The 57,671-nt window shown below is 58.8% G+C and carries 50 protein-coding genes and 1 pseudogene (2 of these 51 cut by a window edge); 28 read left to right on the top strand and 23 right to left on the bottom strand.

The window, feature by feature from the left end; all coding sequences use genetic code 11:
• The 6 genes from ACVDG9_RS26795 to ACVDG9_RS26770 all read left to right on the top strand — a co-directional run.
• Positions 1-819, top strand: partial view of a CbbQ/NirQ/NorQ/GpvN family protein gene (locus ACVDG9_RS26795; RefSeq protein ID WP_447239438.1) — the 3' portion only. It extends 9 nt beyond the left edge of the window; only the last 819 of its 828 coding nucleotides appear in the window; the start codon falls outside the window, past its left edge; the stop codon is at positions 817-819.
• 15 nt (positions 820-834) lie between these two features.
• A complete protein-coding gene (locus tag ACVDG9_RS26790) occupies positions 835-3,075 on the top strand; it encodes a nitric oxide reductase activation protein NorD (protein WP_447239436.1) in 2,241 nt (746 codons plus the stop codon).
• A gap of 491 nt (positions 3,076-3,566) precedes the next feature.
• Positions 3,567-4,805 carry a plasmid partitioning protein RepA gene (gene repA, locus ACVDG9_RS26785; RefSeq protein WP_023001362.1) on the top strand — a complete coding sequence of 413 codons (1,239 nt, stop codon included), beginning with the start codon at positions 3,567-3,569 and terminating at the stop codon, positions 4,803-4,805.
• A 2-nt stretch (positions 4,806-4,807) separates the two neighbouring features.
• Positions 4,808-5,812, top strand: a complete 1,005-nt coding sequence (gene repB, locus ACVDG9_RS26780) for a plasmid partitioning protein RepB (RefSeq protein WP_168687639.1) — start codon at positions 4,808-4,810, stop codon at positions 5,810-5,812.
• Between the two features lie 373 nt (positions 5,813-6,185).
• Positions 6,186-7,460: a plasmid replication protein RepC gene (gene repC, locus ACVDG9_RS26775; RefSeq protein WP_447239434.1), complete on the top strand. Its 1,275-nt coding sequence runs from the start codon at positions 6,186-6,188 to the stop codon at positions 7,458-7,460.
• Between the two features lie 322 nt (positions 7,461-7,782).
• The gene (locus ACVDG9_RS26770; protein ID WP_447239433.1) at positions 7,783-9,333 is read left to right on the top strand and encodes an OpgD/OpgG family glucan biosynthesis protein; all 1,551 of its coding nucleotides are present in this window, start codon (positions 7,783-7,785) and stop codon (positions 9,331-9,333) included.
• Positions 9,334-9,358: 25 nt separating this feature from the next.
• Here the strand turns inward: ACVDG9_RS26770 and ACVDG9_RS26765 are convergent, their stop codons facing one another.
• The gene (locus ACVDG9_RS26765) at positions 9,359-10,060 is read right to left on the bottom strand and encodes a hypothetical protein (protein ID WP_447239432.1); all 702 of its coding nucleotides are present in this window, start codon (positions 10,058-10,060) and stop codon (positions 9,359-9,361) included.
• Between the two features lie 694 nt (positions 10,061-10,754).
• On the opposite strand from ACVDG9_RS26765, the gene ACVDG9_RS26760 reads away from it, so the two are divergent.
• The 3 genes and pseudogenes from ACVDG9_RS26760 to ACVDG9_RS26750 all read left to right on the top strand — a co-directional run bounded on the left by ACVDG9_RS26760 (position 10,755) and on the right by ACVDG9_RS26750 (position 12,618).
• Positions 10,755-11,276: a PRC-barrel domain-containing protein gene (locus ACVDG9_RS26760; RefSeq protein WP_187306630.1), complete on the top strand. Its 522-nt coding sequence runs from the start codon at positions 10,755-10,757 to the stop codon at positions 11,274-11,276.
• Positions 11,277-11,438: 162 nt separating this feature from the next.
• Positions 11,439-11,546: pseudogene (locus ACVDG9_RS26755) on the top strand (helix-turn-helix domain-containing protein); the annotation flags it as partial.
• A 286-nt stretch (positions 11,547-11,832) separates the two neighbouring features.
• Positions 11,833-12,618, top strand: coding sequence for a DNA/RNA non-specific endonuclease (locus ACVDG9_RS26750; RefSeq protein ID WP_447239431.1), 786 nt, complete (start codon positions 11,833-11,835; stop codon positions 12,616-12,618).
• Between the two features lie 149 nt (positions 12,619-12,767).
• Here the strand turns inward: ACVDG9_RS26750 and ACVDG9_RS26745 are convergent, their stop codons facing one another.
• The gene (locus ACVDG9_RS26745) at positions 12,768-13,610 is read right to left on the bottom strand and encodes a universal stress protein (RefSeq protein WP_447239430.1); all 843 of its coding nucleotides are present in this window, start codon (positions 13,608-13,610) and stop codon (positions 12,768-12,770) included.
• A gap of 316 nt (positions 13,611-13,926) precedes the next feature.
• Between ACVDG9_RS26745 and ACVDG9_RS26740 the strand changes: the two genes are divergently transcribed.
• A complete protein-coding gene (locus tag ACVDG9_RS26740) occupies positions 13,927-16,575 on the top strand; it encodes a cation-translocating P-type ATPase (RefSeq protein ID WP_447239606.1) in 2,649 nt (882 codons plus the stop codon).
• A 90-nt stretch (positions 16,576-16,665) separates the two neighbouring features.
• Here ACVDG9_RS26740 and ACVDG9_RS26735 read toward each other — a convergent pair whose 3' ends face one another.
• Both ACVDG9_RS26735 and ACVDG9_RS26730 read right to left on the bottom strand, forming a co-directional pair.
• On the bottom strand, positions 16,666-17,139 hold the full coding sequence (locus tag ACVDG9_RS26735; protein WP_031269461.1) for a fasciclin domain-containing protein: 474 nt from the start codon (positions 17,137-17,139) through the stop codon (positions 16,666-16,668).
• A gap of 250 nt (positions 17,140-17,389) precedes the next feature.
• Positions 17,390-17,953: a Crp/Fnr family transcriptional regulator gene (locus ACVDG9_RS26730; RefSeq protein WP_447239429.1), complete on the bottom strand. Its 564-nt coding sequence runs from the start codon at positions 17,951-17,953 to the stop codon at positions 17,390-17,392.
• A gap of 52 nt (positions 17,954-18,005) precedes the next feature.
• Between ACVDG9_RS26730 and ACVDG9_RS26725 the strand changes: the two genes are divergently transcribed.
• Complete coding sequence (locus ACVDG9_RS26725) at positions 18,006-18,602, top strand: hypothetical protein (RefSeq protein ID WP_447239428.1); 597 nt, start codon at positions 18,006-18,008, stop codon at positions 18,600-18,602.
• Here ACVDG9_RS26725 and ACVDG9_RS26720 read toward each other — a convergent pair.
• From ACVDG9_RS26720 to ACVDG9_RS26710, 3 genes are all read right to left on the bottom strand, one after another.
• Entirely contained in the window at positions 18,523-19,656 is a 1,134-nt protein-coding gene (locus tag ACVDG9_RS26720) for a saccharopine dehydrogenase NADP-binding domain-containing protein (RefSeq protein WP_447239427.1), read from the bottom strand. The two genes, ACVDG9_RS26725 and ACVDG9_RS26720, sit on opposite strands and share 80 nt — an antisense overlap.
• Positions 19,657-19,707: 51 nt before the next feature.
• On the bottom strand, positions 19,708-21,024 hold the full coding sequence (locus ACVDG9_RS26715; protein ID WP_168693687.1) for an APC family permease: 1,317 nt from the start codon (positions 21,022-21,024) through the stop codon (positions 19,708-19,710).
• A 66-nt stretch (positions 21,025-21,090) separates the two neighbouring features.
• On the bottom strand, positions 21,091-21,297 hold the full coding sequence (locus ACVDG9_RS26710) for a heavy-metal-associated domain-containing protein (protein WP_447239426.1): 207 nt from the start codon (positions 21,295-21,297) through the stop codon (positions 21,091-21,093).
• A 161-nt stretch (positions 21,298-21,458) separates the two neighbouring features.
• Here ACVDG9_RS26710 and ACVDG9_RS26705 point away from each other — a divergent pair, with 161 nt between their 5' ends.
• From ACVDG9_RS26705 to ACVDG9_RS26645, 13 genes are all read left to right on the top strand, one after another.
• On the top strand, positions 21,459-23,966 hold the full coding sequence (locus ACVDG9_RS26705; RefSeq protein WP_447239425.1) for a heavy metal translocating P-type ATPase: 2,508 nt from the start codon (positions 21,459-21,461) through the stop codon (positions 23,964-23,966).
• A 271-nt stretch (positions 23,967-24,237) separates the two neighbouring features.
• Positions 24,238-24,561, top strand: a complete 324-nt coding sequence (locus ACVDG9_RS26700) for a hypothetical protein (RefSeq protein ID WP_055661045.1) — start codon at positions 24,238-24,240, stop codon at positions 24,559-24,561.
• Between the two features lie 52 nt (positions 24,562-24,613).
• The gene (locus tag ACVDG9_RS26695; RefSeq protein ID WP_168687630.1) at positions 24,614-25,249 is read left to right on the top strand and encodes a c-type cytochrome; all 636 of its coding nucleotides are present in this window, start codon (positions 24,614-24,616) and stop codon (positions 25,247-25,249) included.
• Between the two features lie 3 nt (positions 25,250-25,252).
• Positions 25,253-26,143 (top strand): c-type cytochrome, encoded by an 891-nt coding sequence (locus ACVDG9_RS26690; protein ID WP_168687629.1) that lies wholly within the window; start codon positions 25,253-25,255, stop codon positions 26,141-26,143.
• Positions 26,144-26,163: 20 nt separating this feature from the next.
• Entirely contained in the window at positions 26,164-26,652 is a 489-nt protein-coding gene (locus tag ACVDG9_RS26685; RefSeq protein WP_447239423.1) for a c-type cytochrome, read from the top strand.
• A gap of 95 nt (positions 26,653-26,747) precedes the next feature.
• Entirely contained in the window at positions 26,748-28,082 is a 1,335-nt protein-coding gene (locus ACVDG9_RS26680; protein WP_168687627.1) for an MFS transporter, read from the top strand.
• Entirely contained in the window at positions 28,079-28,792 is a 714-nt protein-coding gene (locus ACVDG9_RS26675; protein WP_447239422.1) for a HoxN/HupN/NixA family nickel/cobalt transporter, read from the top strand. The genes ACVDG9_RS26680 and ACVDG9_RS26675 overlap by 4 nt, the downstream gene beginning before the upstream one ends.
• Positions 28,793-29,053: 261 nt before the next feature.
• Positions 29,054-29,428, top strand: coding sequence for a hypothetical protein (locus tag ACVDG9_RS26670; RefSeq protein ID WP_139314303.1), 375 nt, complete (start codon positions 29,054-29,056; stop codon positions 29,426-29,428).
• Between the two features lie 86 nt (positions 29,429-29,514).
• The gene (locus ACVDG9_RS26665; protein WP_447239421.1) at positions 29,515-31,716 is read left to right on the top strand and encodes an efflux RND transporter periplasmic adaptor subunit; all 2,202 of its coding nucleotides are present in this window, start codon (positions 29,515-29,517) and stop codon (positions 31,714-31,716) included.
• Complete coding sequence (locus tag ACVDG9_RS26660) at positions 31,716-34,898, top strand: efflux RND transporter permease subunit (protein WP_447239420.1); 3,183 nt, start codon at positions 31,716-31,718, stop codon at positions 34,896-34,898. The genes ACVDG9_RS26665 and ACVDG9_RS26660 overlap by 1 nt, the downstream gene beginning before the upstream one ends.
• Before the next feature lie 40 nt (positions 34,899-34,938).
• The gene (locus ACVDG9_RS26655; RefSeq protein ID WP_023001336.1) at positions 34,939-35,283 is read left to right on the top strand and encodes a copper-binding protein; all 345 of its coding nucleotides are present in this window, start codon (positions 34,939-34,941) and stop codon (positions 35,281-35,283) included.
• A 273-nt stretch (positions 35,284-35,556) separates the two neighbouring features.
• Positions 35,557-36,666, top strand: a complete 1,110-nt coding sequence (locus tag ACVDG9_RS26650) for a COG3904 family protein (RefSeq protein WP_447239419.1) — start codon at positions 35,557-35,559, stop codon at positions 36,664-36,666.
• A 222-nt stretch (positions 36,667-36,888) separates the two neighbouring features.
• Positions 36,889-39,384, top strand: a complete 2,496-nt coding sequence (locus ACVDG9_RS26645) for a DNA translocase FtsK (RefSeq protein ID WP_447239418.1) — start codon at positions 36,889-36,891, stop codon at positions 39,382-39,384.
• Between the two features lie 27 nt (positions 39,385-39,411).
• Here the strand turns inward: ACVDG9_RS26645 and ACVDG9_RS26640 are convergent, their stop codons facing one another.
• The 12 genes from ACVDG9_RS26640 to ACVDG9_RS26585 all read right to left on the bottom strand — a co-directional run bounded on the left by ACVDG9_RS26640 (position 39,412) and on the right by ACVDG9_RS26585 (position 50,280).
• Positions 39,412-39,978, bottom strand: a complete 567-nt coding sequence (locus tag ACVDG9_RS26640; protein ID WP_447239417.1) for an AAA family ATPase — start codon at positions 39,976-39,978, stop codon at positions 39,412-39,414.
• A gap of 82 nt (positions 39,979-40,060) precedes the next feature.
• Positions 40,061-40,900, bottom strand: coding sequence for a fumarylacetoacetate hydrolase family protein (locus tag ACVDG9_RS26635; protein ID WP_023001332.1), 840 nt, complete (start codon positions 40,898-40,900; stop codon positions 40,061-40,063).
• Positions 40,901-40,936: 36 nt separating this feature from the next.
• Positions 40,937-42,232 carry an L-fuconate dehydratase gene (locus ACVDG9_RS26630; RefSeq protein WP_447239416.1) on the bottom strand — a complete coding sequence of 432 codons (1,296 nt, stop codon included), beginning with the start codon at positions 42,230-42,232 and terminating at the stop codon, positions 40,937-40,939.
• 23 nt (positions 42,233-42,255) lie between these two features.
• Complete coding sequence (locus tag ACVDG9_RS26625; protein WP_447239415.1) at positions 42,256-42,990, bottom strand: SDR family oxidoreductase; 735 nt, start codon at positions 42,988-42,990, stop codon at positions 42,256-42,258.
• Positions 42,991-43,008: 18 nt separating this feature from the next.
• Entirely contained in the window at positions 43,009-43,461 is a 453-nt protein-coding gene (locus tag ACVDG9_RS26620; protein WP_055661060.1) for a MaoC/PaaZ C-terminal domain-containing protein, read from the bottom strand.
• A 3-nt stretch (positions 43,462-43,464) separates the two neighbouring features.
• Complete coding sequence (locus ACVDG9_RS26615) at positions 43,465-44,538, bottom strand: Gfo/Idh/MocA family protein (protein WP_447239414.1); 1,074 nt, start codon at positions 44,536-44,538, stop codon at positions 43,465-43,467.
• Positions 44,531-44,860: an L-rhamnose mutarotase gene (locus tag ACVDG9_RS26610; RefSeq protein ID WP_447239413.1), complete on the bottom strand. Its 330-nt coding sequence runs from the start codon at positions 44,858-44,860 to the stop codon at positions 44,531-44,533. The genes ACVDG9_RS26615 and ACVDG9_RS26610 overlap by 8 nt, the downstream gene beginning before the upstream one ends.
• Positions 44,861-44,863: 3 nt before the next feature.
• The gene (locus tag ACVDG9_RS26605; RefSeq protein WP_023001326.1) at positions 44,864-45,985 is read right to left on the bottom strand and encodes a mandelate racemase/muconate lactonizing enzyme family protein; all 1,122 of its coding nucleotides are present in this window, start codon (positions 45,983-45,985) and stop codon (positions 44,864-44,866) included.
• 4 nt (positions 45,986-45,989) lie between these two features.
• The gene (locus tag ACVDG9_RS26600) at positions 45,990-47,087 is read right to left on the bottom strand and encodes an ABC transporter ATP-binding protein (RefSeq protein WP_023001325.1); all 1,098 of its coding nucleotides are present in this window, start codon (positions 47,085-47,087) and stop codon (positions 45,990-45,992) included.
• A 2-nt stretch (positions 47,088-47,089) separates the two neighbouring features.
• Positions 47,090-47,956 carry a carbohydrate ABC transporter permease gene (locus ACVDG9_RS26595; RefSeq protein WP_031269448.1) on the bottom strand — a complete coding sequence of 289 codons (867 nt, stop codon included), beginning with the start codon at positions 47,954-47,956 and terminating at the stop codon, positions 47,090-47,092.
• A gap of 2 nt (positions 47,957-47,958) precedes the next feature.
• Positions 47,959-48,855: a carbohydrate ABC transporter permease gene (locus ACVDG9_RS26590; RefSeq protein WP_023001323.1), complete on the bottom strand. Its 897-nt coding sequence runs from the start codon at positions 48,853-48,855 to the stop codon at positions 47,959-47,961.
• Positions 48,856-48,963: 108 nt separating this feature from the next.
• Positions 48,964-50,280: an ABC transporter substrate-binding protein gene (locus tag ACVDG9_RS26585; RefSeq protein ID WP_152512393.1), complete on the bottom strand. Its 1,317-nt coding sequence runs from the start codon at positions 50,278-50,280 to the stop codon at positions 48,964-48,966.
• 176 nt (positions 50,281-50,456) lie between these two features.
• On the opposite strand from ACVDG9_RS26585, the gene ACVDG9_RS26580 reads away from it, so the two are divergent.
• A complete protein-coding gene (locus tag ACVDG9_RS26580) occupies positions 50,457-51,239 on the top strand; it encodes an IclR family transcriptional regulator (RefSeq protein ID WP_023001321.1) in 783 nt (260 codons plus the stop codon).
• A 65-nt stretch (positions 51,240-51,304) separates the two neighbouring features.
• A complete protein-coding gene (locus tag ACVDG9_RS26575) occupies positions 51,305-52,141 on the top strand; it encodes an amidohydrolase family protein (RefSeq protein ID WP_023001320.1) in 837 nt (278 codons plus the stop codon).
• 76 nt (positions 52,142-52,217) lie between these two features.
• Here the strand turns inward: ACVDG9_RS26575 and ACVDG9_RS26570 are convergent, their stop codons facing one another.
• The 4 genes from ACVDG9_RS26570 to ACVDG9_RS26555 form a co-directional block, all read right to left on the bottom strand.
• On the bottom strand, positions 52,218-53,354 hold the full coding sequence (locus ACVDG9_RS26570) for a type 2 periplasmic-binding domain-containing protein (RefSeq protein WP_447239411.1): 1,137 nt from the start codon (positions 53,352-53,354) through the stop codon (positions 52,218-52,220).
• The gene (locus tag ACVDG9_RS26565) at positions 53,351-54,511 is read right to left on the bottom strand and encodes a CaiB/BaiF CoA transferase family protein (RefSeq protein ID WP_447239410.1); all 1,161 of its coding nucleotides are present in this window, start codon (positions 54,509-54,511) and stop codon (positions 53,351-53,353) included. Before ACVDG9_RS26565 ends, ACVDG9_RS26570 begins: the two co-directional genes overlap by 4 nt.
• A gap of 6 nt (positions 54,512-54,517) precedes the next feature.
• Positions 54,518-55,084 carry a MaoC family dehydratase gene (locus ACVDG9_RS26560; RefSeq protein WP_152507928.1) on the bottom strand — a complete coding sequence of 189 codons (567 nt, stop codon included), beginning with the start codon at positions 55,082-55,084 and terminating at the stop codon, positions 54,518-54,520.
• Positions 55,085-55,456: 372 nt separating this feature from the next.
• Positions 55,457-55,918: a MarR family winged helix-turn-helix transcriptional regulator gene (locus tag ACVDG9_RS26555; protein WP_439896020.1), complete on the bottom strand. Its 462-nt coding sequence runs from the start codon at positions 55,916-55,918 to the stop codon at positions 55,457-55,459.
• Between the two features lie 117 nt (positions 55,919-56,035).
• Here ACVDG9_RS26555 and ACVDG9_RS26550 point away from each other — a divergent pair, with 117 nt between their 5' ends.
• Positions 56,036-56,968 carry a PDR/VanB family oxidoreductase gene (locus ACVDG9_RS26550; protein ID WP_447239409.1) on the top strand — a complete coding sequence of 311 codons (933 nt, stop codon included), beginning with the start codon at positions 56,036-56,038 and terminating at the stop codon, positions 56,966-56,968.
• A 27-nt stretch (positions 56,969-56,995) separates the two neighbouring features.
• On the top strand, positions 56,996-57,671 hold the 5' portion of the coding sequence (locus tag ACVDG9_RS26545; RefSeq protein ID WP_447239408.1) for an aromatic ring-hydroxylating dioxygenase subunit alpha. The gene runs 635 nt beyond the window's last position; 676 of the gene's 1,311 nt are visible here — the first part of the coding sequence; its start codon is at positions 56,996-56,998; its stop codon lies beyond the right edge, outside the window.

Genomic DNA, 57,671 nt, shown 5'->3' with positions numbered 1-57,671 from the left:
CCGATAGCTGGTCCGGTTGAGGACCCGATTGACGCCTATCGCATTGTCAGCGAACCCTTTTATCGCCCCTTTGCACAGGAGGTCGGCCATTATGAAGCCGCCTATGCCGCACGGTTGCCGATCCTTCTGAAGGGGCCGACGGGATGCGGAAAAACGCGGTTTGTCGAGCACATGGCCTGGCGGCTGAAGCGTCCTCTCGTCACGGTGTCCTGTCATGAGGACATGACGGCGTCGGATCTGGTCGGACGGTTTCTGCTGGATGCCGACGGTACCGTCTGGCACGACGGCCCGCTGACGGCGGCCGTCCGGCACGGTGCGATCTGTTATCTCGATGAAGTGGTGGAAGCGCGGCAGGACACGACCGTCGTCATCCATTCCCTGGCCGATCATCGCCGCCATTTGCCGCTGGAAAAGAAGAATGAACTGGTCCAGGCGCATCCGGACTTCCAGCTCGTGATCTCCTACAACCCCGGCTATCAGAGTGTGCTTAAAGATCTGAAGGAATCCACCCGGCAGCGGTTCTGCGCGATTTCCTTCGACTATCCTGATGCGGCAATCGAAGCGGAAATCGTGGCGCGTGAAGCCGGTGTCGAGCCTGAAACAGCAAGGGTTCTTGTCCGGGTTGCGGAAAGATCCCGGAACCTCAAGGGTCACGGACTGCGCGAAGGTGCATCGACGCGCATGTTGATTGCAGCCGGTCAGCTGACAGCGCAAGGCGTGCCGCTGGAAGAGGCCTGCCAGATTGCCATCGTGCTGCCGCTCGTGGATGAGCCGGAGATCCGCGCTGCGATGTCCTCCGCTGTTTCTGCCTGCCTGTAAGACATGGCGGCGACGATGGCCGAGGCTGGCACGGCAAAGACGAACACCTTTGAGACGCGCGAATATGAACGGCAGATGTCTGCCGTCTGGACTAAAGCCCTGTCCCGGATTGCCCAGGCCGGTTACGGCGAAACCGTAACGCAAGCCTATCGTACTTGTGGCCCGATGGTTGCGGAGGCAGTTTCGGAAGAAGCCGCAGCCGATCTCGGACGCCTGGTTTCCTGGATTGCCATTCGTTCCGGCCGGCGCGCATCGGCAAGGGTGCCGCATACAGCGGCTCGCGCAGCGCAGTACTTGAAGACATTTCCTGCTTTTTCGGAGTGGTGCGCTCTTTTGGAGCGGACCGGACGCGACTTGCCGGAAGCCGTTGAGGCACTGCTTGAGACGTCTGACAGGTCCCTGGCAGAAATCGGCTTGTCCGGCTTCGGGACATTCGTCGGCATGGGGTTGGCACTCAGACTGACGAACCGCGAAAAGGCGCGGTTGTTTCTCGCTGGCGAAGACCCGGAAGCGCGGCACTTTCTTGACCGGCAGTCGTCAGTCTTGCGATTTGACGACGAAGAGCTTCGGTTGAAGACGTTTCATGCCGCCTTGTGGGGTCAGCTTCCGCCCATTGTCGAAACCCCGGCCACAGCTCCGGAGCAAATGCGTCGCAGGGCCGGGTTCGGGCGGGATGGCATTCGTCTGCCGTCGGGGTTTCCGGGTTTCGACCGCGCGGACAGCCTGAAGCTTTATCATGCGGCTCTTGCCCATGTCGGCGCTCACATTGCCTTCACCCGGCAGGTGTTTGAGCGAAAGTCCCTGAAACCCTTGCAAGTCGCAGTTATCTCCTTGCTTGAAGACGCGCGGGTCGAACGGCTCGCTCTGCAAAAGATGCCGGGACTGAGGACTCTCTGGAGCAGCTTCCACACCATGGATGCACGCTCCGCGGACCTGGCGACAACCTTGATGGCTCGGTTGTCGCGCACGCTGATAGATCCGGAATACAGCGATACCAACGGTTGGGTGGAGAAAGGAAAACGCCTGTTCGAGGAAGCCTTTGCCGCAACCCCCGACGACCAGACCTTCTGCCGGAGAATTGGCGGACTGCTTGCCAACGATCTGGGTCAGATGCGGCTGCAGTTCGACGCCCGCACCTATGTGGTGCAGCCGGCCTACAGGGACGACAACCTCGGTATCTGGACCTTCGATGAGGAACCGGACCTGATCGAGATGGATGTTGCGGTTGAAACGGAAGGTGTGCGCCTGGAGCAACAAGAACGCGACGAGGCCGACCGGCGGGAGCCCGAAGAGGACGAAAAGCGCGAGGAAGAGGCCGCGGCAGCGGAAAAGCTACGGCTTCGAGATGAGGACGCGGTAACCCGGCTGATCACCTATCCCGAATACGATCATGTTAGCCGCCGCATGCGCCCGGACTGGTGCACTGTTCATGTCACTGAGGCACCGCGAAAGGCGGCAAACGGTCTGTTGCGGAGCCTCACGCAAGAAACCAGGATACAAAGTTCTCTCACCTCTCTGATCTCCGGTGCCAATGTGAATGCGTTCCAGCGGGAGCGCCGGCTGGAAACCGGTGACTTTCTCGATCTGGATGCATGCATCGATGCCCAGGCAAGTCGCCGCAACCGGGAGATCCCCGATCCGAGGATCTTCGGCCGGAAGAGTTGCAAGGGACGGGACCTGGACATCCTGTTGCTGATCGACCAGTCACACTCCACCGGCGAGCCGGCAGGCGAAGGGGGCGCCAGCGTTCTCGATCTTGAACGCCTGTCTGCCGCGATAATGGCCGGGGCGATGGAGACGACCGGCGACAATTGCGCACTTGCAGGGTTTTGCTCGGACACTCGGGAGACGGTCCGATATGCGCGGATCAAGGACTTCGGCCAATCGGTCGACCAAGGCGTGTATGAACGCTTGGCCGGTCTGGAAAGTGCTTTCTCGACCAGGCTGGGCCCGGTTATGCGTCACGGTGGGCGCGAGCTTGCCGAAAGGACGGCATATCGAAAAGTATTGCTGGTGGTGACTGACGGCGAGCCGTCCGATATTGATGTCGATGATCCGGATTATCTCCTCGAAGACGCCCGTTTCGCCTCGCGCGAATTGGCGATGGCCGGCATCGATGTTTTCTGTTTCTCGCTCGGCGACAACCGCAACGATTATTCCGGCAGGATTTTTGGCAGCAAGAATGTCAGAAAGCTCGCGGACCTTTCCAGGCTTCCTGGCGCTCTGCTTGGGCTCTATGGAGAGTTGAAAAAGTAGGAGGTGCCTCTGGTGAGCTGCTCTCATTTTGCCGGATTGCCAGTTCTGTGGTGAACCTTGCGCCAGTCTCGAACGAGCTCTGGTCGCCTGTTCCGACCGTACCGATTCTGTTGAAACATCAGAAAATCTGCCTTTAACCGGCAAAACACCCGGAAAAGTTTCAAGGAAGATTTTGCGTGGGTTTAACTTCAGCCAGTGTTCTGAAAATGTAGCCGGTCCATCGCCGGAGACCTCGCGGTAGTATTCGAGGGCAAATTAAGTAATTGAAATAAATAAGGAAAAAATAGGATCGGCTGGAATGATGCTCTGGAACTGGCAAAGATTGGCACACCCGTCGGGTCGGAAAGTTTCGTAGAGGCATCTGGAATGCCGGTTCAACCAGGCCGGGTTAGGGTTTCGTTAACTTAAATTTCCTTGCACCATCTGCTGGAATCCTGCATCCATGACGGAGTTACCGCTCATATCGGGCACAAAACCGTCAGAGGGCATTAATGGCCGTTACCGAACAATTTTCCGGTGGACGCGATACGACCGCAAAAATCGAAAGTTTCACGCAGAAGCTTTCGGACCGTTTGCAGACGATGCGCGAAATGACCTACCCGCCGGAAGCCCGCAAGGTTTTCGGCCGGACGTTTTCCACGACGGATCTGGTTCGTCTGCTGGGCGTGCCGGAAAGCACGCTGCGCACCCTGACGCTGGAAGGCAAGGGCCCGCAGCCGCATCGAGCCGAAAACAACCGCCGGATCTACACGGTCGATCAGGTTTGGGAACTGAGGGCATTCCTCGCGGAACTCAGGCCTGACGATGCGCATCGCCTCGTGCCTCATCGCCGACCGGGAGAAAAACTGCAGGTCGTTGCTGCTGCGAACTTCAAGGGTGGCAGCTCTAAGACGACCACCTCCGTTCACCTGGCCCATTACCTGGCTATCCAGGGCTACCGGGTGCTGTGTGTCGACCTGGATCCCCAGGCTTCCATGACCACGACATTCGGCATTCAGCCGGACCGTGATCTTCGGTCCGGCGAAGACGATGACGAACGGACCGACACGACCTACGACGCTTTGCGCTATGACAATTACCGCGTGCCGTTTTCCGAGGTCATACGCGAGACCTACTTCCCGGGCATTCACCTTGCCTGCGGCAACCTGCGCCTGATGGATTTCGAATACGATACGCCGACCGCGCTTGCCGAAAGGACGACCGACGAGCTTGGCCTGTTCTTCCAGCGCCTTGATGCCGTGATCCAGTCGGTTGAAGAGCACTATGACGTCGTTGTCCTCGATACACCACCTTCGCTCGGCTACACGACGATGGCGGCCCTTTATGCGGCAACGGGCCTGATCATCACCGTACACCCGGCCATGCTCGACGTCTCGTCTTGCTCCCAGTTCCTGAAGATGATTTCGGATGTGACCCATACGTTGTCCGAAGGCGGTGCGGTTTTCGAACACGACTTCACGAAGTTTCTGCTGACCAGGGTCAACCCCAATGACGGGCCGCAGAAGATCATGTCCGGCACCATGCGGGACTTGTTCGGGACCGACGTCCTTGTGGCCGAGGCGATTGAATCGACCGCCATCGCATCTGCCGGCGTTGCCAAGAAAAGTCTCTACGAGATCGAATCCGGTGAAGTCGGCCGGGAAACCCTGAAGCGGGCGCTGGAAAGCGCAGACCGCGTCAACGCCGAAATTCTCGATCTGATCAAGAGTGTATGGGGCAGGGAGGTTTGACGATGAAAAAGTCGATCGTCAAAATGATGTCCGACGCGGCGGCTGCAGCTGCCGACAAGAAGGAGCCGCCCAAGCCGGTTGCAGGCCAGAAGGTAACCGCGCCCGTCGTGAATTCCATGGGGCGCGCCTTGTCGCATATGCGCGAGGACAGCATCGTTGCCCTTGATCCGTCGAAAATCGACCCAAGCCCGTTTTCCGATCGCTTCGAAACAGACCTCGAAGCGCAGGAGGCCCTGGAGGAACTCAAGCTTTCGATCCAGGATGAGGGGCAGAGGATCCCCGTTCTGGTGCGCCCGCACCCCACGGAACGAGACCGCTATCAGCTGGCGTATGGACACCGCAGGCTGTTTGCCATTCAGACATTGATGGCGGAAGCCGGCAAACCGGAGACGTTCAAGGTCAAGGCGTACGTTCGCAAGCTGAGCGACGCCGAGCTGATCAAGGAACAGTCGCTTGAAAACGGCGTCCGCGAAAACCTGACCTTCGCAGAGATGGTCCTGTGGGCTGTGCAGCTGCGCGAAGCAGGGCTCAAGCAGCGCGAGATGCAGCCGGTGCTCGGCCAGGTTCAAACGGTCATTTCCAATATGCGGAAGATCGCCGACAGCATCCCGCACGACATCATTCGCGCGATTGGCCGTGCCAGGAATGTTGGCCGGCCGGCGTGGATGGAACTGGCGAAGCTGTTTGAAGACCCTGCCGCCGAACAGCGCGTTCGATCCGTCATAGATGGTGAGGATTTCAGGCTGGCTGCTGCGCAGGACAGAATGTCCATGGTAACGCAGGCAGCAAGAGGCAAACAAAAGAAGGCTGCACCGGCAACTCAGGCTGCAGCAGAAATCACATCGAACGGAACGGTACTGGCAAAACTGAAGAGAACATCGGCGGCAACCGTGTTCTCGATACCGAAATCCGAAGCTGAATTCAGTCACTGGCTGGAGGAGAACCTTCCGGACGTCTATCGCGACTATCTGCGGCAACGGCAGGAAACGGGACGTACGAAGGGCTGAAGATGGTCGCGGCATACCTCGAAAGGGTATGCCAGGCGCACAATGATCCGGGGCAGGTGTTCAGGTGTCGTCCCGGGCCATATCGGCAAGAGGCCGGATTTCGGCCAGGCCCCGTGAAGAAGGAGACGGTGCGAGAGAAATAGAGACCAAATGAAAAGAGACCGAAACGGCGGCAACCGTTCAGTCTCTTTAATCACGGTTCAACTTGGAACGTCCAAACAGGAACCTCAACACTTCCCTGTTTTAGGCGAATTCCGAATCACGCGCAAGATCCATCTTGTGTGAACGGTGGATTTCTGCCGATTTCCTGAAGTTGAACCTCCTGAAACGCATAACGCCGCACGTTGGCTCGTGTCGGTGAACGGAGGTTGTCATGCCTGCTGTTTCGAACGTCTCTTCCTTCCGGAAGGTGACGCCGGGGATACTTGCGTCCCAGCGTCTGGCAATGTCGAACGACATTCCCGATATTGGAAAATCCGAAGTCGCTATTGCCTTGAAACGTGCGGCCCAGCCGATCGGTCTCACGTCGACTGCCTACCATGTCCTGGACATCCTGCTTGGCCTGTCAAAGCCGGACGACTGGAAAGGGGACAACAGGCCCGTCGTTGCCATCTCCAACGAGAAGCTTGCCTCATATGTCGGCAAGAGTGAACGAACGGTCATTCGCGCCATCAAGCAGCTGGTCGAGGCCCGTATTCTTGCCTACAGGGACAGTTCTACCGGCCGCAGGTGGGTGCACCGCAACGACAGTGGCGACATTACCTTTGCCTATGGTCTCGATTTCACGCCGGCAAGAGTGCGATACCGCGAAATCAAGCGCCTGGCCGACGAATGGCAGGCTCATCTCAATGCCGTCCGGGAAGCCAAACGGACGGTCATGAGGATCTCCAGGGCGATTGTCGACATCGTCGATGCAACGAAAGACGTCGACCTGACAGACTTCCTGGATCAGATGGCAGGCATTCTGGACGCGGAGACTGATGTTCAGGCGAAAGCTCAGGCGTTGCTGGACCTTTACGATCTGGTGATGGAAGCTCTGAAGGAGGCCTCCAATACACAGTCAACAGCACATAAAAATGAGGAATCGTCATGCGAAGATGACATCAATGTCACCCCTATATCTAATACAAACTCACCAGACTCTTGTTCAAATAAACGGACATCTGCTCACGCAGATGAAATCAAAAACAAAACTGACGTCGCCTACGGCGCCGAAATAGCTCCTGAAAGGGAGCATGCGGAGCGGGGTGGGGGCTCCAACAGGGGATATACACTGCAGAAAGGCTCCGGTAAGGCGGATTTTGTCCGATCGGAAACCCTGGACGCTGTTTCGATCTCTTTGCTGGAAAACGCATGTACGTCGATCCAGGGCGATTTTGGGCTATCTCTCAAAAGCTGGCCGGACCTCATTGCCGCAACCGACGTGCTGAGGATCGGTATCGGATTAAGTGAAAAAGGCTTTACCGAAGCCTGCGGAAGGCTGGGGCGGCATGTTGCGGCGGCGATTCTTGCGATGGTGGCCGAAAAGGCCTTGCGGGATCCGGAAAAAATCAGCTCGCCGGGCGGTTACTTCCGGGCATGTTGTGAACGGGCGACCGAAGGCAAACTTGCGCTGGCAAAATCCCTGTTCGGCCTCGCTGCGCGCTGATCGGGCGCCGCGGGGAGCGGGATCCTCTTGTGCGGGTAGTGCTTCCGGGCAGGGGGCGCCAAAATGAAGGGATCTTGAAAGTTTGCGGTCTTCCCGGGAGTGCTGATCCTGCACGAACTCGGATAATCGCAACAGGGCACGTCGGTGGCGCTGGATTCGAGCCTTCATAAACTTGCCTTACGCATGGCCGACTTTTGTCAAAACGACGCCTCATTCCTGCGATCCTGTTCCCAACCTGGAAGCCCGGTGTTTTGCACCATGAACTAATTTGTCCGTTCGTTCGTCTTTCAACGACAACGAAGCAAGACCGACTGGAAACTTCATGAGCAGATCTGTTTTCATTGCACTTTTTTTCATGGCATTTGTCCAAAGCGCTTATGCGAAATCCAGTGACCTGAAGAACCACCGGGGAGACCCTGAAGAATTCAGTTTTGCGACGGTGATCGCGAAGGCTCGGGAACTCGGGACAAGACCGTATGAAGCGCAAAAAGTGCGATCGGAAGATCTTCTGGAGGAAATTGACTACGACGCGCATTGGAAGATCAGCTTTCGCAAGTCGGCTACCCTGGAGCTGGTACCAGGCGTCCCAATTCAGTTTTTTCACCTGGGCCGCTTCTTCAAGCAACCGGTCAAGCTGAACGAAGTCGCTGATGGCGTTTCCCGAGAAATTCTCTATTCACCTGACTATTTCGACATGCCGCACGACAGTCCGGCGCGAAAGTTGCCCGAAAATCTCGGATTTGCCGGGTTCCGCGTCATGCGGGAGGATTTGAAAACCGACTGGGTTTCCTTCCTGGGCGCATCCTATTTCAGGACAGATGGCCAGTCTCGCCAGTATGGGCAGTCGGCGCGCGGACTTGCCCTTAACACCGGACTTTCGATGCCGGAGGAATTTCCCAGATTTACGGAATTCTGGTTCGAACCGTCCGCATCGACAGATGACGGTTTGGTTGTCTATGCACTTCTTGATAGCCCATCTGTCGCCGGCGCCTATCGAATTCACATGAAAAATGAGGAGGGCAGTGGGCAGGTCATGGATGTGACAAGCCACCTATTCTTCCGAAAGTCTGTGGAAAGACTGGGAGTAGCGCCACTCACAAGCATGTACTGGTACTCCGAGTCCAATCGCCTGAAAGGCCGGGATTGGCGCCCGGAAGTACACGATACCGATGGTCTTGCGATGATTAGCCAGTCGGGAGAGATGATATGGCGGCCGCTCAACAACCCGTCCGAGGTTCGCACGTCCACCTTTCGGGCGGACAATGTGAGAGGATTTGGCCTCGCACAACGAGACCGGGAGTTTGAGAACTTTCAGGATGACGGAGTGTTTTATGATCGTCGACCGTCCGTCTGGATCGAACCTGACGAACCGTTTGGAAAGGGCGTGGTTCAACTGGTGGAGATCCCCACGGACGACGAGATCTATGACAACATAGTCGCTTATTTTTTGCCGGACGAACTGCCGAAAGCGGGTGACGAACGTACGTTTTCCTACCAGATGACCTGGCGTGATCAGCATCCGCTGCCTCAGTCAGGTGCTCGGGTTTTTGCAACCCGTATCGGCCAGGGAGGAATTCCAGGACAACCTCGACCGAAGGACCAGATGAAAGTCGTGGTCGAATTCCAAGGCAAATCCTTGAACGGGATGAAGAAGAAGGACGAGGTTGAGGCCGTTGTGGAGCTTTCCAAGGGCGAGCCAATAAATCTTTTCGTTCAACCTGTCGTCGGTACGGATCGTTGGCGCTTGACGTTCGATGTCAAGGTCGAGGGCCATGATCCGGTTGAGGCGCGCGCTTTTCTGAAAGGCGGCGATGATGTCCTGAGTGAAACCTGGCTCGGGCAATTGATAGCGGAGCACCTGGAATTGGAATAAATCCCCGGTGTCGCAAAGGGCACAGTTACCAGGTACGGGAATACCGAGCCTTGAAAACCGAACTGGGATTTTGTGTCTGTATTTCCCTGATGCTTGCCCGAAGTGTGAAGGCTTTGGTCAAGGGTTGTTGCAACGAAACGCTCGAGTGCCACACGGCGTCGTCTTTTGAGTTGTTGAATTCCGCTGCCAGGACTGTCGCGGTCGGGCCCAGAGAGACTTCCACGCTCTTGGTGGTATTCCAGTCAATATCATTCGTCTCGAAACCGGGCGTCCGGAAAGAATAGGAATCTCGCAAGATCAGGTTGGCGTGCCTTGTGAGTTTGATTTTCTTTCCTGCAGTGAATCTGGTTGATGCAAGGTCGCTGTCCGGGTCAAAGCGCAAGGTCAGGTCCGTCTCGTCCATTCCTGCCAATTTGTAGTCGTCTTCGAAACGCAGTCGTGTCCATAGCGTTCCACTCGGTACGTAGCTGCGTGGCGCATTGAGCACATGCCTGGGCAATGCTGCTGGCATGTTGATATCCGATCCGAATGCAGGCCGGCCCGGAACAGGAAGCTGAGCGCCTACCGTCATGTTGTAGGAACTTTCAGATGGCTTTGAAAAAGACCAGACGTAAGGTTTGATATTCTCAGCGTGAACAGGCGTGACTGTTGCGGAGGCCGCTGCCGCAGTGCCTGTGATTATGCCCTTGATTACGGAAACTGCCAGTAGGTAACTCGGTGTGCGCATGTTCTATTATCGAGAGCTTGAGGTCGCTTGCTGTCGGTCTGATGTGATGAAACTGAGTGAACTTGATTCCGAAAAGGTTAATGCAACAGTACCCAATGATACCTTGCGAAAGTTACCTAGATTTCGAAATATATATCTCTAAGTATCAGAGTTGATTGAATTAATATCTCTTCCGCTGATCATGCGAACATGGAAATACGTATGGAATGAGTTCCACTTTTGCTGTGGAAATACACTGATTTCATAACTGCCGGGTTGATAAGAACCGCGTTTCGCGGACTTGCAACGTGGCTATCTTTTGTGGATCCGGCTTCAGGCATTCGGTTGGTCTGCAAACCCAGGCCTGTCGGCAAGTTAGCGAGCACCTTTCCCAACGGAATTACGTCGATCTTCAAAGACGTTCACGGCGCTGAAGATCTTCGGAAACTGAAGATCGGCTCACAGAGAATGCCCTGCAGGTACAGCTACGCGTTCTTGGGAAGCTCAGTACTCCCGATCTCAGTTTCAATTTATGGCTGCAAATGAGAGCAGTACATTCACATTCTGTTTCAATCTTGAAATGCACCGGAACTCGGTGATTTCCGGAGCGTTACTTCCATATCGTCGCCTCATCCCTGTCAGATACCGGCGACTTCAATCTGGGAGAGTTACAATGCTACGTGAACTTGTCACTGCGTCCGCAATCGGACTGTTCATGGTCGGCGGTGCGTATGCGCAAAGCTCGACTGAAGTACCTACGACTACCGTGCCGGCAACTCCTGCCACCCCTGAGCCCGTTCAAATGGTGAAAAAGGCAGAAGGACATCTGGCCACGGATCTCCTTGGCAGAACGGTCTACAATGGTACGAGCGAAGAGTCTGAAGCAATTGGCGACGTCAACGACTTCACTGTGGGTCCTGACGGTCAGATTCAGGCAATCGTGATCGGAGTCGGAGGCTTTCTTGGCCTGGGCGAGAAAAACGTCGCGATCGAGTACGGCCTTGTGAAGTTCGAAGATCGCAATGATAGCGAGGTGCTGGTGGTTGAAACGACCGCAGAAAAGCTGGATGCGCTGGAGCCTTTCGAGGAAGCTGCATATCGGCCCGTTCCAGCTGATGAAAGCGTGAATGAAACCAGGCCGGCAACCGCTCAGGATCTGAACAATGCGCCGGTCGAGAAAGCTCCTGAGGAGCTGATTGATTCCGAAGCGGATAGAAACGTTACGCCTGCAAACTGACATCACGACCAGAAAAGCGCGGGCTGCATTCCGAAATGTCGCCCGCGCTAAAAATATTCCATAATCCAAATTACGCGATTCTCGCTTGTGGGTGGTTGTGCGCTATTCCCAAGTGCGACTTCTGTTTGAAACCAATAAGTTATCAGACAAGATGATAGTGTCATGGTATCAAAATACAGTCATCTGATCCTGGATGAGCGCCGCAAGATTGAACGCTGGTGCCAGGCGAAAGTGTCACTTTGCCGAATTGTGATGATCCCTGGACGACACTGATCGACGATTTATCTGGAAATGACACCGACTGTGGCTCTTGATGCCATGTTCAGCGGCGAAGCTCTAAGCGCCGTTCCTCATAGCGGGGGCTGGACCTTTCCGCCGTCGGTCTCCTGGCCCGGAGTAACCTGCGTTCCAAAGAATGCAGACGAGATGTTCAATCCTTCTAAAAACGATCAAACTGCATCCGTTACTTGAACGGATCTTCTCTGTCTGCAACATTCGCGTTTATTGAAATATTTTCACAACCATTCACTTGATCAGCTATCAAAGGGTCTGCCGGATGCCTGTCTACACCTTCAACACTTTGTACGATCGAAAAGAAAAACGTCCCGACGAATATGGTGAGGTGACTGTATTAACTGAAATCATTGCCCCTGGAACCCATCATCAGTACGAGCGGCAGACCTCGGTCTATGGATATGTCTATCCTCTTGACACCACGTCGGGCCGTAAATCGGCGCCGGAACCGTTTTCGGGCTTTCGGATTGGCGCGACCAAGCGCATTCCCAAGAAGGCCAAACTGATCAGCCCACGCAATAGCGGCAAGGTCGACATGGACAAGGGACACATCATTGCTCTGGAGTTGGGTGGCCCCGATGTCCCAGCCAATATCTGTCCGCAATGGTCGCAATTCCAACGGAACGGCGAATGGCGGCGAATGGAAGTCGAGGTTCATGAGATCGCGCAGCAGCAAGAAGCGCACGACAGTCTGGTGAAGATGACCGTGCATCTTTATTACAATGGTTCTCTGTCGCACACCCGCGGGCTTTGCCCCTCGGGATTCCAGGTAGACCTGACCTTGAACGACACGAACTCGCTGCTCAAACGCTACCAGATCGACAACACCCACAGCTCCGTCGATGACCAAATGTTCTGGCGCATTGCGGACCCACTGGATTCGAAAATGGACGAGGTAGATCCGATCGACATGCCTCCCCCCATTACGCCCAGCCCCAGCTTCCCCGGCGCACAACCGGTAATGACCCAACGGCAAAACGGCATGAACTGGTTCGATTTTGCCAATCGTCACATTGATGACGAGGATGAATACATGGATCAGAGCTAAGGAGCAGAGTGCAGAACTCAGCGAGGAACAAGCCGAAAATCCAACGGTGTATTCGTGGCGAACGTAACGGCGTGCGCGGTAAAGGTCAGCATTGAGCCTTTCGCGGGCCTCTGGCCCCTGACAAATCCAGGGGCCAGAAGCTGCGTCGTTCAGCGCGACAGCAATAGGGGGATGACGGTTTGCTCCAGCATTTCCCGTGTCGTTCCTCCCAGAATGTTCTCCCGCAGGCGTGAATGTCCGTAGGCACCCATTACCAGAAGGTCGGCTCCCAGTTCGCGTACGCTGTCCAGCAAGGCTTCGGACACGGGCCTGTCGGCGGACGCCACACTTTGAACGGAAATGCCGAGTCCGTGGCGGGCAAGGACCGTTGCGATATCGCTGCCAGGGTCTTCCCCGTGATCATTGTCGCCGACGACCGGGTCAACCAGCAGCAGCGTGATGTCCTCGGCTGACTTCAGAAACGGCAGCGACTCTGAAACGGCACGGGCGGCTTCCCGCCGTGAATTCCAGGCGATGGCCACTTTTGTTCCAATGTGGTCGGCCTTGAAGGCATTGGGAACATAGAGCACGGGCCGGCCGGAATCGAACAGCGCTCCATCGATCGCATTCCTTTCGACGGAATTGAGCTCTTGCTCCACGGAGCGCAGGACAACAGCCAGATCACAATAGATGGCATGGCGGGCAACAAGATTGTCTTGGCGAGCGGTAGAAGACAGGCTTGGCCGGACGTCGAACGAGATACCTTCCCTTGCAAGCTGTGCTTCTATTCGGGAAGCAAGGGATGTCAGCTCGATCTTTCGCTGGTCGAATTCCTTCGCCCAGATTTCGATGTATCCGTGCCCGCCAGATCCGTAGAACGGCAGTTGCGGGACTTCACCGATCGGTAACACCGTGAGATGAGCATCAAAAGCCCTCGCTACCGTGACAGCCTTGCTGACGGTTTCCGTGGAGACATCAAGTTCCGTGATTGCGAGTATGGTCTTGTAGGTCATCGTACCGGCTCCCTCCCCTGTTCGCGTGCGTGGGCGCGCGCCGTACAGGGCTTCATCTGCATTGTCCGGGAAAACGATTGAGAGGCAAACTGGTGGTGACTACGTAGCCAGTCGGCAGGGTGTTCCGGGTGGACTAAGCATTGGTCCCGACTTGGCGTACCGCGTTCCACCCGCGAGAATTCGTCCGTGATACAAGTGTATTCAGCATTCTCATCTTATCCTGAACGGCCAAGTAGCCGCTGCCTCGACGGATCCATCAGCCCTGAACCGTTTGCACCAAACCAGCATCGACACTCCCTTCGCAATCGACCCTGAAGTGGTTGCTCAGGAGCTTTCGGTTCACCCCATGGCGGGGCTCGGGGACGATGAAGTTGTCAGGCGTCGACGGCGTTACGGCACCAACAGGTTTCGCGAGCTGAAAACCAAGAGTGCAATCGCAATCCTTGCCCATCAATTTGCGAGCATCATCGTCTGGCTTCTTGCAGCCGCCGTTTTCATGTCTCTGCTTCTGGGCGATTTCGCCGACGCGGTCGCGATATCCATCGTCCTGGTTCTGAACGCTGCCATCGGGTTCTTCACCGAGTTGCGCGCGGCCCGGTCGATGGAAGCCCTGTTGCGGATCACCACGACGCACTCCCGTGTGCGCCGAGGCGGCAAGGTGCTCGAGATCGAGGCAACGGCGCTGGTCCCTGGAGACATCGTGATCCTTGAGGCAGGAGACGTCGTCACGGCTGACCTTCGCCTCACGGCCGCTTCCGATCTTCATTGCGATGAGTCCCTGCTGACCGGGGAAAGCGTCCCGGTTGAAAAGCAGACTTCCAGGATGGCCGAAGACACGGTGCTTGCCGAACGCTTCAACATGGCTTTCAGCGGAACGGCGGTCACCCAGGGGCTTGGCGAAGGCATCGTTGTTGCCACCGGCATGTCGACGGAACTTGGGCGGATTAGCGCCCTTGCGCAGCAGGCCGACGCCGAAATCTCTCCCCTCGAAAGGAGACTGGACAGGCTGGGGCAGAAGTTGGTCTGGCTGACGCTGGTGCTTGCCGCGCTCACGATCATGGCAGGCATTCTCTGGGGTCATCCTCTGTCAGAGATGCTTAAAACCGGAATTGCGCTTGCGGTTGCCGCCATTCCGGAAGGTCTGCCAATCGTGGCGACGTTGTGCCTGGCCAGAGGCATGTGGCGCATGGCGGCCCGCAACGCGCTCGTCACCGAACTTTCGGCTGTAGAGACGCTGGGGGCGACGACACTGATCCTGACCGACAAGACCGGAACCTTGACGGAAAACCGGATGACGGCCGTCCGTTATCTTCTCGACAGCGTGGATATCGACATTCTGCATGAAGGCAACGGCATTCGCTTTTGTTCAGAAGGCCAGGACATCGAACCAGCTTCCACGGAGGGCCTTTCCGTCGCTCTCAGGATTGGTGCGCTGTGCAATTCGGCGGAATATTCAGATGGTCCGGATGAAGTACGGATCGGTGATCCGATGGAGATATCGTTGCTGGCCACTGCATCTGCCGCGGGTCTTGCAAGATCTCGCCTGCTGCAGACAATGAAGCCAGCAGAAAAGTTTGCCTTCACTCCGCAGCGCAAGATGATGGCGACGGTCCATCATGGTGACGGGCACTTTCTTTATGCCGTCAAGGGCGCTCCGGAAGCCGTCCTGAACGCGGCATCAGAGGTTCTAGGAAACGAAGGTACCCGCGCCTTCACGGATGCGGACCGTGCCGCGTGGCGCGGCCGTCAGGAAGAGGCAGCCCGATGCGGCCAGCGTCTCCTCGCCCTTGCCTTCAAGACGGCAGCAACACCGTCCGAAGATCCCTATGAGGGTCTGACGCTGGTCGCACTGGTCTGCTTTCTTGATCCGATACGGGAAGACGTTCCAGGAGCGATCAGGGCCAGTCAGCAGGCGGGTGTCAGAGTTGTGATGATGACCGGTGACCATGCCGAGACCGCGGCGAAGATCGCACAGGACGCAGGCATTGGAACATCCGGCCTGAAAGTGTTGTCCGGCCATGAGTTAAACGGGATCGACTTGGCACAGGCGACGGCAGAGCAGCGCAAACAGCTCATGGCGACCGATGTCTTTGCAAGGGTGGCACCCGACACCAAGCTGAACCTGGTTTCACTCTTTCAGGATGGCGGCCATGTGGTCGCCATGACGGGCGACGGCGTCAACGACGCTCCGGCGCTCAAGAAAGCGGATATCGGAATTGCCATGGGCAAGCGCGGCACACAGGTTGCCCGTGAAGCGTCCGACATTGTCCTGAAGGACGACGACTTCGCGACGATCATCGCCGCAATGCGCCAGGGCAGGATCATTTTCGAGAATATCCGCAAATTCGTCGTTTATCTGATGTCCTGCAACGTCAGCGAGGTGTTGATTGTGGGCATTGCGGTTGGTGTCGGCCTGCCTGTCCCGCTCCTGCCACTTCAGATCCTGTTCCTCAACCTGGTGACCGATGTCTTCCCCGCCTTTGCCCTGGGGCTCGGAAAGGGGGAAGACGGGGTAATGCAGCGCCCACCGCGGGACCCCGTTGAGCCTATCGTCGACGGGGCCCGCTGGATGTTGATCGGCTATCTTGGTTGCGCGATTACGTTTTCGACGCTTGCTGCATTTGTCATCGCTTTGTTTCTGCTTGGTCTGGAAACGGAAAGAGCCATCACGGTTACCTTTCTGACGCTGGCACTGTCACAGCTCTGGAACGTCTTCAACATGCGTGCCGCAACAGGCCCGTTCTGGAAAAGCGATGTCCTTCGCAATGGTTATGTCTGGGGCGCTATCTCGTTGTGCCTCTCACTTGTCGCAATGGCACTGCTGAATAGGGATCTGTCAGCGCTTCTGGCATTGCCATGGCCAGGACTGACGGGACTTCTGGTCGCTGGCGCGATGAGTTTTCTGCCGCTGGTTCTCGGACAGGCCTGGATAAGCCTTGCGGCCCGCAACAGCGGTTCGAAGTAAGTTTTCGCTGTTCGAGTTTGTTTGGCTTTCGGAAGCAGGGTTTGCCGGAGCTTGGTTGTGCACCTGCAAACCCTGCGTTCCACGACCGGATTACATCGGCGGCATGATGACCTTGTCGATCACGTGAATGACGCCGTTGTCGGCTGCCACATCTGCTGTCACGACATTGGCGTCGTTGATCATCACGCCATTGTCGAGGTCTACCGTGATTTCGCTGCCTTCCACGGTCTTCGCCATCATTCCATCCGAAAGATCTGTCGAGAGAACTTTGCCTGGAACCACATGGTAAGTCAGGATGGCGACAAGCTTGTCCTTGTTTTCGGGCTTCAGAAGGTCGTCAACGGTACCGGCCGGCAATGCGGCAAAGGCTTCGTCGGTGGGCGCAAAAACGGTGAAGGGACCGTCCCCTTTCAGGGTTTCAACAAGGCCTGCGGCCTGAACGGCGGCAACGAGCGTGCCGAACGAGCCTGCGCCGACAGCCGTGTCGACAATATCGGCGGCTTTCGCCGGAAGAGACACCACGGAAGCAACGATGCCGATTGCAAGATACTTGGCGAATTTCATCTGATCCTCCTTGTCACGTTCTGAAGCTGGCTTTGCGCCAGCCACACCAGTACGCGGACGCCCTGAAAGGGGATCTGCTCAAAAGAGCGGTCATTGAACACATTAATTTCAGGACGATTTGATGATCCAAATGTGATCCGGAAGCCGGTTTGCGCAATCACAAAAAGAGCAAGGCGTGACGACATCGGCGCCCGCGATCTGCGCTTTTTTCAAACAAAAGCGGGCTTTTTCCGTCGAACCAATTGGGATTTCATTCGAACGAGAGGCCCTTGGCTCTTCGGCGTCGCGCGATTTCGCGATAGAGGGCTTCCGGACTGACAGCAATCTGTCGGGCAATCTGGTGCCATTCACCTTTTGGCGGCAATGTGCCGTGCCAGGCGAGCCAGGCATCCAGACGTTCCGTAACTGTTCTGAGGGCCAGAATTTCGCTCCTCAGGCGAGTTGTCTGCACCTCGCGGGCAAGCCGTGCCGCCCAGGCTTCTGAAAGTTTCGGGTCAGTGCGAAACAGGTCGAGGAAGCGCCGCCTCGAGATCCCACGTACGCAGGCATCTGATCGGACGATCGCGTCGCAGTGATAAGTTTCGGCAAAAGCAGAGGCTTCAGCCACGACTGCACCTGGAAAAGCGCGTTGTAGAACCAGTGCGGCTCCCCCTGTCTGGTGGCGGACAAGCTGTATTTCACCAGCGGTCACCAGAAACAGGTTCTCCACCATGCTGTTCTGATGGAACAGATACGCTCCCGCCGGCACCCGGCGCTCAAAGGTTCCAGACGTTGCAAAGAAGGCGGGAATACCCATCGACATGATAGCTATCATGTTCTGATTTTAGTTCCTCAGGCAAGATGGGACGCAAAGCAAAGGAGAAATCATGAGCCGGTACATTCTTGCCCTGACCGCCGCCATCATCGTGTGCAGCGCTCCGGTCCTGGCCCAGACCGAGACCCAGACAACCCAGCATCATGACCATTCTGCCGCGCAGCATGCGGCACATGGCACCAAACCATCATCCGCTAAGGCGGTTCCGCGTGAACCGGGACAGTCCGCTTTCGCGGCAATTCAGGAAATCGTGGCGATCCTTGAAGCAGATCCTGAAACAGACTGGTCCAGGGTCGATATCGAAGCACTGCGGAACCATCTTGCCGACATGGACAACGTCACCTTGCGGGCAGATGTAAAAACCTTGCCGGTCGAGGATGGTTACCGGTTCACCGTTACGGGAGACGGCGATGTCACCAACTCGATCAGGCGGATGTTGACGGCCCATGCCGCCACCATGAACGGAACCCGTGGTTTCCGCTATGAAGTGGCGGAAGTGCCCGGCGGCGCAATTCTGTCGGTTTACGTCAGTAAGCCCTCAGACCTGCAGAAGCTCTCGGGGCTCGGGTTTATCGGCGTGATGACACTGGGAGCGCATCATCAGGAACACCATCTCGCACTGGCGTCCGGCCAATCGCCCCATCACTGACCCCGGTCGTGATTTGGGTTTGAGTGTCGATGGTCATGTCCGGCAGCAGCTTGCGTAAACTTGCCAGCGCAGTTTCAATTGACATGTGGTCGGAAATGGTGGTCACGCCCTTGTGGCGAGCGTCACTGAACCTGACTTGCAGCAAGGTTGCGACAACCGTCGCGGCCGTCAGGTCGGCCTGGTCGCCTCCAGTCATGCGGATCATACCGATACTGCTGCCGTCCGGTGAAAACCCTTCAACGGCAATCCGGGATCTTGAGCCACCCAGGGCAGGCATGGCCAGGGTAATCCTGGTCCATGTGCTTGCCTGGCGGGCGAGAGAGGGCCCAAGACCCAATCGCAGCAGCCAGGCGACCAGCCGCGTCACAATCGGCGGATCGACGGCAAGAAAGGTTCGAACATCTATTGTGGCGCCGGACACCGGGATCCCCTGGTCGGGGAAACCAATTCGGATCGCAAGTTGCTGCTTGCGGGATGTTCCGAACTGGAATGTTCGCCGGATGCGTCCGGGTAGTTGAGTGTTGGTGTGGTCGGCCCTGGTGACGCGATAAGGTGTCCCGAGCGTCTGGAAGAACCATTCGGTTGCAGCACGGCCGTAGTGGCGGCCCATGCCCAATTCAATTCCGATATCAACCGAGGCCGCACCTGTTCTTGTTGCCAGATCAGCCGCCAGGAGCGTGCTGAGGCCCGGTGCTGTTCCGACGCACAGAATTCCTGTGCCGGGACCTCCCGCCGCCGATATTGTCTTTTCAAGAGCCGAAACATATTCGGGAGACGCGGATGTATCGAGGAAAAGGCCGCCTTTCCGGACAACCGCGGCAGCAAGAGCGGGAGAGGTCGTTTCCGTGAGGTTCACGACCGCGGCGCCTTTCGGGAGCCTGTCCTCTGCCTCGTTCGCACCGAGGTCCATCTTCAGGTGCCGGACCCGCTCGGTATCCGTGCCGCCTTTCCTTGAGACCAGATAAATCCGGCAATCCGTGTTTTCGGTTAAGAGGTTGACCACCCGGCTACCTACGTCGCCAGTGCCGCCCAGCAGAACAATGGATGAAAACATCGCGCGATATCCTGAAAATGGGTGCCGGTGTTGGTATGAGAGACAATCCGGTTAGTGCGAATGCTCTTCCTCGGCGTCCGGCGGGTTGAAATGCAGAAATGCCTTCACGAACAGGAACACAACGATAATGCCGGCGACGGCATAGGCGACAATCGCCGGGTCGTGCTGCAACTTCAGCATCGCGAAAGCGGCGAGGACGACGGCATCCAGACCGATTGCGATCAGTAGAATCCAGCCTCGGGCATCAACATCTGAACGCAAATGCCTGAAGACTCCCCAATGGATGATGATGTCCATGACGAGATAGAAGAACGCACCCAGTGATGCGATCTGGCTGAGATCGAAGAAGACGGCGAGCAAGGCGGCGACAAACACGGTGTAGACCAGCGTATGATCCCGGATCACGCCCGGCATGCCGAAATGGCTATGGGGGATCAGTTTCATTTCGGTCAGCATGGCAAGCATCCGGGACACTGCAAACATGCTGGCGATCAGGCCGGAACTGGTTGCCACGAGTGCCAGGGCTACCGTCAGGTAGAAGCCGACCGATCCCAGGGTGGGCTTGGCAGCTTCTGCCAGCGCGTAGTCCTTTGCCTCGATGATTTTCTCCAGCGGCAGACTTGAACCGACCGCGAAGGCCACCAGCAGGTAGACAAGGATACAGATGCTGATTGCCGCCACGATTGCCCTGCCCACATTGTGATGCGGATCCGTGATTTCTGCACCGCTGTTGGTAATCGTCGTGAAGCCCTTGAAGGCAAGTATTGCCAGCGCGGTCGAGGCAATGAACCCCGACAATCCTCCGAGATCTGTCCCCTCCCCGGTCGCTTCAAACGAAAATCCGCCAGCCCAAAGTGCGGCGAAACCGAACAGCGCGATACCACCGACCTTCAACGCAGCCATGATGGTTGAAAAGAGCCCTATCGACCTGTTGCCAGAAATATTGATGAGAAAGGCGAACAGGATGACGCCGACGCTGATGGCGGGAAGAAGCCAGCCGGAAGGCGGCAGGTCGAGGCCGCGCAGGAGGTAGCTTGCGAAGGTACGCGCGACCAGACTTTCATTGATGACCATGGAAAGAGCCATCAAAAGCGCAGCCCCTGCGGTTATTGCGGTCGGGCCATAGGCTTTTTGCAGGATCATGCCGATGCCACCCGCAGACGGATAGGCATTGGACATCTTGATGTAGGTGTAGGCGCTGAAGGCGGTAACGACGGCGCCGGATATGAAGACGAAAGGGAAAAGAGGACCGGCCAGTTCGGCAATCTGACCGGTGAGGGCGAGAATGCCCGCACCGATCATGACGCCGGTCCCCATGGCGATCGCATCGAAGAGTGTCAGGCTGTTTTTCTTGTAGTCGGATGACATACCGATCTCCGTCAAAACAGGTTGCCGAACGCTCCGGTCAAGCGATCCGGAATGACGTTCGCTCCCTTACGAGGTTTGCTGCAACAGTTCGGAACTGTAGCCGGCCTCCTTGAGAACGCCTGCAATTTCCTGTGCGGACCGGGCGCTCGTCACAGTCACGGTCCTGTTCGCCATGTCGAATTCGACCTGGGCAGATCCGTCCGCCTGCTCGATGGACTTGCCGATGGTTGCCTTGCAGTGACCACAGCTCATATCTGGAACGCTAAACTTCATGATTGGCTCCGTAGTTGATCGATTTTCTGTTTTTCCCGGTTCCAGCGGCTGGAGGGTCAAGAAGAAAAAAGTTTGAAAAATATCTTGAACGATTCTTGACCTTCCAGTGACTGGAAGCCTCATTTGAGGGAAATCGAACAATCCATGCCGGAGTTGGACCCATGTCTGGGCAACAGAAATTCTCCTTGTCGGTTCAGGGAATGTCATGCGCATCGTGTGTTGGACGCGTCGAGCGCGGCCTGGCGGCTGTCGAAGGGCTTGAAGATGTCGGTGTAAACCTGGCAACTGAAAGCGCGCAGTTTACGGCCACTGCTGACAAGATCACCGCCGCGGTCGCCAAACTGGATGATCTCGGCTATCCGGCGCGAACGCAGACGGTCACGCTGACTATTCAGTCCATGTCCTGTGCCTCTTGTGTCGGACGTGTCGACAAGGCGTTGCAGGCGGTGCCCGGGGTCCTCAGTGCCAGCGTCAATCTTGCGGCCGAAACGGCAACGATCGTCTTTGCAGAAGGTGCCACAACCGTTCAGGAGCTGGTGAAGGCAAGCACGGATGCCGGCTATCCCGCAAGTCTGGCAGACGCAGGAACGTCTCAGGATCGCAGTGAACGCAAGGCGGAAGAAGCCCGTGAGCTGGCGCGCAAGATGGCGATTGCCGCAGCCTTTGCCCTGCCCGTGTTCCTGATCGAAATGGGCGGGCATCTGATCCCCGCATTTCACCACCTGATCGCGGTGACCATTGGCCAGCAAATGAGCTGGATCCTGCAATTCGTGCTGACGAGCGTGGTACTTTTCGGTCCGGGCCGATCTTTCTATCTGAAGGGGTTTCCGGCGCTCTTGAAGGGGGCGCCGGACATGAACAGCCTGGTGGCCGTGGGAACCGGAGCCGCCTATCTCTATTCGGTGGTTGCCACCTTCCTGCCGGATCTGGTGCCCGCCGAGGTTCGCGCCGTTTATTTCGAGGCAGCCGCCGTGATTGTCGTTCTGATCCTGCTGGGCCGTTTCCTGGAGGCCAGGGCAAAGGGGCGCACCGGCGCGGCCATCCAGAGCCTCCTCGGCCTTCAGGTCAAGTCGGCCCGGGTGCTGCGGGACGAAGAGATGGTGGAAGTGCCTATCGAAACGCTGGCTATTGGCGACATCGTCGTGGTGCGCCCAGGAGAGCGTCTCGCGGTTGACGGTGAAGTGGTCGAAGGGTTCTCCCACGTCGATGAAAGCATGATCACCGGCGAGCCCGTGCCTGTCGCGAAATCGGCAGGCAGCGCGGTGACTGGGGGCACGGTGAATGGCACCGGAGGACTTCAGTTCAAGGCAACCCGTGTCGGTGCCGATACGACCCTTTCGCAGATCATCCGCATGGTCGAGGAAGCCCAGGGCGCCAAGCTGCCGATTCAGGGGCTGGTGGACCGCATCACGCTGTGGTTCGTTCCCGCTGTCATGGCCGTTGCCGTGGCCACGGTCCTGGTGTGGCTGACATTCGGTCCGGACCCGGCATTGACGCTGGCCCTTGTGGCCGGTGTGTCGGTGCTCATCATCGCGTGTCCGTGTGCCATGGGCCTTGCAACGCCGACATCGATCATGGTGGGCACCGGCAGGGCAGCCGAGATGGGCGTCCTGTTCCGCAAGGGGGACGCTCTGCAGCAGCTTGCCGACGTGGACATTGTTGCGCTGGACAAGACTGGCACCGTAACGGAGGGCCGGCCGGAACTGACCGACCTCGTCCTGGCGGACGGTTTTGAACGCTCTTTCGTTCTGTCGCGCATTGCCGCGGTTGAGGCTCGCTCTGAACATCCTGTTGCCGAGGCCATCGTGCGGGCAGCGGGCAAGGAGAGCGTGGAGAGGTTCGCGGTCAGTGAGTTCAACTCCATCACCGGTCATGGTGTTTCCGCTATTGTGAACGGTCAACGGGTGCTCGTCGGCGCTGACCGGCTGATGAAGCGCGAAGGTATTGCGACCGATGCGCTGGTGGACGAGGAGGTCAGGCTGGCGACCCGTGGGCGCACAGCTCTCTATGCAGCCATTGACGGCAGAATTGCAGCTGTTGTCGGAGTTGCCGACCCGGTCAAACCATCGAGCCGTGCCGCAATTGCAGCGCTTCATGGGCTGGGGTTGAAGGTCGCGATGATCACCGGCGACAAACGGGAAACCGCCGAGGCAATTGCCGCGGAAACCGGGATCGACATCGTCATCGCGGGTGTTCTGCCCGACGGCAAGGTTGACGCCCTGACCGAACTCAAGGGCGACGAGGGCCGTATTGCCTTCGTTGGAGATGGCATCAACGATGCCCCTGCCCTCGCCCATGCCGATGTCGGTATCGCGATCGGCACAGGTACCGATGTGGCGATTGAATCCGCCGATGTCGTGCTGATGTCGGGCGATCTGAGAGGCGTCGTGAACGCTTACGAAGTGTCGCGCCGCACCATGCGCAACATCAAGGAAAACCTGTTCTGGGCATTTGCCTACAACACGGCCCTGATCCCGGTGGCCGCCGGGGTGCTTTATCCAGCCTTCGGCCTGTTGCTGTCACCCGTTCTTGCAGCAGGCGCCATGGCGTTGTCGTCGGTGTTCGTCCTCACCAATGCCTTGCGACTTCGCCGGATCGCGCCAGTGATGGATGAAGCAAGGTCCAGGGTCGCTTTCACGCCAAGTGCCGAAGCCGCGCCTGCTGAATAGGAGGGGGTGACTTGAACATTGGAGAACTTTCGTGCCAGTCCGGGCTACCGACCAAGATCATACGCTGCTTTGAGGACATCGGCCTGAGTGCCCACAAGACGGCCTCGATCAAGCTTTAATGGTACGGATCGGCAATATGCCGGCCAGAGAAGGGTTGACCGGGGCGCAGGTTCACCGGATTGTGACAGAGGTTCGGGTTCGTTGCTGGCAAACAGGATCCAGTAGGTCATTGTTGATGCGGTTGCAGTCTTGCTTTTGGACGACTTTGAAAATGCTCCTCGTGGCGGCCTTCGTTGCTGCCGGAGGATCGTTCAGTCATTCGCTTGCCGGAACTGCCCACGAACACTCACATGAAACCGCTGCCGCCTCCGGCGGCGATATTCCCCACGATCATGCTTCAAACCATTCCGATCACAATGTGGCAGATCATGAAACTGTGCATTGTGGGGCCTATTTGCTGGCGTTGACGGATGACGAGCATCTGAGCATCCCTGACCTCATCGAAGACAGCGTCCGTGACACCGTGGTGTCCAATGTGTCCCGGGTGTGGAAGATTGATCCGCCTCCCCCGCGACCGGCTCCTTTATCCGTTTGAAATCGCTTGAGGCGGAATATCCGCCACGCAATCTGGATACAGGACAAGATCAATGAAACTTACGGTTATATCAGTGACTGGCGCGCTGTTGCTTGCAGGCGTTGCCGGCGCCTTTGCACATGGTGGGGCGTCCGGAATCGTCAAGGAACGCATGGACGCGATGGATGAGATGGGCGACGTGATGAAGTCGCTGACTGCCATCATGCGTGGAGAAAAGGACTATGATGCGGACGCAGTGCGTGAGGGCGCTGCGGTTATCCAGTCCCATTCCGGCGAGGCCCTGACCAAGCTGTTCCCGGAACACAGCATCGAAGGCCCATCGGAGGCGAAACCGGAAATCTGGACCGATTGGGAACAATTCTCTGAGCTCGCAAAACAGCTGGACGTTTTTGCAGCAGGACTTGGCGCAGCGGCCGAAAACGGCCTGGCACACGGCAAGGGCGGTGCAGGTATGACGGGTCAGTCGGGCATGATGGGGCAAGACACCATGATGGGTGGAAATTCCATGATGTCCCAGGGTGGTATGATGGGCTCCGGAGGAATGATGGGGTCGGGTGGCATGATGGGGAACGCCGGTCACATGGCCGATCCCGAAATGCTGGCCCAGATGCCTGCGGACGGGCTTTTCAACATGGTCGCGCAGACCTGTTCGGCCTGTCACTCAAAATTCAGGGTCGAGAAAAACTGATCGATGCGCCTCTGGCTCATTGTTGCGATCGTTGCTCCCGCGTTGGCGGGAGCGGCGTTCGCCGTGCTTTACCTCTGGCCTGTCGACAAGCCCGAACGGATCGAAGTCCTTGCCGGCGATCCGGGCCGCGGCGCCTATCTTGCCAGGATGTCGGGATGTATCGCCTGCCATACCAATACGGAAGGTGGCGGGAAACCTCTGGCTGGCGGTGTCAGGCTGCCGACGGACTTCGGCACGTTCTATTCGCCCAACCTGACGACGGATCCGGATCACGGCATTGGAAACTGGAACTTGCAGGATTTTGCAGCGGCGGTGCGACAGGGTATTTCGCCGGAAGGAGAGCCCTACTATCCGTCGTTTCCCTATCCGTTTTACGGTTCCTTGAGCGACCAGGATATCGCGGACCTGTGGGCAGCCTTCAAGACGGTTCCCCCCGTTGCTGAAGCATCGACACCACATGACATGTTGCCGCCATTCAATCTCAGAATGGGTCTGAAACTCTGGCGCGGACTGTTTTACACGCCGGAGACATTCGACCCGGATCCTGCGCGCTCTGATCTGTGGAACAGGGGCAAGTTCATTGTTGAGGGACCGGCTCATTGCGGCGCTTGCCACACCCCTAGAAATGCCGCTGGTGCACGTCAGGCGGAATTGGCTCTGCATGGCGCCAGCGAACTGCCTGACGGCGGCAAGTCTCCACCCATCACGAGTGCCGAGCTGAAGAGGCAGGGCTGGACGTTAAGTTCTCTGCAGTATGCGCTCAAAACCGGGATCATGCCCGATGGGGATGTCTTTGGCGGCTCCATGGGCGAGGTCGTGCGCGACGGCACAGCTTTCCTGTCCGAAGAGGACAGGGAAGCAATCGCAACCTTTCTCCTGGAGAGGGACGGCTGACCGTGTGAAGGAGAGAAACCATGAGAAGCCGCATCTTGCTCGGCGCACTTTCTGCGGCAGTGGTGATTGTCGTCGCCAGTGCCATTTTCTTCCTGGCACCCCCCGATGTTGACGAAAGTGTCGTCCGGCTGAAGCCGGGCGACCTCAAGCTTGTGCGTTTGGGAGCAGACATTTACGCGCAGAATTGCGCAGCATGCCACGGAGACGACCTGAAAGGAGAGCGCGACTGGATGGACGCCAATCCGGACGGTTCCCTGAAGGCCCCGCCGCACGACGAAACCGGGCACACCTGGCATCATCAGGACGACCTGCTGTTCCGTATCACGAAGCTTGGCACCGCGAAGGCAGTTGGCCTTGAGAATTTCAATTCGAACATGCCGGTGTTCGAAGGAGTGCTGACAGATACCGAAATCATCGCCGTCCTGTCCTGGATCAAGGCACAGTGGCCGCAGGAAATTCGTGAAAGGCATGACCTCATCAATGCGCAAGGAGGAGCCCCATCGTCTTGAAGGCCGTGCGTTTTCGCCATACGGCTATGAAGCATTGCGGTTGCGGCACAGGTTCGATCGCAAGGCGCGGTGAAGCTGGACGGCTGGAGAGTTAAGTGATTTCGGTACTTGCCAATCAAACCTACCGCCATCTTTTTTTCGCGCAGGTCATCGCGTTGTTCGGCACAGGTCTGATGACGGTTGGCCTGGCGCTGCTGGCCTTCGATCTTGCAGGCGATGAGGCTGGCGCCGTTCTGGGAACAGCCCTTGCGATCAAGATGATTGTCTACGTCGGCATCAGCCCGATTGCTGCCGCTTATGCGAGCCGGTTTCCGCGTCGGATGTTTCTCGTCACGTTGGATATCGTCCGGGCTCTGACCGCGGTGGCCCTGCCCTTCGTTGACGAGATTTGGCAGATCTACGTTCTGATCGCCCTGTTGCAAACCGCGTCCGCGGCCTTCACCCCTGCCTTCCAGGCCAGCATTCCCGATATCCTTCCGGATGAAAAGGACTACACGAGTGCCTTGTCGCTATCGCGCATGGCGTATGATCTTGAAAACCTTCTCAGCCCGATGATTGCAGCCGTCCTGGTTGGCCTTGTCGGCTTCCACTGGTTGTTCGGTGGTACCGTTGCCGGCTTCCTGTTCTCTGCCGGGTTGATCCTGACCATTCGGCTCGTCTCGCCGCAGGCCGACGCGGAAGAGCCCGCGTTCCGAAGAACCGTCAAGGGCCTGCAGATCTATCTGAAGACACCACGCCTGAGAGGATTGCTGGCCCTCAATCTCGCGGTTGCCGCTTCGGGGGCCATGGTGATCGTCAACGGTGTCGTCATCGTGAAATCGTACCTTGGTCTCGATGACACCGACCTGGCCTTGTCGATGGCGGCCTATGGCGGAGGCTCCATGGTTGTCGCGTTGACGCTGCCAAAGCTTCTTGCAAGCCGTTCCGAACGGTTCGTCATGCTCGCCGGCGGAGCATTGCTTCCCGTTTCATTGCTGATATTCGCGGGCCTGTTGGCGGTCCTGCCGGAGCCTTTCGTTTGGCCAGCCCTGCTGCTGGTCTGGTTTGCCATGGGGGCAGGCATGTCGGCGGTGCTCGTGCCCTCTGGACGGCTTCTCAAAAATTCCGCCCATCCCCAGGACCGTCCATTGGTTTTCGCTGCGCAATTTGCTCTTTCGCACGGTTGCTGGCTGATTGCCTATCCGCTTGCCGGCTGGCTTGGAGCAAATTCCTCGATGTCTGTGACAATGGTCGTTCTCGCCGGTTTGGCTGTGCTTGGCTGGGTTGTGGCCGGCAAGTCCTGGCCTGCAGACGATCACAGTATTCTCGACCATGCGCACCCCGACCTGCCGGCAAACCACCCACATCTTGCCAAAGCGCATGGAAAACGACACGCACATGCGTTCGTGATCGACAGTCTTCACCACACCTGGCCGGATCGCCAGCCATGATGGATCTTCTCATCTCCTGGCAACGCTGGATCTATGGCGATGTGCGGGCTTCGTTGCTGGAATTCAGCCAGTCGGGGGATTTCTGGCTTCTTGTGAGCATGATCGGGACAGGGGTGCTGTTCGGCGCCATTCACGCTTTGACGCCCGGGCACGGAAAGACGATCCTGGCTAGCTATGTCGCCGGAGCCAGAAGCAGCTTCGCCCGTGCATTTTCGGTCTCGACACTTCTGGCGGCAACACATGTGCTCACAGCCGTTCTGATCGCCTTCTTTGCCTCCCAGCTTGTGGAAAGATCCTTTGTTGGTGGCGGCCGGGCCCCGGCCCTCGAGTTGATCAGCCGCCTCACGCTGATCGGTATCGGCGCATGGCTTTTTGTCCGGGCAATCCGCTCAAGGCCGGGCAGGAAGCGAGCCGAAGGCTTCTGGGTGGCCCTTACAGCCGGTCTCGTACCGTGTCCTTTGACATTGTTTGTCGTGGTGGCAGCCCTGTCGCAAGGCGAACCGGGGGCGGGTCTGATGTTCGCGGCATCAATGCTTGTCGGCATTGCCTTTACGCTTTGTGCAGTGGCAGGATTGGCGGTTTTCGGCCAACGCCTGTTTCTCGATGTCGCTCTCAGGAACGGCGCGACCCTCAGCGTGGTTTCCCGAGCGCTCGATGCGACTTCCGGAATTCTCATTATCCTTTTCGCCGGTATCCAATTGCTTGAATAGACGCGACCCTGTTCAGATCTGCTTTAATCTCCCAGACGCAAACGAAAAATTGAAGGGTCGGCGCTCATATTCGCTTCTGCTTCGGCCCCGCCAGGCGTATTTAGGTCTCAGGTTGACTTGTGATCGGATGAACTATCGCAGAACCGGACGTTTCACGGTTCCAGATCAAGAACGGAAATTTATTAACCGCCCTTCGAAGGCTTGCTCAACAGCACCTATCAGGCACTTGTATTTGTGCTGGACTGGATTATATCGCGCAACATGACCCGACCCGTGCATCACATCAGCAGACTGGCCGCGACGATCCTGTTCGCGATTGCCCTGCTGTTTGCCGGGTTTGCGCCGGCGCACCAGGCGATGATGGCTCCTGGAGAACATGTCGCGGCCAACGCCGGCATGCCGTGTGAAACGATGATGGGTCATGCCTCGGCAATGATGGGCGATGAAATGCCGGACGACGGACAGGTGAAATTCGACCTGTGCTGCGGCGGTGCGTTATGCGCTGCCGATACGGTTCGCGATAGCCAGGAAATGGCACTGGGTTTTGCCCAGGCCCTCGCCTTCACGCAGTTGCCGCCTGATGCTCTGCACGTCTCGGACATCACCCTTCCCGAACGACCTCCCCGCCTCCTCTGAAAACATCGTTCCTCCGCAGATTTTCGCGGAGCCAGAAGTGATGGACATGCCTTCGGCAAACAGCCGCTGGCAACTCAGAGGTTACTATGCGTGGACGTTATACCGCGCTCAGCATCATCGCCCTTGCCGCAGGTGTGGCAGGCGGGATGTTTCTTGAGCGCCTTTATCTGAACCCGGGCGACGGCAATGCGTCGGGGGGACCAGAAATTCTCTATTGGGTCGCCCCTATGGACCCGAACTTCCGCCAGCCCGGGCCCGGCAAGTCGCCGATGGGAATGGATCTGATACCGGTTTATGCCGGACAGGAACCTTCCGCTGATCCGGCTGAAGTCAACCTGTCGGCGGCCGAGGTCAACGCCATCGGTGTACGTACCGCTTTGGCCCGTGTCGGTGAAATTTCCCGGCAAATCGAAACCGTCGGCTTCGTCGGATACGACGAACATCTGACCAGTCATGTTCACACCCGGGTGGACGGCTGGATCGAGACGCTGAACATTCGTGCCGTTGGCGACCGGGTGAAAAAGGGCGAAGTGCTGTTCGAGCTGTTTTCGCCCGAATTCGGCATTGCCAGCTTCGATTTCCTGCGCTCGCTTTCGAACGGCAACGGTCTGTCCCTGGAGGCTGCCCGCAACAAGCTGCGCAGTCATGGGGCTTCCGAGGAGCAGATTGCCGAGATCGAGGCAGACGGCAAGGTCGCCCGCAGGATCAAGGTGGTCGCGCCGCGCGACGGGGTCGTTATTGCCCTTGCTGCCGCTGACGGCATGTTCCTGCAGCCCGGCGCTCAGGCCATGTCCATCACGGATCTCAACAAGGTTTGGCTTATTGTGGATGTCTTCGAGCGCGATATCGCGCGTTTGACGGAAGACATGCGTGCGGTCGCCCGCTTCGAACATCTGCCGGGACGGACATTCGAAGGCCAGATCGATTACATTTACCCTGAACTCGATCCAAAAACGCGAACCCTGCCTGTCAGGCTCCTGTTCGACAACGCCGAAGGTCTGTTGCGGCCGAACATGTTCGGCAACGTCAGGCTGTTTCCCAACGAGACCCGCACTGCCGTCACCATTCCCTCCGAAGCCGTTATCCGGACGGGGACAGCGGAGCGTGTTGTCATCAAGGTCGGCGAAGGCACTTTCAAGCCAAGGCTGATCACCACCGGATTGCGTGACAATTTTGGAGAAAACGGGCGCACGGAGGTTGTTCAGGGGCTTGAGCCCGGTGAAGAGGTTGTTGCTTCGGCCCAGTTCCTGATCGACAGCGAAAGCGCGCTCAATGCGGGCTTGATGCGCATGGCGCCGACGAACGAGGTTCCTGCGCGCGGAACCGGTGAACTGGTCGCGCTCGACCGCGAAGCCCGGCTTGCAACCATCCGCCACGACAGTCTGGAAAGTCTCGACTGGCCCGCGATGACAACACGTTTTCCTGTTGCGGCGTCCATCCCTCTCGACCGGTTGAGCGAAGGCCAGCAGGTTTCCTTTAAGGCAGCGCGCGGCGCTGATGGCCTGCTGGGGTTGATCGAGCTCGGGTCAGACGACGGCATTGCAGCCACGGGGTCGGGAACCGTTCTTGCTGTTACAAGCGACGGCAAGCTGACGATGGAACATGGTCCGATCCCGGATCTCGGCTGGCCCGCCATGCAAATGGACCTGGATGTCTCGGGCTTCGATCCGCAGTCGGTTCCGGTGAATGTTCCGGTCGAATTCGACCTCGCCAAGGGCGACGGCGGTCTCTTCTCGATCGTGGCAGTAAGGCAGCCGGGCGTTGCCGAGGATCCAGCGGCAAAGCAGGCCGAGGAAGTTGCCGACGACGCGCAAGCCGAATCCGCACCCATCGTGGTGTCGGGAACGATCAACTCGATCGATACCGAAAACGCGAAGGCTACAATCACCCATGGCCCCATTGCCGAAATCGGCATGCCTGGCATGACCATGGCATTCGCGGTGGACGAGACCCTGGATCTGGATGCCCTGCCAGTCGGCACGGAAACCACGCTCACCTTTTCAAGGCCGGACGGAATGACGATGGTCCTGGCAAAGGCAGAGCCGGTCACCCCGCCGATGGAAGTCCGGGGCACCATCAATGCCCTTGATCGGGATGCAGGCACGGCCAACATCACTCACGGACCGATGGCTGAGATCGGCATGCCGGGCATGACCATGGATTTTGCCGTTGATCAGGCCGTTGCCGTTGGTGATTTGCCACTGGATCAGGAGGTAACACTCTTGCTCCAGCGCAATCCGGATTTCTCCATGACATTGGTCGGCGTCCGGCGTGAGGAGGGTTTGTGATGATTGCCGCAATCATTCGTGCCTCCATCGCCAACCGCGTGATCATGCTGGCAATCGCCGCCATGATCGCCGTCGCCGGTATCTGGGCAATCCGCGAAACGCCCGTCGATGCAATCCCGGATCTTTCGGACGTTCAGGTCATCGTGCGCACGCCCTACGCCGGCCAGGCGCCTCAGGTGGTGGAGGACCAGGTCACATTCCCCATCGCCACGGCAATGCTTGCCGTGCCAGGTGCCAGTGATGTGCGCGGTTTTTCCTTCTTTGGCGACAGCTACGTCTACATCGTTTTCGAGGACGGCACCGATCTTTACTGGGCCAGAACCCGTGTTCTGGAATACCTCGGTCAGATCGCTGCAAACCTGCCTGAAGATGTTTCACCACAGCTTGGCCCGGATGCGACGGGTGTCGGCTGGATTTACCAGTACGCCCTGATAGACCGCACCGGCAACCATGACCTTGCCCAACTGCGCGCCCTTCAGGACTGGTTCCTGAAATACGAACTTCAGACCGTCGACGGCGTGTCGGAAGTCGCCACGATCGGCGGCATGGTGAAGCAATACCAGGTGGTCGTGGACCCCAACAAACTCAGGGCCTACGACATAACGCTGGCGCAGATCCGAGGCGCCATTCAAGCCGCGAACCGGGAGACCGGCGGCAGCGTGATCGAGATGGGCGAAGCCGAATTCATGGTGCGCTCGACCGGTTACGTCGATGAGCTTGCCGATCTTGCCAAGGCACCGTTGATGGTCAACGACCGCGGTGCACCGCTGACCCTCGGAGACGTTGCCGACATTCGCCTCGGGCCGGAAATGCGCCGTGGTGTCGGTGAATTCGGCGGCGAAGGCGATGCCGTCGGCGGGGTTGTGATCCTGCGCTGGGGCGGCAACGCGCTGGCAGCCATCAAGGCAGTCGAAGCACGGATCGGCGAACTGCGCAGCAGCCTGCCCGAAGGAGTGGAGATCGTCACGACCTACGACCGCTCCGGCGTTATCGAACGTGCGATCGACAATCTTCAGACAAAGCTGACCGAAGAATTCATCGTTGTCGTTCTGGTCTGCGCGGCGTTCCTTCTGCACTTGCGCTCGTCGCTCGTCATCCTGTTTTCCCTGCCTCTCGGCATTGCGGCTGCCTTCATCATCATGAAGCTGCAGGGCGTGAATGCGAACATCATGTCGCTTGGCGGCATCGCCATCGCCATCGGCGCGATGGTGGATGCGGCGATCGTCATGATCGAGGCGATGCACCGTCGGCTGGAGCATGAAAAACTGACCGTGGCGAATCGCTGGCGGATCGTGGGCGAATGTGCCTCGGAAGTGGGCCCTGCCCTCTTCTTCTCCCTGGCGATCATCACCGTCAGCTTCCTGCCGGTGTTCGTTCTGGAAAGCCAGGAAGGCAGGCTCTTCAAGCCGCTGGCCTTCACCAAGACCTACGCCATGGCGGCCGCGGCCATACTCTCCATCACGCTGGTTCCGGTGCTGATGGGGTACTTTGTCCGCGGGCGAATTCTTGCGGAGAACAAGAACCCGCTCAACCGGATTGTCATCTGGCTCTACCGCCCCTTTCTGGATGCAGCCGTTGCCTGGCCCTGGGCAACGACCATTCTGGCGGGTGTCCTGGTCACCTCCATGTGGTGGCCCCTTCAGAGGATCGGCACGGAATTCATGCCAGCGCTCAACGAAGGTGACTTCCTTTACATGCCGACACTTTATCCCGGCGTTTCCATCGGCAAGGCGCGTGAGGTTCTTCAGCAGTCCGACCGCCTTATCGCCACCGTACCGGAAGTAAAGACGGTCCACGGCAAGCTGGGCCGTGCCGATACGGCGACAGACCCTGCCCCGCTGACGATGATCGAGACGACCATCCAGCTGAAGCCGCGCGCCGAGTGGCGGGAGGGCATGACGATGGACCGGATCCGGGATGAGCTGGATCAGGCCGTCCAGATACCGGGCGTCACCAACGTGTGGATCCAGCCGATCAAGAACCGCATCGACATGCTGGCAACCGGCATCAAGACCCCTGTCGGGGTCAAGATCACCGGGGCCGATCTTGGCGTCATCGAGAAGATCGGCATTGAAGTCGAAAACGCGGTCGCAGGAATTGATGGCACGGCATCGGCCTACGCCGAGCGGCCCGTCGGGGGACGCTTCATCGAGATCGACGTCGACCGGGAGGCGGCTGCCCGCTTCATGATGAGCGTGCGGGACATCCAGGACGTCGTGCAGACCGCGATTGGCGGCATGCAGGTGTCGGAGTCCGTCGAAGGTCTGGAGCGCTTTCCCATCAACCTCCGCTATCCGCAGGACTGGCGCAACAGCCCCGAGCGCTTGCGGGAACTTCCGGTGGTCACGCCGTCCGGTGCCCATATTCCGCTTGGTGCCCTGGCAGAAGTCAGCGTTGTCGACGGACCGGGCATGATCCGGTCTGAAAACGCCCGGCGCACCGGGTTCGTCTTCATCGACATCACCGGCCGGGATCTGGGCGGCTACGTTGATGAGGCGCGCAGGACGGTTGCGGAGAAGGTGCAATTGCCTCCCGGCTATTCGATCGCCTGGTCGGGCCAGTATGAGTACATCGAACGCATGCAGGAACGCCTGAAGCTGGTGGCTCCGGCGACCTTGCTGATCATCACGCTCATGCTGTTCATGGCGTTCAACCGGGTCATTGAAGTCGGCATCATCCTTGCTGCGCTTCCCGTTGCGCTGGCCGGAGGTGTCTGGTTCCTCTGGTACCTGGATTTCGACATGTCGGTCGCGGTGATCGTCGGCTTCATCGCCCTTGCCGGCGTTGCGGTCGAGACAGCCATCGTGATGCTGCTCTACCTCAACCTGGCCTGGGAAAAACGCAAGAAGCTTGCGGCCGCCGAGGTCCGCTCCCTGACGGTTGTCGACGTGGAGGAAGTGGTTTTCGAAGGTGCGCTTTTGCGCGTGCGGCCGAAGGTGATGACCGTTGCGACGATCTTTGCCGGGCTGATCCCGATCATGTACGGCGACGGCACGGGCTCGGAAATCATGCAGCGGATCGCAGCCCCCATGGTCGGTGGCATGGCAACCGCCACCCTTCTGACCCTCTTCGTCATTCCCGCCATTTTCACGATCTGGAAGCGGCTTGCTCTCTCACGGGTCAACCGTGAGCTGAGCATAGCCGCCCCGGACATCAAAGGTGCGGTGCAGCCGGCCGAATGATTTTGCAACTCACAAACAAACCCCAAGAAAGGCAACTGAAATGAAGACCCTCATCCTCGCAGCATTCCTGTCCATGGCGGCCACCCCGGCTGTCCTTGCCCAGTCGTCGCATAGCGGCATGGATCATTCCAACATGCCCATGACCGCCGAACAGATGGACGGCGCGGTCCACGCCAATGCCGTCGTCAACTCCATCGGCGACGGGACTGCAAACGTCAGCCACGATCCGATTCCGGAAATCGGCTGGCCGGCCATGACGATGGATCTGCCCCTTCTGGAAGGCGCAGAGATGTCGGATGATCTCACCCCAGGTGACAGCGTGATCCTGATGCTGGTGAAAGGCGACGACGGCATGTATGCCATCGGCGGAATGATGCCGAAGTAAGATTTCGGACAAACGGCAGCAGCCCATGACACCTGCCTCGGGCTGCTGCCAATACCCTTCCAGTACCCTTCCGCCTTCCCCAAATAGGGGTTGGTGAAATACGCAATTCCGTTTTCCTCTGATGCCGGTTCAAAAGGCAACAAGGACATCGGGCTTGATAAGACTGGGACCAGAGCGATCGTTCTCTTGTCCTGATTTTTCAGGCTCTCTTTAATGGCTTTGTTGTTTTCTCGTTTGACCGACGTTCAGGTCTTACCGGTTCAGGGAAACGAAATGAAAAAGTCTTTGGGGCGGATTTTTGCCGCACATGGTTGGCGGGTGGCGGCGTTCGCGGTTGTTGCCTTTATTGCATTGTCTCCAGGTGCAGCCCGGGCAGAAAGCATGACGTTCGAAAACGTCTGCAAGGGCAACAACGCGGCATCCTGTTATGTGCGAGCCGAAGGGCAGATTACCGCGGAAACGCCCGCGCTCTTTTCCAGCTACCTCAAGAATGAGCATTCAGACGGAAACAAGGTTCTGCTGCACAGCCCCGGCGGTAGTCTGATTGCCGGCCTGGAACTGGGAGAGCTGATCCGTGCCAGGGGAATGGAGACGGAAATCGGCATCTGGAAGTCCGAGGGCACATTCGGGGACACGGTGGACGGCGGCTACTGCATGAGCGCGTGTTCCTACGCGTTCCTGGGGGGTGAAGTCAGACGTATTCCAGACGGCAACCGTCTGGGCTTCCACCAGTTCTACCTGTCCGGAGAGAGGGCTGGCCAGGTGCCGTCCAGCCAGGTGGACCAAGCACTGATGTCCGCGCAGGAATTGTCCAGCCGGATTGTACGTTACCTTCTGGAAATGGGAATCGATGCTCGCATCTTCGTTCTCGGCACGGGTGCGAAGCCGGACGACATGTTCGTTCCCGACGCGGCGCAGCTTGAGGAATTTGCCCTTGTCACGCCGGAAGGGTTCGGGGCGTTCTTTCTGGAGCCCTACAAGCAGGGTCTGGTGGCAGCAAGCAAGCGCAAGAGCGCCACGCGCCTTTATGATCTCGCGAGCCAGTTTTCCAGCTATTGCCGCAAGAACAAACCCTACGTCCTGATCACGACCGATGGTGGTATTCTGAACCCTGATAACCTGCCGACGACAAGCATAAATATGTTCTCAAAAGGACGTGGCATCACGGCGACAGCCACCAAGGATATCCTTCGGGTTGTCGGTGACAGCAGCGTCGAGGTCGAAATCAACGACAAGGTTGTTGAACTGCTGTCGGTTACCGAGCGGATCGAGTTCAGCCTGTTTCTTGGAATGTCGTCCGGTGGCGAGGTGCGCGGGGCGATCGATCTGAGCGACATGGACCGCAAGATCATCGCCGCCAGCTTCCGTTTTTGCATCGGCTAGGAGGGTGAGCCCGACAAAAAGGCTCATCACATAAACACGACATCGTTGAACTGCCATCAAGGTGTTGTTTTCAGCGCATTTTCGCCGAATTTTGAATGTCTGACGGTCTATCGGAGGTGGCTCAAAGGTCGAGAATGACAGGGATTGGATAGAGACTGTTAACCTTATTTTCCTACATCTCTCCCAAAGGCGTTCAACCCGAAACACTAGTCTTCTTTGTCCATGCGTATTTCCCGGAAGAATTTCTCACTTTCGAATTCGAACGATGCCGGCCAGCCAGCTTCAACCGATGATTCCAGTCGGAAAGCGCAGGGCGAAAACCCGCTCGGGCAACCCGCCGCCACAGATGGTGAACGGGTGGCTGAGGCGCGCCGGTTGCCACATGTTGCAGGCAATCCGCAGCAGCAGACAGGAGATGGAAACCAGGAGGTGGAAACCCCTTCGGACGAATCCTGCCAGAGCTATTTCTACCTTGCACCCAACGTTCGCTTCACCCGGACGCCAGACCGCGGTTCAAAGCAGCGATCTGCACCGGTAGAAAACGCGAGCGAAGTCAGCGCCAGTGAAACTGTATCCCCGGTCGAGGTAGAGCCCGTTGCGCAGCAACCTCTGGTCACGCCAAACCCCTCCCCTGTTATGCCCGCAACCATGCCAGTTGCACAGGTGATTGGTCAGCCCGCCGATAGTGGAACTGTGAATGTGCAGGCGCCTGCCAATGACGCGCATTCTTCCACGGCGCACCTTGGTTTCCTGTCCGATCACGCCTTCTTTGAATTCATGTCCGACGACACCATCACTCCGCAGCCGGCTGCAGAAGTGCCTGCGCAGAGGGTCGTGGAGCCGGTACGAGCCGTGAGGACGGTTTACGAGGAGGTGCCTGTCGCGGGACAGGTGGCGCGGCCACCGGAGGGAATCGTGTCGCTGTACAAGGTCGTGGAATGCAACGGTTCTGCATCCCCCACGCCTGCACCTTCCTCTTCCAGACCGATTGCCGCAAGGCCAGCAAACCCGTCTCCGCAGCCGGCCGGCCAAAGGCCGGCAGCACAGCAAAACCCGGAAGGCAATCAGGACGCTACCGGTCGGTCACGAGTGTCGATTTCGATGCCAAGCCCCACACCCCGGTCCTTGTCCTCCAGCACGCATGCTCTGCCGCCGATCGGTGCGGGATCAGGTCAACAGTCGCTGTTCGGCAGCTACGAGTTTCCGTCCGGCGATCTGCTGCAACTGCCGCAGGATGGTCCGGGCTTCCAGATGACGCAGGAGCAACTGGAACGGAATGCGGGGCTTCTGGAAAGCGTTCTGGAAGACTTCAAGGTGCGCGGCGAGATCATCCACGTGCGCCCCGGGCCTGTGGTCACCCTTTACGAGTTCGAACCGGCCCCGGGCATCAAGTCCTCACGCATCGTCAACCTCGCCGATGACATTGCCCGTTCCATGTCGGCCATCTCCGCTCGTGTTGCGGTCGTTCCGGGCCGGAACGTCATCGGGATCGAGCTGCCGAATACGGAGCGTGAAACCGTCTACTTCCGCGAATTGATCGATTCGACCAACTTCCGCGCGACCAGCTGCAAGCTTGCGCTTAGCCTCGGCAAGACGATTGGCGGGGAGCCGGTTGTTGCCGATCTTGCGAAGATGCCGCATCTGCTGGTCGCCGGAACGACCGGCTCGGGCAAGTCGGTTGCAATCAACACGATGATCCTGTCGCTGCTCTACCGCCTGAAGCCGGAAGAGTGCCGCTTGATCATGGTAGATCCGAAGATGCTGGAACTGTCCATCTACGACGACATTCCGCACCTGCTGACGCCTGTCGTCACCGATCCGAAAAAGGCCGTGACAGCTCTCAAATGGGCTGTGCGCGAAATGGAGGATCGGTACAGGAAGATGGCACGGCTTGGCGTGCGCAACATCAACGGTTTCAACCAGCGTGCCGCCGCTGCAAGTCAGAAGGGTGAACCGGTTATCGTGTCCGTGCAAACCGGGTTCGACCGCGATACGGGGGAACCGGTCTACGAGCAGCAGGAAATGGACCTCGCTCCGATGCCGTACATCGTCATCATCGTTGACGAGATGGCGGATCTGATGATGGTCGCCGGCAAGGAGATCGAAGGCGCTATCCAGCGTCTGGCGCAGATGGCCCGCGCCGCAGGCATTCATCTCATCATGGCGACACAGCGTCCCTCGGTCGACGTGATCACCGGCACGATCAAGGCAAACTTCCCGACCCGGATTTCCTTCCAGGTCACCTCGAAGATCGACAGTCGCACGATCCTCGGCGAGCAGGGTGCGGAACAGCTGCTCGGCATGGGCGACATGCTGCATATGTCGGGTGGCGGACGTATCAACCGTGTCCATGGCGCCTTCGTCTCGGACGAGGAAGTCGAACAGGTTGTCGCCCACCTGAAAAGCCAGGGGCGGCCCGCGTACCTTGAAACCGTGACCGCGGAAGAAGAGGAAGAGCTGGAAGAAGAGGAAGCTGTCTTCGACAAGGGTGCCATAGCGTCCGAAGACGGTGATGACCTCTACGACAAGGCGGTGAAGATCGTCCTGCGCGACAAGCGCTGCTCAACCTCGTATATCCAGCGCCGCCTCGGCATCGGGTACAACCGTGCGGCTACCCTGGTCGAGAAAATGGAAAACGAAGGCCTTGTCGGTGCGCCCAACCACGTCGGGAAGCGCGAGATCCTGGCCGGCAAGAGAGAGCAGCCGAGCGAAGAATAGATACGCAGTACGATTGGCGATGTCGATCTAGTGCTGCGTCTCCTGGTGCCTGGAAAGACAATCCAGGATGAAATCCGCTCGCTTCCCGACATCCGTCTTCGGCAAGATGATTTTCTCGTAGCCAAGTTGGCCGTAGGCATCGAGCAATCGCTGGTATTCTCCGATAGCTTCATCCAGGCCGTGCTGCCGGTCGGCGTCTATGGCGTAAATCTCCGGCCAGGGCGGTGTCAGAAAGACCTGAAAATGAAATCGGTTCGTTTTGCCGAGGGTGTCTGACACGGCTACGCCGGTCGCGAATTCCAGCGCAACTGCTGCGTCGATCAGGCCCCGGTCGAAGAAGACCCATCCTTCAGCGCTGTTCAATCGCTCCCTGTCACGGAATGACATGTCGATCGCTCTTCTGGCGAAGGCTTCGAGATTGATCCAGGGAAGCGCCCTCCCCTCAGCTTGTTGCTCTTCGGCGACGATCCTCCTGCCGGGTTCCGGCACGGTTTCGAAACCCCGTCGTTCCAGTTCCGCCAAAAGCGTTGACTTTCCGCCACCCGAACATCCGGACAGGATGACGTGCCGGCGGTAGGTATCGTTTCGCATCATGATTTCCTTATCAGATGCGGGCATCTGGACTGTCAGGCGACACCCTTTGTTGGAGAGTGTCGCCATCACGGCAAAAGCTACGTTAAGCCTTGCCCACGTTTTGCCGCTGGACGCCAAGTCCTTCAATGCCCAGCTCGATCACCTCTCCGCCCTTCAGATAGATTGGTGGTTTCTGTCCCATGCCGACGCCCGGAGGCGTGCCGGTGGAAATGATGTCGCCCGGCTGCAGGCTCATGAACCGGCTGACATAGCTGACCAGGTGGGCGACACCGAAGACCATGGTCTCCGTCGACCCGTCCTGATAGCGCTTGCCGTCGACGTCCAGCCACATCTTCAGGTTCTGCGGATCGGAAACCTCGTCCCGGGTCACCAGCCAGGGTCCCGTCGGGCCGAAGGTGTCGCAACCCTTGCCCTTGTCCCAGGTGCCACCGCGTTCGATCTGGAATTCGCGTTCGGAAACATCGTTGATGACGCAATATCCCGCGACGTGGTCAAGGGCTTCTGCTTCCTCGATGTAGCTGCCACCCTTGCCGATCACGACACCAAGTTCGACTTCCCAGTCGGTCTTGACCGATCCGCGCGGGATCTTCACGTCGTCATTGGGGCCGCAGATCGCGCTTGTCGCCTTCAGGAAGATCACCGGTTCTTTGGGCACTTCCGCACCGGTTTCGGCGGCATGGTCGGAATAGTTGAGGCCGATGCAGATGAACTTGCCGACATGACCCACGCAGGGACCGATACGGCCTTCCTCGAGCAACGGCAGGGTGGCCGGATCGACCGATGCGATTTTCGCCAGCCCGTCCGGCGTCAGCGTGTCGCCGGCAATGTCGGAAACGAGAGCGGAGAGATCCCGCGGCCGGTTATCACTGTCCAGAATGGCGGGCTTTTCCCGTCCGGCGTCTCCAATGCGGAGAAGTTTCATGGGGTTATCCTTGGTTTTGATGTGTGGCTTGTGACATCAGGCAGCGTCTGCGCCACCGTCTCGAAAGATGTGATGTTCGATGGAGGCCGGTTTCATCTCCACGGAAAAGCCCGGCATCTGCGGCGGCATATAGGCGGCATTGCGGATGGTGCAGGGGTCGACGAAATGTTCGTGGAGATGATCGACATATTCGATCACGCGTCCTTCCCTGGTTCCGGAAACCGCAACGAAGTCGATCATCGACAGATGCTGCACATACTCGCAAAGGCCGACGCCGCCGGCATGCGGCCAGACGGGAGTGCCGAATTTGGCTGCCATCAGCAGAACGCTGAGAACCTCGTTGAGACCGCCCATCCGGCAGGCGTCGATCTGCACGATGTCGATGGCACCGCCTGCAATCATCTGCTTGAAGACGATCCGGTTCTGGCACATTTCACCGGTTGCCACCTTCACCGGCGCCACCGCTTCGCGGATCGCGCGATGGCCGGCGATGTCATCCGGGCTGGTTGGTTCTTCGATGAAGTAGGGTTTGGCGAACGCGAGTTGCTGTACCCAGTCGATGGCCTGTCCGACGTCCCACACCTGGTTGGCATCGATCATGAGGAACCGGTCGGGCCCGAGCTCCTCCCGGGCGATCCTCAGCCGGCGGATGTCATCGGCGAGATCGCGCCCGACCTTGAGTTTTACGTGGGTATACCCAGCCTCGACCGCTTCCCGGCACAGCCGACGCAGCTTGTCGTCGGGATAGCCGAGCCAGCCCGCCGAGGTGGTATAACAGGGATAGCCATGTGCTTCGAGCTGCGCGACCCGTTCCGCCTTGCCCGGTTCCGCCGCTTTCAGGATGGCAAGTGCCTCTTCCGGCGTGATCGCATCGGTCAGGTAGCGGAAATCAATGATGGAAACGATCTCTTCCGGGCTCATGTCCGCGACAAGACGCCAGACCGGTTTGCCGGCCTGTTTGGCCAAAAGGTCCCAAACGGCATTGACGACGGCGCCGGTGGCGAGATGCATGGCGCCCTTGTCCGGTCCGATCCAGCGCAACTGGCTGTCCGAGGTCACATGACGCCAGAAGCGGCCGGGGTTTTCGGAGATCCAGGCAAGATCAAGCCCGGTCACCAGGTGGCGCATGGCCTCGATTGCGGCAACACAGATGTCATTCCCGCGCCCGATGGTGAAGGTCAGGCCATGGCCTTCAAGGCCGTCCTCGTCGGTTTGAAGAACGACATAGGCCGCGGAATAGTCCGGATCGGGGTTCATGGCGTCCGAACCGTCCAGGGTTTCGGACGTCGGAAAGCGGAGATCGTATGTCTTCAGACCGGTGATTGTCGTCACGGGTTCACGTCCTCAATGAAAAGTCAGATGGTCCAGCCGCCGTCGATGGCATAGGCCTGCCCGGTGGTATAGGTCGCGTTGGCAAGATGAACCGCGAGATCAGCGATCTCATCCGGCGTACCGATCCTGCCGATCGGCTGGCGCGCGATGAAGGCGGCTCGGGCGGCTTCATAGTCGCCCTGGGCGCGCAGGCGGTCCTGCAGCGAAGGGCTTTCCACCGTGCCCGGGCAGATCGCGTTGCAACGGATTTTCTGCGCCACAAAATCGGCGGCAACCGCCTTGGTCAGGCCGATCACGGCCGCTTTCGTGGTGGTGTAGACGAAGCGGTTCGGCACGCCTTTCATGGAACTTGCGACGGATGCCATGTTGATGATGGCGCCGCCTCCCCGTTCCAGCATTGCCGGCAGCACCGCCCGAATGGTCCGGATCATGGAGCGCACGTTGAGGTCGACCGCAAAGTCGAAGTCCTCGTCTTTCATGTCAAGGATCGAGCCTGCATGAACGAAACCCGCCCCGTTGAAGAGGACGTCCACCGGGCCGGTCTCGGCAACGACGGTCTGCACATTCGTATCCTTCAAAACGTCGAGGCGACGGGTTTCGATCCCTGCTGATCCTTCGAGTTCGGAAAGGGCCGTTTCGTTGATGTCCGTTGCCACAACCTTCGCGCCCCTGGCGGCAAAGGCGAGCGCCGTCGCGCGTCCGATCCCCTGTCCCGCGGCTGTCACCAGAACGGTCTTGTCCTTCACCCAGTCTGTCATGTCGGCTCCATCTGCCCCTTAGGCGGGCTTGTTCTTTCGTTCAACGATGTGGATGTGATCGGCGACGAGAACCACTTCGTCGCTTTGATTGAGAACTTCCGTCCGTTCGACCACGCGGCCGAATGCCGGGCGTTTCGGGTCATCGTCCTTGGCAACGATGGTCACGCGCGAACGGATGGTGTCTCCGATGAAAACCGGCTTCACGAAGCGCATCCGGTCGTAGCCATAGGAGAAGGCAACCGGGTTTATGACGCTGGCGGTCAGGCCGACGCCGATGGCGAACACCATGGTGCCGTGGGCAATCCGCTGGCCGAAGGGCTGGGTCTTCATAAACTCCGCGTCCATGTGATGCGGAAAGAAGTCTCCGGTATGGCCTGCGTGGACCACGAAGTCGGTTTCGGTAATCGTGCGGCCATAGGTGATGCGCTCATGGCCGAGCTCATAGTCTTCGAAATAGGTCGTTTGTTCCATGACTTATGGTCTTTGTGCGAGTGGAGTTGCAGGGGACGCGGAGGAGGCATAGGCCGCTTCCACCAGAGCCATCGTGTTCCAGGCGTCTTCGACCGAACTCACCAGCTCGGCGTCCTCGCCGGACGCAAAGCGCTGGAGATTTGCCATGCGGCCGACGAAAGCGTCCGGGAACCAGGCCCCTTTCAAGGGGACGGGGATCCACTCGTCTCCACCCTTGGGGCGGATCTCCAGGATGTCCGGTTCGCCGTGCGGATAGTCGAGATTGACACCGAGCTGCAGATAGGCAGCGCCTTCCGTGCCACACACTCGGAACTCGCAAGCCTGGTGCCGGCGGCCGAACTTGTGATCGTGATTGATGGAGAGCGCACAACGCACCTTGTCGCCGTAGTCGAGGATGGCGCTGGTGCGGGTCTGGGCCATTTCATGGGACGGATGGCCGAGCGATTTCGCGTGCACGCCTTTCGGGTCCCCAAGCACCTGCCGGATCAGGTCGAGATAATGGATCGAATGCATGGTGATCTCGATCCGGGGCAGTCCATTCAAGAAGGCCCAGAGCTCCCAGGGCGTGGCGAGAGCCAGCCAGGCATCGAAATCGACAACTTCTCCAAGCCATCCCTTGGCGATGGCGCCCTTGAGGGCGAGCATCATCGGTGCGAAGCGGAGCTGGAAGTTGACGGCGGCGGTCAGTTTGCGCTCGCGGCAGATCCTGAGAATATCCGTTGCCTGGCGCAGGTCGCTGCCCATGGGCTTCTGGATCAGCACCGGGGCCCCTTCCGGTAGCAGGCCGAGGACATCGGCATGCACATGGGGCGGGGTGGCAAGGTCGAAGACCGCGCCCGGCACACTGGCTGCTTCCTCTGCGCTGGCAAAGGCCTTGATGCCCCATTGATCCGCCAGAGCCTGCGCTTTGCCGGCATCCGGGTCATAAAGTCCCGCAATCGGAAAGCCGCCTTTCCTGTAAGCGGGGAAATGGCCATCACCGACGATGGAGCCTGCGCCGAAAGTCACGATGGGGCGTGGATTGGCGGGCCTTGGCCAGTCCTGGGAAAGGCTGGCCGGATCGAAAGCTTCAGTCATGATGGAAGACCTCTTCCATCATCGCCCACCACTCGCCGTCCTTTCGGGTGTCGAGCGGCTTCTGGCAAGGCATGCAGACGCCCCACCATTCCTGCGTTTTCGAATCGGCGGCCATCTTCGCCGCGTCGGCCTCAAAGTCCGTGCCATGATATTCCCAGTAGCCGAAGAGCAGATTTTCCGGCTCCTTCAGGAAGATGGAATAATTCCGGATGTTGCATTTGGAGATCATGTCGAGGATCTCCGGCCAGACCGAAGCGTGCAGCCGCTTGTATTCGGCGACTTTCTCCGGCTCGAGACCGATCACCATGCCCATGCGCTGCATGACCTACGCCTCCTGCCGGGTAATTGTGCTGGTGAACTCGGGAATGCTCTTTCCGCGCACCGCGTCCCAATCCCAATCGATGCCGATGCCCGGTTCGACGGGTGCGAGCGCATGGCCGTTTTCAATTGTCATGCGGCTATTGGTCAGTTCGTCGAGCTGCGGAATGTACTCGACGTATTTGCCGTTCTGCACGGCACAGGTCAGGCTGACGTGCAGCTCCATCAGAAAGTGCGGACAGATCGGCATGTCGAAGGCTTCCGCAGCATGGGCAACCTTCAGCCAGGGGGTGATGCCGCCGATCCGTCCGGCATCGACCTGCACCACAGAGCACGCTCCGGCCTGCATGTATTCCCGGAAATGCCGGATCGAATAGAGCGACTCGCCGACAGCGACCGGCGTCGAAGTTCTCTGCGACAGGCGCACATGGCCACCGATGTCGTCGGCGGGTAGCGGTTCCTCGAACCAGGCAAGGTCCAGGTCCCGCAGGCGGTCGGCGCGCCGGATGGCTTCATCAACGGTGAAGCCCTGATTGCAGTCGGTCATGATCTCATAGCCGTCACCGACGGCGGCACGCACGGCGGCAAGCCGCTCGTAGTCCTCGGAGACATGCGGGCGGCCGATCTTGACCTTCGATCCGGTAAAGCCCTTTGCCTTGGCCGCAAGAGCATCCTCGACCAGGGCTTCGGTTTCGATGTGCAGCCAGCCGCCTTCGGTCGTATACAGCGGGCAACGGTCCTTGGCTCCACCTGCCAGCTTCCAGAGCGGCAGCCCCATCTTGCGCGCACGCAGGTCCCAGAGGGCCGTGTCGATGGCGGCAAGCGCAATGGAGGAAATGGCGCCGATCGTGGTGGCGTGGGTGAAGAACTCCAGTTCGTGCCAGATGCCCTCGATCATGTCTGCGTCACGGCCGATCAGAACCGGGGCGAGATGGTCCGCAAGAAGCCGCATGACCGACGATCCACCGGTGCCGATCGTATAGCTGTAGCCTGTGCCCGTCGCACCGTCCGCATCAGTGATTGTGACGATCGGTGTTTCCTGGCTGACGAAACTCTGGATCGCATCGGTTCGCTTGACCTTCGGAACCAGGTCGACCATGCGCAGTTCGACTTTTTCAATCCGTGCCATGCGTTCAGCTCCTCAAGGTCTGTTCGGTGGCGGCATCGAAGAGATGTGCCTGGCTGAGGTCGAAACTGAGATCGATCTTGTCACCGGTGTGCAGCGCCTTCGGGTTGAGCATGCGCGCAATCCAGTCCTCACCAGCGAACTCCGCAAAGACCAGGGTCTCGTTGCCGAGCGGTTCGGTGATCGAGACAGGCACCTGCGTCGTGTGCACGTCATGGGCCTCGCCGGAATGCAGGCCATGTCCCGCCGGATACAAATCGTCCGGTCTCAGTCCGAACACGACCTTCTGGCCGACGCTGACCGCGTTCCGGAATTGCATCGGCAGCGGAAGGCTGGCGCCATTTGCGAAGGCGAGCTTGCCATCGTCGATGACCGCTTCGCGCAGGTTCATGGTCGGCGAACCGATGAACCCGGCGACAAAGCGGGTCCTTGGGCGCTGGAAGACTTCCTCCGGCGTGCCGACCTGTTCGATATGGCCGTCGCGCATGATCACGATCCGGTCGGACAGGGTCATGGCTTCCACCTGGTCGTGGGTCACGTAGATGACCGTCGACTGGACCTTGGAATGCAGTTTCTTGATCTCCGTGCGCATCTGCATGCGCAGCTTGGCATCAAGGTTGGAAAGCGGTTCGTCGAACAGGAACACATCCGGATTGCGCACGATGGCGCGGCCCATGGCAACACGCTGGCGCTGGCCGCCGGAAAGTTGGGACGGCCGTCGTTCCAGAAGGGCCTCGAGGCTGAGCGTGCGCGCCGCTTCCGCGACCGCCGCATCGATCTCCGCCTGGGATTTTCCGGCGATCTTGAGCGAAAATCCCATGTTCTCTGCAACCGTCATATGCGGGTAGAGCGCATAGGACTGGAAGACCATGGAGATGTTGCGTTGGCGAGGCGGCAGGTCGTTGACCACCCGGTCGCCGATGTGGATTTCGCCACCCGAGATGTCCTCCAGCCCCGCGATCATGCGGAGCGAGGTCGACTTGCCACAGCCGGACGGGCCGACCAGCGCGATGAACTCCCGGTCCTTGACCTCAAGGTTGATGGAATGAACCACCTCCAGTTGCCCGTATTTCTTGACCAGGTTTTTCAAAGAGACGGTAGCCATGTCTATCCCTTCACTGCGCCGGAGGTGAGGCCGGAGACGAGGTGTTTTTGTACGATGAATGTCAGGGTGAGTGCCGGAATGATCATGACCACGGCCAGCGCGCACATGCCCCGCCAGTCGATGGTGAATTCGGCGGTGTAATCCAGCAGACCGACCGGCAGCGTCTTGGAATTGGTCGACCGGGTGAGCTGGGATGCCAGCGCAAATTCGTTCCAGGAAATCAGGAAGGCGAAGATACCGGCGGAGGCGATGCCTGAACGCGCCAGCGGAAATTCAACCTGCCAGAAGGCTTGCCACCGGGTGCAGCCGTCGATCTGGGCCGCTTCCGCAAGATCCCGGGGGACCTGTCGGAAGAAACCATCGATCAGCCAGACCGTGAAGGGCACGTTGAGTGCCACATAGGCAAGGATCAGTCCGAAGTGGGTGTCGATGATGCCGATCTTGGCATAGACGAAGAACAGCGGCAGTGACAGCGCGATGCCTGGCACGGTTCGTGTGAGCATGAAGCCGAGGAAAATCGCCGACTTGCCGCGGAACCGGTAACGCGCAAACGCGTAACCACCAGCCATGCCGACCGCCAGGGCGATCACGGTCGAGGTGACCGAGATGATCAGTGAATTGCGGAAGTATTCCAGCACCGGAATGCCGCCCTGGCCAACGCCGGAGAACATTGCCACATAGGCGTCGAACGACAGCTCGCGCGGGATCCACACCGGCGGTTTGGCCATGATCTCGACTGTCGGGCGGAGCGAGGAAAGAACGATCCAGACCCCCGGCAGACAGATGATCGTCATGGCGAGGAACAGTCCGATCAGGTGGCCGGCCTTCAGGAAACGGCCCTTGAGGCGATGTGCGGTATTCTCGTCCATGATCACCACTCCGCGCCGATCTGCTGGCGGGCCTTCGCGAGTTGCCGGAAGAACAGCGCCGTGAACAGGATTGAAAGAAGAATGGCGATGTAGGCCATGGCGTTGGCCAGCCCCATGCGCGCGTCGGAATAGGCGGTGCGGGCAATCATCGTCCAGAGGATCTCGGTGCGCCCGGCAGGACCGCCATCGGTCATGATCTTGACGATGTCATAGGCGCGCGCGATGTCGAGCGAGCGGATTGTCATGGCGATATAGGCAAAGGGCATGATGAACGGCCAGGTCACATAGCGGAAGCTCTGCCACGAGGTGCAACCGTCCACCTTGGCCGCTTCCAGCGGCTCGCGCGGCATGGCCATCAGGCCCGCCAGAATGAAGATCGCGAAGACCGCGGTGGACGACCAGATTTCCGCAATCAGGATGGAAATGAAGGCAAGCTGTCCGTCGATCAGCCAGGGAATGGCGATATCCGTGAGCCCGAGCGATTGCAGGGCGTTGTTTACGACACCGATGTTGTCGTTGAACATGAACTTGAACTGGAAGCCGACCAGAACCGGCGAGAACATCATGGGAAACATCATGATGGTGCGCAGGATCCGCTGTCCGCGTGTGGCCTTTTCAACAAGCAGCGCCAGGCCCAGACCGAGCAGCATTTCCAGGTTGAGCGCGAAGGTCAGCAGCAGAACCGTGCGGCCGAAGGCGACCCAGAAATCCATGTCCGTCAGAAGCCGCACGTAGTTGCGGAAGCCGATGAACGTATAGATCGTGTCCGGCCGGGTCAGGCGGAACGGCGTGAAACTTGAATACAGTGACAACAGGAGTGGCACGACCACCACTGCCGCCAGGACGATAAACGCCGGCAGCAGCAGAAGCACATGCGGCGCGGGCTTCCAGCCTCTCATTCTATCCTCATATCGTTTTACGAAAGGAGCTAGCCGACCCGCGGATGTCGCGCGCGGGAAACCCGGCGGGATCAGGCGCGGCAGGGCCGCGCCTGTCCTTGAGCGAGCTTAGAGCTCTCCGGCATCCTGCAGGATTTCGGTGGCCTCGGCGGCTGCATCATCAAGTGCCTGCTGGGGCGTCTTGTCGCCGAGAATGGCAGCCTGCAGCTGCGGGTAGACCGCGTTGGAGATCTCGATCCAGGACGGAGACTGAGGAACCGGGTAAGCGCCTTTGGCGGCTTCCTGGAAGGCCTGCAGAACTTCCTTGCGGAAGGGGTCGTCGGAGGCTTCCGCGATCACCCAGTCCCAGACGGCGTCGCGCGTCGGCAACGGTCCGCCGGCTGCTTCCTGCTTCTGGCTGTCCTCGTTGGTCAGGAACCAGACGAGGGAAGCTGCGGCTTCCTTGTTCTCGCAGTTTTCGGTGACGGAGAACCCGTGATGTCCCGACCATCCGGTCCGGGCACCCGAGGACCCCTTGGGCGGTGCAACGACTCCAACATCGCCGGCCACCTTGGAAGCACCCGGGTCGTTGAAGAAGCCGGCCCAGCCCGGCCAGTCCAGGTTGATGGCAACCGTGCCGGAGGCAAAGCCCTGGCCCAGGTCGTCCCAGAGGTAGTTGGTTGTACCGGCGGGAACGGCTTTCGCTTTGTAGAGATCCACGAACCAGTTGAGCGCACGCACACCGGCTTCCGAATTGAACGCAGGCTTGCCGTCGGCATCCAGGTATTCGCCGCCTTCCGCGCGCAGCATTTCATAGAAACGGCCGTTGATGGCCTCTTCCTTGCCGGCAAATTGCGTGCCGTAAAAGTCCGGCGGATTGGCGAAGAACTCGGCCTGATCGGTCACCTGCTGCCAGGTGTCCGGCGGCGTCAGGTCATAGCCGTATTTTTCCTTGAACTTCGCCTTGTTGTCTTCGTCCGCATAAAGGCTCTTCTGGTAGTAGAGCGCGGACACGTCAAACTGGGCACGCGGCAGCATCACCAGCTTGCCGTCAAGCGTCGAGGCGGAGATGTTGGCATCGACGAAGGCGTCGATTTCGTCCTTCGGCAGCAGTGCTGCAAGGTCGGTGTAGATGCCCGGATACTGGGGCGCGAAGGATGAGTGGTTCGAACCCACACACCAGTTCAACGCACCCACGGCGATGTCCGACTTGATCTCCTTGTCGAGGTCGAAGTGGTTCTTCTTGGAGATGACGTTGACCTTGGCCCCCGTCGCCGCCTCCCATTCGCCGATGCGCGCATAGAGCTTTTCGTACTGCTGGCCACCGATCAGCTTGGCATCGATCGTGACCCCGTCAAACTTGCCCGGCAGATCCTGCGCGAGCGCAGAGCCAACGGCAAAAAGAGCGATAACGCCGGCGGACGCGCCGGCCAGTAGATTTTTCATGAGCCTCCTCCCGAGACTTTCAAAGAAGGCGGGTGCCCGCCCAAACAACTCACTAATGAGCGGTTCATTTATATACAAACATGCTCTTCATTTATGGTCAAGCTGCTCGGGCGCATTCTTGTTTGTTTTTCGAGAAGGGTGTGCGTATATGAATATTGCACTTCACGGAGAAAAGTATGGAACAGGAAGAGGATCGATACCGGGCACCCGCCCTCGACAAGGGGCTCGATATTCTTGAACTTCTTGCAGGCATTGACGGCGGATTGACCCAGGCAGAGATCGCCAAGCATCTCGGCCGCAGCCCCAACGAATTCTACCGCATGCTGGACCGGTTGGTGCGTCGGGGTTACGTCACAAGGATCGACGGTGACCGCTACTCGCTGACCCTCAAGCTCTTCGGTCTGGCGCAGTCCCATGCGCCGGTCCGCCGTCTCGTTTCCTTTGCAACGCCCTTCATGCGCGACCTAGCGGAAAAGACGCTCCAGGCAAACCAGCTCTCCGTCTTCGACCGTGGATCGGTCGTCGTCGTCGCGCAGCAGGAGGCGCCGAGCTACTGGGGGATCTCAATCCGCGTCGGCTCGAATATTTCGCTCTACGACACCGGATCCGGTCACGTTCTTCTGGCCTTCAGGCCACAAGAGGAACGTCTGATGATGATCAACGAATATTCCCGCAGCACCGAACATCCGACCGTCGAGAAGGAGTTCTTCGACCGGCTCGACCAGATTTCGGAACGCGGCTACGAAATGATGCCGAGCCTCCAGACTGCCGGTGTCTACAACCTGTCCGCTCCGATCCTCAGCCCGGACGGACGGGCCATCGCGGCGCTGACTGTTCCTTTCATCACGCTGGTGAACACCCCGCAGGCCCCCGACATCACCGGGACGTTGGAACTTCTGACCAGGACCGCGCGACAGTTGTCGGAACTGACCGGAACGGACGGCAAATCGGCCGAATAAATTCTTATTTGAATAATCTATTTTCCTGTGGAAGGATTGCCCGGCTATTTGCGAGGAGGAGCAGCATGATCGTCGACACCCATCTTCATGTCATAGACCGGTCGGCTCTGGACTATCCGTGGCTGGCGGGTGTCGAACCGCTCAATCGGGACTGGACATATGAGACCTATGCCCGTGATGCGCGGCGCGCAGGCATTTCGACCACGCTTCACATGGAGGTCGATGTCGCTGAACCCCTCATCGAAGCTGAGACAGGATATGTCGGCACTCTGGCAAACCGGCCGGACAGCCTCATCAAGGGGGCAATTGCGTCTTGCCGTCCCGAGGAGGAAAGCTTTGCTGCCTATCTGGAGCGGCAGCAGGCAAATGAGCTTGTGAAGGGTTTCCGGCGTGTGTTGCACGTCATGCCGGACGAGTTGTCCGATCAGCCTTTATTCCGGGAAAACCTGAAGCGCCTTGGCGGCACGCGCTTCACCTTCGACCTCTGCGTCCTGCCCCGCCAGCTTGAGCGGGCAATGGAGCTTGTCGATCTGGCTCCCGACGTCACCTTCATACTGGACCATTGCGGTGTACCGGATATCGCCGCCGATGAACGCCAGCCCTGGCAGGAGCGGGTTACGGAACTCGCAAAACGCCCCAATGTCTGCGCCAAGATCTCCGGGATCGTAGCCTATGCCGATCCTGAAAGCTGGATTGCCGAGACCCTGCGCCCCTGGGCCGAGCACACCATTCAGGCATTCGGCTGGGACCGTGTTGTCTGGGGCAGTGACTGGCCAGTCTGCACGCTTGGTGGCGGCTTGCTGGCATGGGTTGCTGCGACCCACGCTCTGCTGGAAGGCGTCAGCGAGGATGAGCGTACAAAGCTGCTGTCCGGAAACGCAAAACGTATCTGGCAGCTTTGACCAACTGAACCGCGCCCCCAATGTGATTGGAGGCGCGTTTGGACGGTTGTCCGCAGACGCATTGTCTTGGAAGGGCTTACTCAAAACTCCCGGCGAAAAGCGCATTGATGTCGCCGATGACGGATTGCGCTGTCTCACCACCTTGCAGGCCCAGGTTCAGCCGTTCTGAAGCTGCTGCCTGAAAGGCCATGTAGCCCTTGTGGCGCGGACGGACCCAGGCGTTGTCCAGGGTCCGGCGGGTGTCGCGGTAAAAGTCGTTTGTCACATCATTGACGGTCTCGTCAGACCAGCCGTCCGCATGACCAGGCTGGCCACCGGCAGCTGCAAAAGGCCCGCGCTGCACTGATCCGCTTGCGATCCAGAGAGCGAAGTCAGCAGCCTTCGAGACATGGTTCGAAAACGCGGAGACGGCAATGCCGGTGCCGCCAAGTGCGGAGCCCGTGGGGCCGTTGTCACCGGCAGCAGGGATATCGGCAAAGGAGAGGCGTTTCGGCCGGAAGCCTTCGATACCGTAGTTGACGTACCCGTAGATCAGGGGAACACAGGCAATCGGGCTGTCCGTCTTGCACATCTCCTCAAAGACCGCGATCGGATCCATGCCATAGCACCGGTCAGGAACGTGTCGCATCAGGCGCGAAATCAGCTCATAGACCGGTGCGCCGTTCTCAATCGAAATAAGCTCGCCCGGTCCTGTCGTCGCGCAGGGTGTTCCAAGGTTTGCCGACAGGGTGAAGAAGGTCATCAGCGAATGGGGCGGGCGCATCGGGATCAGCACCTTGCCCGCTTCCGCCAGTTCAAGGACTTCATCGAAGCGTGTGGGTGCCGCGCCGATGAGGTCTGCCCGATAGGCCTGGATCTGCGCGGCGGCGTCGATCGGATAGGCCCACTGGTGGCCCTCCCAGAAATAGCTTTCATAAGAACCGCCGACACTGCCATTGGCGACGGCCTGCCGGTTTTGCGGATCCCCGTGTCTGTCGAGTGGAGCAAGACAATTCTGCGTGGTGATTTCACCAACGTGCGGATGGTCGATGACGATCAGGTCATACTGACGCGCGAGATCTTCGACCGGGTAGGATTCGAAGTCCTGAAGCGAGCGCTTGTCCCAGTCGATCCCGACACCCGTCTGCTCTTCCCAGAGCTTCGAGCAGGCTACCATGGGCTCGTAGCCGCGCGGGTGGCTCCAGGTCATGCCTTTCAGGCGAACGGTGCTCATAGGCCGAACTCCTTCTCGATCGCGGCCGTGTGTTCGCCGACGCGCGGTGCAGCCCGGGCGATTTTCGGACGGGCGCCGTTCACTCTCAACGGGGAGCGGGTTGTCAGGATCGAGACATTGTCTTCACGCTCGACGCGCTGCAGCAGGTCCAGCCCGTTGAACCCTTCGCTTTCCAGCAGGCTGTCCCAGTCGAGCACCGGCGCACACCAGATGTCGGCGGGTTCGAAAACGGACATCCAGTCGTCGACCGTTCGTTCGGCAATCGCACCTGCGATCAGCTTCTTGATCGTCTCGCGTTCGGAAAACCAGACCGCCGGATCGCCGCAATAAGGCTCGAGAGCTTCCAGCTCCATCAGGTCACGCAGTTTCGGGATCGGCGTCATGGCAACCGCAATGTACCCGTCCTTTGCCTCATACACGCCGTAAGGCGCGGAGAGATAGGCATGTGCGTTGCGGAAACCGGACCGTTTCGGCATGCGCCTTCCGTCGTTGAGATAAGTGGTCAGAACTTCGAACTGGAAGTCGACCAGAGCTTCGAGAAGGCTGGTCTGGACATGGCTGCCCTTGCCGGTAACACCGCGCCGGACGAGGGCAGCAAGAAGGCCTTGTGCCAGGGCTGCCCCTGCGAACATGTCGCCGACGGCAAGTCCCATCGGTACCGGGCCGTCACCATCGTTGCCGCTGAGCCACATGAGGCCCGAACGTGCCTGGGCAAGCAGATCCTGCCCTGGGCGGGCAACCCATGGGCCGTCTTCCCCGTAACCGCTGATCGAGCCGTAGACCAGACCCGGATTGATCTTACGTACGGTCTCGTAGTCGAGGCCCAGCCGTTCGATCACGCCCGGCCGGAAATTCTGGACCAGCACGTCGGCCTTGGCGATCAGGCGCTTGAGACGGTCTATGTCCTCCGGCTTCTTCAAGTCGACGGCGAGGCTTTCCTTGCCGCGGTTGATGGCGTGAAAGATGGTCGAATCCCCGCCGATTTCCGTGTCGCTCAGATAGAGGCTGCGCGAAAGGTCTCCGGAGCCCGGCCGTTCGATCTTGATAACGCGCGCGCCAAGATCCTGCAGGCGCAAGGTGGCATAGGGACCGGAGAGAAACTGGCTCATGTCGAGCACGGTGATCCCGGCGAGCGGTAGTTCTGAAGTGGAGTTCATGTCGGTTCAGGCCCGGTTTTCAGGTTCTGTTCGGTCCGCGTGAGCGGCCGGATTGCGGTATTTCACGGTTTGCAGATGCTCGCAGTAGAGGACGAGTTCACCTGCCCCCTTGAAGACTTCGTAGGACGCCCGAATGAGGCCCATCTCTTCGTATTTCGGCTTCTTGTCGAGGTTTGTCCGGACCGTATAGATCGTGTCGCCAATGAAGACCGGCTTGATGAAGCGCAGCTTGTCGTAGCCATAGGAAAACGCGTTGACGCAGTTGGTCGCGACAAGGCCGAGGCCTGCGGAGAAGACGAACGCTCCGGCAACCAGTCTCTTGCCAAAGACCCCTTCCGTTTCTGCGAACATCTGGTCCTGCACATAAGGGTGAATGTCGACGACCAGTGTGTTGAAGAGGTGGCTTTCACCTTCGGCTATCGTCCGACGCAGGGAGCGTATGCAATGCCCCGGCTGCCAGTCTTCGTAAAACCAGTTCTCCGAATTCCAGACCGGGATGGCCGCATGCGCCGCCGGCATATCCTTCGGCAGCGTGCTGTCGATCCCGACCGTCGGTGCGAATGACGTTTCCATGGCTCCTCCCAATTTCTTATGTGAATACTATATTCACATATGATTTTTAGAAGCAAGAGCTCTGTTCTTCCCGGTGCATGGCTCGAAGGCACTAGCGCAGGCCCCGCAGGCAATGAGCCAACAGCAAAGAAGCTGCAGCGAGCTGGGTGTGCCGCAGCAGCAAACGGCAACCGGAACTGCAGTGCACGCAGAGCCAGGCGATTGCGGTGGGTTAAGTGGGTAATGGGGAGAATGACAGCCGGGCAAGACGGCTTTAGCGGCCGTTGGCGTCAAGGCGCCGGCGAGGCTGAAGGAGACATACGGCAGGGCTATCGGCGATCCTGATGTGCTTTGCCGTCGTTCGTCGCGACAAGAACAACCAGCGCCAGACGCCTATTCGTTGGCGCTGTTCCAGCTGTTGAGGGATGCCAGGAGCCGTTCCAGGGACGGCTTGATCCGGTCCGCATCCGATTGGTTCAAGGCAGACAGCAGGGTTCTTTCGTGTTCCCTTGCCTCTTCGACCACTTCGGAGCTCAGCTTCTGCCCGGCGTCGGTCAGGTGAACACGGACGCGGCGGCCGTCGCCCTTGTCGCTCTTGCGCACGACCAGACCACGCTTTTCCATCTGATCGACAATGCGCGTCATTCTGGATTGCTCCAGAAGGGAGTATTTCGCCAACTGCGTGATCATCAGTCCGTCCTGATCGAAAAGGCAGGCAAGAACCCGCCATTCCGGAACGCGCAGGCCCAATTCGCGCACGCGGAGGTGAAACTGGTGGCTTGCCGCTTCGCTTGATGCTGCCAGCAGGTACAGCAGGTAAGAAGAAACGAATTTTTCCGGCGTCAGGGTCAACACCCCCTCCAACTATGCACCTGTTTTCAAAGTGTCATTTATCCCGGACGGATCGGGAAAAAAAGAGGCTTGACTCATTTTATATGAAATTTCATATTTTTTACAGGAGGAGGCATTGCGGTGAAACTTGTTCTTGAAGGTGTAGAACCGGAAACCGATCAGATTCGTGTTTTCAGGTTTCGGGCGGAAGCCGGCGGGTCATTGCCGGGCTATGAGCCCGGTGCGCATGTCAAATTCGATCTCGGTCCTTTGGGCGAACGGGAGTACTCCCTGATCGACTGGCCGGAGACTGATGACCTCTATACGGTCGCGGTTCAGCGGGAGGAGAGCGGCCAGGGGGGCTCCAAGGCCATGCATGCCCTGAGCGCAGGCCAAACAATCTCCGTCAGCGAACCGAAGAACGACTTCCCCCTTGCCGAAGATGTTCCGCACGTCCTGCTTCTGGCCGGCGGCATCGGCATCACGCCGCTCATTTCGATGGCGACCCGGCTGAAATCGCAGGACCGGTCTTTCGAGCTGCATTATTCTGCACGTTCGGCTGTGCGGATGGGTTTTGCCGACAAGCTGAAGAACGCCTTCGGTGACAGCGCCCGTTTTTACCTTGACGACACGGACCCGCTCGATCTGGCCGCACTGATGAAAGCCCAGCCCTCCGGAACGCATCTTTATATCTGCGGCCCGAAGGGAATGATCGATGCCGCACGCGCTGCCGCGATCGCAGCCGGACTGGCGGAAGAGGCCATTCATGTTGAACTCTTCACCGCCCCCCAGGCGCAGTCCGGCGATGCGGCATTCGAGGTGGAGGTACACAGCACGGGACAGGTTGTGACCGTCGCCCCGGACCAGACCATCATCCAGGCACTGGAAGATGCCGGCCTCGACGTCATGTATGACTGTCAGCGCGGTGACTGCGGCATCTGCCAGACGGATGTGATCAGCGGTACGCCCGATCACCGCGACGTCGTGCTGTCGGATGCCGAGAAGGCATCGGGAAAGGTCATGCAGATTTGTGTCAGCCGCGCGAAATCCGCGCGACTTGTCCTCGATCTTTAGGGTTTCGCATTCCAGGGAGGAGCCAGCATGCAAACGGCCAGCCAAATCGCCGCTCTGTTCACGGGGCCGCAGGTGCATCGGGACGTCTACACGAGCCCGGAAATCTACAAGCTGGAAATGCAGCACCTGTTCGCAAACACCTGGGTGTTTGTCGGCCATGACAGCCAGACCCCGAACAAGGGTGACTATTTCACCACGCAGATCGGCGACCAGCCTGTCATCCAGGTGCGTCACTCCGATGGCGAAATTCACGTTCTTTATAATCGCTGCCCGCACAAGGGCACCAAGATCGCGATCGACCGGGAAGGCAACACGGGCAAGTTCTTCCGGTGCCCCTATCACGCCTGGTCGTTCAAGACGGACGGCTGCCTGCTCGCGATCCCGCTGAAGAAGGGTTACGAGAACACCGGCTTTGAAAACACCGAGAATGCCAAGGGCATGACAGCCGTTGGTGCGGTCAAGAACTATCGCGGCTTCGTCTTTGCCCGCCTGGCTGCGGAAGGCATCAGCTTCGAGGACTACTTCGGCGACAGCCTGAGTTCCATCGACAACATGGTCGACCGCTCGCCGGAAGGACGGCTTGAGATCGCCGGTCCGCCTCTGCGCTACATGCACAAGTGCAATTGGAAGATGCTGGTCGAAAACCAGACCGATACCTGCCACCCGATGGTCGCCCACGAAAGCTCCGCCGGAACGGCAGTGA

This window comes from Roseibium sp. RP-7 (assembly GCF_053005225.1).
This window is presented reverse-complemented; position numbering and strand designations above follow the sequence as displayed.

Coding starts and splice junctions, on each gene's coding strand:
- ACVDG9_RS26790 (WP_447239436.1), top strand. CDS start 835: ATGGCCGAGGCTGGCACGGCAAAGACGAACACCTTTGAGACGCGCGAA.
- repA (WP_023001362.1), top strand. CDS start 3,567: ATGGCCGTTACCGAACAATTTTCCGGTGGACGCGATACGACCGCAAAA.
- repB (WP_168687639.1), top strand. CDS start 4,808: ATGAAAAAGTCGATCGTCAAAATGATGTCCGACGCGGCGGCTGCAGCT.
- repC (WP_447239434.1), top strand. CDS start 6,186: ATGCCTGCTGTTTCGAACGTCTCTTCCTTCCGGAAGGTGACGCCGGGG.
- ACVDG9_RS26770 (WP_447239433.1), top strand. CDS start 7,783: ATGAGCAGATCTGTTTTCATTGCACTTTTTTTCATGGCATTTGTCCAA.
- ACVDG9_RS26765 (WP_447239432.1), bottom strand. CDS start 10,060: ATGCGCACACCGAGTTACCTACTGGCAGTTTCCGTAATCAAGGGCATA.
- ACVDG9_RS26760 (WP_187306630.1), top strand. CDS start 10,755: ATGGTCGGCGGTGCGTATGCGCAAAGCTCGACTGAAGTACCTACGACT.
- ACVDG9_RS26750 (WP_447239431.1), top strand. CDS start 11,833: ATGCCTGTCTACACCTTCAACACTTTGTACGATCGAAAAGAAAAACGT.
- ACVDG9_RS26745 (WP_447239430.1), bottom strand. CDS start 13,610: ATGACCTACAAGACCATACTCGCAATCACGGAACTTGATGTCTCCACG.
- ACVDG9_RS26735 (WP_031269461.1), bottom strand. CDS start 17,139: ATGAAATTCGCCAAGTATCTTGCAATCGGCATCGTTGCTTCCGTGGTG.
- ACVDG9_RS26730 (WP_447239429.1), bottom strand. CDS start 17,953: ATGATAGCTATCATGTCGATGGGTATTCCCGCCTTCTTTGCAACGTCT.
- ACVDG9_RS26725 (WP_447239428.1), top strand. CDS start 18,006: ATGAGCCGGTACATTCTTGCCCTGACCGCCGCCATCATCGTGTGCAGC.
- ACVDG9_RS26720 (WP_447239427.1), bottom strand. CDS start 19,656: ATGTTTTCATCCATTGTTCTGCTGGGCGGCACTGGCGACGTAGGTAGC.
- ACVDG9_RS26715 (WP_168693687.1), bottom strand. CDS start 21,024: ATGTCATCCGACTACAAGAAAAACAGCCTGACACTCTTCGATGCGATC.
- ACVDG9_RS26710 (WP_447239426.1), bottom strand. CDS start 21,297: ATGAAGTTTAGCGTTCCAGATATGAGCTGTGGTCACTGCAAGGCAACC.
- ACVDG9_RS26705 (WP_447239425.1), top strand. CDS start 21,459: ATGTCTGGGCAACAGAAATTCTCCTTGTCGGTTCAGGGAATGTCATGC.
- ACVDG9_RS26700 (WP_055661045.1), top strand. CDS start 24,238: ATGCTCCTCGTGGCGGCCTTCGTTGCTGCCGGAGGATCGTTCAGTCAT.
- ACVDG9_RS26695 (WP_168687630.1), top strand. CDS start 24,614: ATGAAACTTACGGTTATATCAGTGACTGGCGCGCTGTTGCTTGCAGGC.
- ACVDG9_RS26690 (WP_168687629.1), top strand. CDS start 25,253: ATGCGCCTCTGGCTCATTGTTGCGATCGTTGCTCCCGCGTTGGCGGGA.
- ACVDG9_RS26685 (WP_447239423.1), top strand. CDS start 26,164: ATGAGAAGCCGCATCTTGCTCGGCGCACTTTCTGCGGCAGTGGTGATT.
- ACVDG9_RS26675 (WP_447239422.1), top strand. CDS start 28,079: ATGATGGATCTTCTCATCTCCTGGCAACGCTGGATCTATGGCGATGTG.
- ACVDG9_RS26670 (WP_139314303.1), top strand. CDS start 29,054: ATGACCCGACCCGTGCATCACATCAGCAGACTGGCCGCGACGATCCTG.
- ACVDG9_RS26665 (WP_447239421.1), top strand. CDS start 29,515: ATGCGTGGACGTTATACCGCGCTCAGCATCATCGCCCTTGCCGCAGGT.
- ACVDG9_RS26660 (WP_447239420.1), top strand. CDS start 31,716: ATGATTGCCGCAATCATTCGTGCCTCCATCGCCAACCGCGTGATCATG.
- ACVDG9_RS26655 (WP_023001336.1), top strand. CDS start 34,939: ATGAAGACCCTCATCCTCGCAGCATTCCTGTCCATGGCGGCCACCCCG.
- ACVDG9_RS26650 (WP_447239419.1), top strand. CDS start 35,557: ATGAAAAAGTCTTTGGGGCGGATTTTTGCCGCACATGGTTGGCGGGTG.
- ACVDG9_RS26645 (WP_447239418.1), top strand. CDS start 36,889: ATGCGTATTTCCCGGAAGAATTTCTCACTTTCGAATTCGAACGATGCC.
- ACVDG9_RS26640 (WP_447239417.1), bottom strand. CDS start 39,978: ATGATGCGAAACGATACCTACCGCCGGCACGTCATCCTGTCCGGATGT.
- ACVDG9_RS26635 (WP_023001332.1), bottom strand. CDS start 40,900: ATGAAACTTCTCCGCATTGGAGACGCCGGACGGGAAAAGCCCGCCATT.
- ACVDG9_RS26625 (WP_447239415.1), bottom strand. CDS start 42,990: ATGACAGACTGGGTGAAGGACAAGACCGTTCTGGTGACAGCCGCGGGA.
- ACVDG9_RS26620 (WP_055661060.1), bottom strand. CDS start 43,461: ATGGAACAAACGACCTATTTCGAAGACTATGAGCTCGGCCATGAGCGC.
- ACVDG9_RS26615 (WP_447239414.1), bottom strand. CDS start 44,538: ATGACTGAAGCTTTCGATCCGGCCAGCCTTTCCCAGGACTGGCCAAGG.
- ACVDG9_RS26610 (WP_447239413.1), bottom strand. CDS start 44,860: ATGCAGCGCATGGGCATGGTGATCGGTCTCGAGCCGGAGAAAGTCGCC.
- ACVDG9_RS26605 (WP_023001326.1), bottom strand. CDS start 45,985: ATGGCACGGATTGAAAAAGTCGAACTGCGCATGGTCGACCTGGTTCCG.
- ACVDG9_RS26600 (WP_023001325.1), bottom strand. CDS start 47,087: ATGGCTACCGTCTCTTTGAAAAACCTGGTCAAGAAATACGGGCAACTG.
- ACVDG9_RS26595 (WP_031269448.1), bottom strand. CDS start 47,956: ATGGACGAGAATACCGCACATCGCCTCAAGGGCCGTTTCCTGAAGGCC.
- ACVDG9_RS26590 (WP_023001323.1), bottom strand. CDS start 48,855: ATGAGAGGCTGGAAGCCCGCGCCGCATGTGCTTCTGCTGCTGCCGGCG.
- ACVDG9_RS26585 (WP_152512393.1), bottom strand. CDS start 50,280: ATGAAAAATCTACTGGCCGGCGCGTCCGCCGGCGTTATCGCTCTTTTT.
- ACVDG9_RS26580 (WP_023001321.1), top strand. CDS start 50,457: ATGGAACAGGAAGAGGATCGATACCGGGCACCCGCCCTCGACAAGGGG.
- ACVDG9_RS26575 (WP_023001320.1), top strand. CDS start 51,305: ATGATCGTCGACACCCATCTTCATGTCATAGACCGGTCGGCTCTGGAC.
- ACVDG9_RS26570 (WP_447239411.1), bottom strand. CDS start 53,354: ATGAGCACCGTTCGCCTGAAAGGCATGACCTGGAGCCACCCGCGCGGC.
- ACVDG9_RS26565 (WP_447239410.1), bottom strand. CDS start 54,511: ATGAACTCCACTTCAGAACTACCGCTCGCCGGGATCACCGTGCTCGAC.
- ACVDG9_RS26560 (WP_152507928.1), bottom strand. CDS start 55,084: ATGGAAACGTCATTCGCACCGACGGTCGGGATCGACAGCACGCTGCCG.